Here is a 56344-nt window from a genome sequence, read left to right on the forward strand (position 1 = left end):
GCACGCTTCCTCGATGCGCCGCGACTGAGCAGCGAGGGCCGCAGCTACCCGGTGGCGATCAGCCATTTCCCGGCGCGCCGCGATGAGACGCTGGAACTGCAGGTGCGCCGCGCGGTGCAGCAGGCCCTGGCCGATCACCCCGGTGACCTGCTGGTGTTCCTGCCCGGCCAGCGCGAGATCGCGCGGGTGCAGGCCGGCCTGCAGGAATCGCTGGATGCCGGCGTCGAAGTACTGGCCCTGCATGGTGAGCTGCCGGTGGAACAGCAGGCGCGCGTGCTGCAGGCCGCCAGCGACGGCCGCCGCCGCGTGGTGCTGGCCACCAACGTGGCCGAGTCGTCGGTGACCCTGCCCGGCGTGCGCGTGGTGATCGACAGCGGCCAGGCACGCGAACCGCGCTACGACCCCAACAGCGGCTTCACCCGGCTGGACGTGGTCTCCATCGCCCAGGCGTCGGCCGACCAGCGCGCCGGTCGCGCCGGTCGCGTGGCCGAAGGCGTGGCCTGGCGGCTGTGGCCGCAGTCGCAGCGATTGGAGCCGCAGCGCCGGGCCGAGATCGACCAGGTGGAACTGGCCGGACTGGCACTGGAACTGGCCGCTTGGGGCAGCAGCGACCTGCGCTTCCTCGATCCACCACCTGCCGGCCCGATGGGCGCCGCCCGCGAACTGCTGCAGCGGTTGGGCGCATTGTCCAGCAGTGGTGCGATCACCGCACTCGGCCGCCGCGTACTGGCGCTGGGTACGCACCCACGGATGGCGGCGATGCTGCTGGCCGCGCCCGATGCACGTTCGCAGGCGCTGGCCGCCGATCTGGCCGCGCTGCTGGAAGCGCGCGATCCGCTGCGCCAAGGCGGTGACGCGCTGGCGAGCCGCTGGCGCGCACTGGCCGCGTTCCGCAATGGCCGCACACCCGGCGATGCCAACCGTAGCGGGCTGGCCGCCATCGATGCCGCCGCCAAGCAGTGGCGTCGCCGCCTGCGCTGCGAAGCCACGCCGCCGGCCAGCATCGAGGCCCATCAGCTGGGTGACCTGCTCGCTCACGCCTTCCCTGATCGGATCGGCTTCCAGCATCCCGGCGATCCACTGCGTTACCTGCTGGCCAATGGGCGCAGCGCGCGCCTGCACGAGCTGAGCGACCTGCGTGGCGAACCGTGGCTGGTGGCCAGCGAGCTTCGCTTCGAGGCACGCGATGCGCTGCTGCTGCGTGCCGCACCGGTGGACGAAGGCCAGCTGCGCAAGGCGTGGCCGGAGCGCTTCGTCACCGAAGATGTGGTCCGCTGGGACAGCGAGCGCCGCGCCCTGGTGGCCCTGCGCGAGACCCGTTTCGACCGCATCGTGTTGGACAGCCGCTCGGCCGGCCGGGTCGATCCGCAGCACGCCGCGCAGGCGCTGACCGACGCGGTGGCCGAGCTCGGCCTGCAGGCGCTGCCATGGACCGAAGGCCTGCGCCAGTGGCAGGCACGGGTGGAATCACTGCGGCGCTGGATGCCGGAGTTGGATCTGCCCGACTGCAGCGACGCGGCCCTGCTGGCCAACCGTGCGCAGTGGCTGCAGCCCGCGTTCGCCGGCAAGAGCCGTCTGGATGCGCTGGACGAGTCCAGCTTCGGCGAGGCGCTGAAGTCGCCGCTGGAGTGGTCGCAGCGGCAGCTGGTCGAGCGCCATGCGCCGACCCGCATTACCGTGCCGTCCGGACTGGAGCGGCCGATCACCTACGAGTTGGACAGCGAAAGTGGCGAGCCCTTGCCACCGGTGCTGGCGGTGAAGCTGCAGGAACTGTTCGGCCTGGCTGATACGCCGCGCATCGCCGATGGGCGCGTGCCGCTGACCCTGCACCTGCTCTCCCCCGGCGGCCGCCCGTTGCAGGTCACCCAGGACCTGCGCAACTTCTGGGAAAGCACCTACGCCGAAGTGAAAAAGGAAATGAAGGGGCGCTACCCGCGGCATCCGTGGCCGGATGATCCGTGGACCGCGACGGCCACGCACCGGGCCAAGCCGCGCGGAACCTGAAGGGCGGGGTCAGAGCCGTTTCCCAACGGAAAGGGATCCGACCCACCCTGCCTGATCCTGAATGGCTACGCTAAAGTCACACCGCCTGCGGCCCCGACTGACATACCGTTTACGGGCAACACGCGACACTGGACTTCGACCCGAGGCAAAGGACCCCCGCATGAGCAAGCTCACCGTAATCACCGACCGCGCTCTGGAGCGCGCCCTGGAACTGGCCCACACCGCCGGCGATGGCCTGAAGAGCGCCGGTGGCAGCCTGCGCAATGCGGACTGGATCAAGACCGGCGCCGCCATCGGCGCAGTGAAGACCGGCGGCAAGGTCGCCACCAAGTTCGCACGCCGCAACCCGGCCGTGACCATCGCCGCTGCTGCCGTCGGTGTCGGCCTGCTGGGCTATGCGCTGTACCGCAAGCAGCAGAAGAAGAAGGCTGCCAATGGCCACGTGGTGAATGGGCAGGCGCAGCGCATCAACGCACGTGACCGCCGCAACGACACCGTGGTGGACGAGCACAGCGATATCGGCAGCGACGCCTGAGTGTGACCGACCGGGTCAGAGCCCTTCCTGCGGAAGGGATCTGACCCCGAGCCAGGGCCGGATGCCGCGAGGTATCCGGCCCTTTCTGTTTCAGCCGATCTGCCGCCACTGCCCCGGCTGCAGGTCGTCCAGCCGGTAGGGTCCCATCGAAACGCGGACCAGGCGCAGCGTCGGCAGGTTCACCGCCGCGGTCATCCGCCGCACCTGGCGATTGCGGCCCTCGCGGATAGTGATCGCCAGCCAGGCATCGGGGACGGTCTTGCGGAAGCGCACCGGCGGATCGCGTGTCCACAGCGACGGCGCCGGATCGAGGCGCTCGATCTTCGCCGGCAAGGTCGGCCCGTCATTCAGCTCCACCCCATCGCGCAGCCGTTGCAGCTGCTCATCGCTGGGCGTGCCTTCCACCTGCACCCAGTAGGTCTTGTCGGCCTTGTGCCTGGGGTCGGTCAGCTTGTGCGCCAGCGTGCCGTTATCCGTCAGCAGCAGCAGGCCTTCGCTGTCATGGTCCAGACGACCGGCGGCATACACGCGCGGCGGCAGGCCGAACCCGGCCAGGGTCGGCCGCGGCGGCACGCTGCGGTCGGTGAACTGGCAGAGCACGTTGAAGGGCTTGTTGAAGGCGATCAGCATTGCGGGCACGGCGGGCGGCGGATGAGGCATTGTCCCACGCCGCGCTGCCCGCTCACCGGGCATCGCTTTGGCCGAGGCTGCGGCGGGATCAGCCGAAGACCTTCCACTCCAGCAGGAACGAGCCCAGCACCAGCGCGATGCCGCAAGCCGCGATGATATTGGCCCGGCGCCGCAGGCGAACCGGCGGCGGATTCGTGGCACGCGCGCGTTCCTCCAGCAGCGCACCGGCGAACAGCACGGCAAACCCCACCGTCGCCACCAGGTCGTAGGCATGGCCACCGTAGAACACGAAATCAATCAGCCGCGCCAGCACCAGCACGGCCACGGCGATGTAGAACACTTTCTTCAACAGTCCACTCCATGGGTAGCGCCGGGCCATGCCCGGCGGATGCACATTGCGTCGATTGCCACGCCGCTGCGCTCGCCGGGCGTGGCCCGGCCCTGCCGATTTACGGCTTGATGAAGCGCAGGGTCATGCGGTCGCTTTCGCCGATCGCCTGGTACTTCGCATCATCGGCCTTGTCGTGCTGGTTGGTCGGCGGCAGCGTCCAAACACCGTTCGGGTGGTCCTTGGTGTCGCGCGGGTTGGCGTTGACCTCGCTGCGCGCATCCAGCTTGAAGCCGGCGGCCTCGGCCATCGCGATCACCTGCTGCTGGCCGACATAGCCGGTGTCATCGTCGTCGGCCACATCGGCCTTGGCGCGATGCTCGACCACGCCCAGGACGCCACCCGGCTTGAGTACATTGAAGAAGCCCTGGAACATGCCCTGCGCCTGGCCGGCCTTGCGCCAGTTGTGCACGTTGCGGAAGGTCAGCACCACGTCGGCTGAATTGGCCGGGCCGAACACCGGCTTCGCCGGATCGTAGGCCACCACGGCAGTCTTGCCGAACTGCGCCGGGGCGCCGGCGTACTTCTTCTCCAGGCTGTCGCGGCTGCGCTGCTGGTAGTCACGGCCGCGGCCTTCGGGCACGGCCATCGGGTCGACCACGGCGGCGACGTAATGACCCTTGTCATGCAGCAGCGGCGCCAGGATCTCCGAGTACCAGCCGTTGCCGGGGGTGATCTCGATGACGGTCTTTTCCGGAGCCACCTTGAAGAACGACAGCGTCTGCGCCGGATGACGGAAGCCATCGCGCTTGATGTTGTTGGCATCGCGGGTGGGCGCCTTCACCGCCGCCTCGATGGCCGGCGAGACCTGAATCTTCGCCGGCGCCACCGTGGCCGGTGCGGCGAACGCGGGAACAGCAGCAAGCAGGGCCGAAGCAAGCAGCAGGCGGCAGCCACGCAGGGACGAAGCAGGCATCATCGGGACGACTCCAACGGAAGATGCGGCGAGACTAGCAGTCGCAGCGTCCAAGGTGTTCACAAAACGTTAGCGGCGTGCGCATCGCGGAACACTGTTTTGTGGTCGCCGCCGCAGCACGGTCACACATCGCGTTCTATTCTGGAGCACTTCCCCCAAGGAGTCCGTGCCCATGACGGCAACCCGCGAACTGGGCCGTTCCGGCCTGCATGTACGTCCGCTCGCCTTCGGTGGCAACGTGTTCGGCTGGAGCGCCGATGAGAAGGCCAGCTTCGCCCTGCTCGATGCCTTCGTCGATGCCGGCTTCAACCTGGTCGATACCGCCGATGTGTATTCGGCCTGGGTATCCGGCAATGCCGGCGGCGAATCGGAAGCGCTGATCGGCAAGTGGTTCGCCCGCAGCGGCAAGCGCGACAAGGTGGTGCTGGCGACCAAGGTGGCCAAGTGGGCCGAGCGTCCCGGCCTGACCCCGGACAACATCACTGCGGCGGTCGAGGATTCGCTGCGCCGCCTGCAGACCGACGTCATCGATCTTTACCAGGCCCACGAGGATGACGAGTCGACGCCGCTGGAAGCCACGCTGGCTGCGTTCGGACGCCTGATCGAAGCCGGCAAGGTACGCGCCATCGGCGCCTCCAACTACAGCGCCACGCGCCTGGCCGACGCGCTGAAGGTGTCCACCGACTACAAGCTGCCGCGTTACGAAACCCTGCAGCCGGAGTACAACCTGTACGACCGCGCCGGCTACGAGAAGGAACTGGAACCGCTGGTGCAGCGCGAACAGATCGGCGTGATCGGTTACTACGCGCTGGCCAGTGGCTTCCTCAGCGGCAAGTACCGCACGCCGGCTGATGCGGCCAAGAGCCCGGCGCGTGGCGAGACAGTAGTGAAGCGCTATCTGAACCCGCGCGGCCTGCGCATCCTGCAGGCGCTGGATGACGTGGCCAGCAAGCACGGCGCCAGCGCTGCGCAGATCGCACTGGCCTGGCAGATCGCACGGCCGTCGATCACCGCGCCGATCGTCAGCGCTACCAGCGTCGAACAGCTGCACGATCTGCTGGCGGCGGCGAACGTGTCGTTGAGCGTGCAGGATGTCGCGCAGCTGGATGCCGCCAGCACGGAAGCCTGAGTTGCAGTGCCGGCCGCTGGCCGGCATTGCACAACAGCGAAGAAAATAATTGAACAAAATAGTTGCGCACGACTAAATCGTGGTTTATCGTGCGCACCTCGTTTCAACAACCACTGGAAACTTCCCTTGAACGCGCATTCCGTCGCCATCGCCAAACTGCTGCCATGCCTGCGCATGGACGTGCTGGCGCGCGCGTTCTGCAAGGAAGTCCAGCTGACAACGGCCTGATACCCGCCCTGCGGAGATCGGCCACCCCGATCTCCGAGGCCTGACGACGCCCTCGGAACGCAAGTCCCGGGGGCGTTTTCATTTGCGTCGGCGCAAGGACCCGCGATGCCAGAACTGCACCCCACGCGGCAACCCGCCGCTCACTGACCCAGGTTTTTCCGCCCCACCGGAGGATTTTCTCCGCGTGCACGGCAACGCCTGGACATTATCTGCATCGCACCCAAACATTATCGCTCGCGATAATGTCGGTGGCCTGCATCTTCGACTACCAACGGTCCCGTTTCAACCACGGGCTGGTGCGCGCGGCATTGCCGTGGCGTATGCCGGAGGTCGCGGACATGCCATCGCCTGGATCGCCTGCTGGAGGCAGGCGCCGGTTCGCCGGCACGCGGTTCGATTCCGCGCGGTTCACCACTGGATAGCTCAGTCGGGTAGAGCAACGGACCCTGATTCCGTCTGTCGTGGGTTCGACTCCCACTCCAACCACATGACCTTCCACGTCATGACGTAAAGCAACACCCGGGGCGCACGCCCCAGCGGCCATCGTCGCCGGTCCTGCGAACGCCTTCGGGCGTTACAGGAAGGGCAACGGACCGCACGCCGGGCCTCGGCCCGCCGTCAATGCCAGCCACGTTCCGCCCCGGTGCTGCCTGCCGGGAACGACGACGGCAGCACTGCCGGTGCACCGAAGGCTCCGCGCGTGGACCGTCCGCCGATGGCCGCCCTCTTCCGCTGCCTGCACGTGGTGTGCACGCGGCCTCGCCACGACCTGATCGACCCGGGTCCTGGCGATTCATCCGCAACGGGTCGAACCACCAGAGCCATACAAGGAGAGACTCCCATGTTCTGGACCATCAAGGTCGTGATCGGCGACGGCGAGCGCGGCCTGGTGTATCGCAACCGTCGTTTCCAGCAGATCCTGCTGCCGGGTGTGCACCGCCTGTCGCTGTTCGGCGGCCGCCCACAGGTGGACATCCACAACGCATCGAAGGGCGCGGCCTACTCCGGCAGCGACCAGGACAGCCTGATCGAAGCGCTGGGCGCGACGCTGGACACGCACTTCGTGCTGGCCAACGTCGGTGCCGGCGAGGTCGGCCTGCTGCTGCGCAACGGCCGCATCGACGAGGTGCTGCCGCCGGGCAGCCGCCGCCTGTACTGGCGCGGTTCTGTCGACACTCAGGTGCGCGTGATGGCACTCGGTGACGAGCCGCGCGTCCCGGCGGACGTGCAGCAGCGGCTGGGCCAGCTGGGCGTGCTGCCGCGTGTGGCGGTGATCAGCACCGTGCCGAGCGAGTCGGTGGGCCTGCTGTTCATCGATGGCACGCTGCGGCAGACGCTGGACGCCGGCCTGCACGCGTTCTGGAACTTCAACGGCAACGTGTCGGTGGAGCGTGTGGAGCTGCGTGCGCGTTCGCTGGACGTATCCGGCCAGGAGCTGCTCAGCCGCGACAAGGTGACCCTGCGGGTGAACCTGGCCGCGACCGTGCAGGTGGTCGACCCGGTGCGGGCACACCGCTCGCTCAGCAATGCTGATGAGTTCATCTATCGGCAGCTGCAGTTCGGCCTGCGCCAGGCGATTGCCGTGCGCAGCCTGGACGAGCTGCTGGGTGACAAGGCGGCACTGGACGGTGAGATCGCCGCCCATGTGCAGGCCGCGATCGAGGGCCACGGTGTACGTCTGCTTGGCGTGGGCATCAAGGACGTGATCCTGCCGGGCGAGATGAAGGAGATCCTCAACGGCGTGGTGCTGGCCGAGAAGCAGGCCCAGGCCAGCGTGATCCGCCGCCGCGAGGAGGCCAATGCCACGCGTTCGCAGCTCAACACCGCAAAGCTGATCGAGGACAACCCGGTGCTGATGCGCTTGAAGGAGCTGGAGGCGCTGGAGAAGGTCACCGAGAAGATCGACAAGCTCACCGTGTTCGGCGGCCTGGATGGCGTGCTGAAGCAGCTGGTGACGATCAGGTAGGGGGTAGCGGCGGCGCAGGGACGCGCCGCCGGCCCATCAAGGACATACACGAAGACATGGACACTCAACACAACTATCAATGGCTGCACGCCCAGGGCACCACGCCGATCAAGGGCTGGGTCAACGGCGTTCCGCTGGAAGCGCAGGCGCATGAGCAGCTGCGCAACATCGCTGCGATCCCGTTCGTCGGGCCGTGGGTGGCAGTGATGCCGGACGTGCACCTGGGCAAGGGCGCGACCGTGGGCTCGGTGATCCCGACCCGTGGCGCGATCATTCCGGCCGCGGTCGGCGTCGACATCGGCTGTGGCATGGCCGCCGTGCGCACCACACTGCGCGCCAACGACCTGCCCGATGACCTGCGGCAGCTGCGCAACAGCATCGAGCGCAGCATCCCGGTCGGCAACGGGCGCGGCGGCGAGCACCAGCGCATGCCCGACAGCATCCACACCCGGTTGGTGCAGTCCGGGCTGGCCGCCGGGCTGGAGAAGATCAAGGACAGGCACCGCAGGATCCGCACCGACAAGCTCGACCGTCAGCTGGGAACGCTGGGCGGTGGCAACCACTTCATCGAACTGTGCCTGGACGAGACGGATACGGTGTGGGTGATGCTGCACAGCGGCTCGCGCGGCACCGGCAACCTGATCGGCACCTACTTCATCGAAAAGGCGCGCGAGGAGCTGGCACGGCGCGTGCTCGGCTTCCACCTGCCGGACAAGGACCTGGCGTTCTTCATGGAAGGCGAGCCGCTGTTCGATGATTACGTCGAAGCCGTGTCGTGGGCGCAGGACTACGCCCGGCAGAACCGCGAGGCGATGATGTCGCGCGTGCTGGCCGAGATGCGCCACCGCTTGCCGAAGTTCCAGCTGGCGGCGATGGCGGTGAACTGCCACCACAACTACGTGCAGAAGGAGACGCACCACGGCCAGGAACTGCTGGTGACGCGCAAGGGCGCGGTCAGTGCGCGCGAGGGCGAGCTGGGCATCATTCCCGGCAGCATGGGCACGCGCAGCTACATCGTGCGCGGCAAGGGCAACGCGGACAGCTTCCACAGCTGCAGCCACGGTGCCGGCCGGGTGATGAGCCGTGGCGCTGCACGCCAGCAGATCACGCTGGCCCAGCACCGCGAGGCCACCGCGCATGTGGAATGCCGCAAGGACAGCGGCGTGCTGGACGAGTCACCGGCGGCGTACAAGTCGATCGATGATGTAATGGCCGCCCAGCTGGACCTGGTGGACGTGGTGCACACGCTGCGGCAGGTGCTGTGCGTGAAGGGATGATGGAACGGTGCCGGCCAGGGCCGGCACCCACCGCGCTCGATTGCGGTAGATCCACGCCATGCGTGGATCGAACGGCGCCGGGCAAGGTCGGCAGCTACCGGCGCAGCGATCAACGCGGCACGCTGTCCTCGCCCACCAGCGCATGGTGCACACCAATGCCCGCACGCACGCCTTCGGCAGCGGCCAACGTGATGTTGCCGACCGTCGTCGCATCGCCTGCGGCATACACGTTCGGCACCGAGGTCTGCTTCATCATGTCGACCTCGATCAGCACCCCCAGCGGGCTCTCGACCAAGGTGCAACCGAGCTGCTGCACCAGCGGCGTGGCCATCGCCTGGGTGGCCGGTACGAACAGCGCACGCTGGGCGATGCGGCGGCCATCGGCCAACTCCACTTCCAGCCAGGTCGGCTGGTCACCCTGCACGCCCACCACCGGCGCGGTCTCGATCTGCACGCCGCGCTGCTGCATGGCGGCCTGCTCCTCATCGGTGATCGGCAGGCCTTGGCTGAAGAAGGTGACATTTCCCCAATCGGCGAACAGCGGCGCCTTGCTGGCGGACATCGGGTGACCACCAAGCAGGCCGATGGCGCCACCACCCACTTCGTAGCCATGGCAGTAGGGACAATGCAGCACGGTACTGCCCCAGCGCTCGGCCAGCCCCGGCAGGTCCGGCAGCTGGTCGGCGATGCCACTGGCCAGCAGCAGCTTGCGTGCGGCCAGGACCTGGCCATCGGCGGTACGCAGTTCCACGCCTTCAGCGCTGGCGGTGGCCTGCACGGCTTCGGCATGCACCCAACGCACCGTGGGGTAGTCCAGCAGCTGCTGGCGCGCGGTCTTCAGCAGCTCGGCGCCACTGATGCCATCCAGCCCGAGCACCCCGTGCGAATGACTGGCGAAACGGTTGCGCGGCGAACCGGCATCGATGACCGTAACCGGGCGACGGGCACGGGCCAGGATCAGGCCGGCGGCAATGCCGGCATAGCTGCCGCCGACGATGAGCACATCAGGATTCATGCGGACCTTCCAGGGAACGGTGATGGGCGAGATGGCGGGCGAAGTCGGCGCCGAGCTGGTCCAGCGTGGTCGCTTGCAATCGCTGTTCAAGCATCCGTTGTGCCTCGCGCGCGCCCTCCAGCAGGGCGCTGTTGACCAGCTGCTGGATCGGGCAGCCGCCGCTGGCGTCGCGGGTACCGACCTGCACCAGCGGCGGCGCTCCCACCGCCAGATAGATGTCGTGCAGGGTGATCGCTGCGGCATCGCGGGCCAGCTGGCTGCCGCCGCCATGACCACGGGTGCTGCGCACCAGGCCGGCCTTGTGCAGCTGTGCCAGCAGGCGGCGGATCACCACCGGATGGGTCGGCAGGCACGACGCCAGCTGCTCGGAGGTGCGCGGGGCGGCATGGCCGACCAGATGCGCCATCACGTGCAGGGCGTCGGAAAGGGGATTCGCGGATTTCATGTAACAACGATAGTTACATTTAAATCCTCTGTCGAGGGTCTTCTTTCGTTCCATATGGACACATTTGTCCTATGAAATATCTCCTTCACATCACTAAACGAAACGGGAATGTGATCCAAGTCGCACTTCAGAGAGAAGTGGCACCGGTCGATACCGAATCGCCCCTTCCCGAGAGTCCCTCCCCATGAATGCGTCTGTCCGTGCTCCGCGCCTGCAGTCCAAGCTGCTCGGCGCGGTTTCCGTTGGTCTTGCCGTGGTCCTGCTGTGCGCTCTGGCGGGCCTGGCCTCCGCCTGGTTGAAGCTTTCCACCGAGGTTCCGCCCGAAGTCGCGCACAGCCGCGACGCCGAACGCCTGCAGCGCGAGTTCCGCGGCCAGGTGCAGGAATGGAAGAACGTGCTGCTGCGCGGCCACGACGACGCGCTGCGCCAGCGCCATCTGGACGCCTTCGACAGCGAGGGCCGCCTGGTCGAGCAGCTGGCCAAGAGCCTCACAGCCAGTCCGGACGCGCGTACGCGTGAACTGGCACAGGCCTTCATCGGCCTGCACACACAGCTGCAGAAGGACTACCACGCCGCCCTGCAGGCGTTTGCGGAGGCCGGCTACGATCCCGCCGCCGGCGACAACCTCGTGCGCGGCAAGGATCGCCCGGTGGCTACGGCACTGGATGCACTGAGCACGCATGCCACGCAGGTGGCGGAGACGGCCGTGGCGGCACGGTCGCAGCAGGCGCGGCAGACCCTGCTGCTGTGTGCCTCGTTGACCGTGCTGGCCGCCGTGCTGCTGCTGATGGGCCTGGCCTGGTGGCTGCGACGCGCGGTGGTGCAGCCGGTGCTGGCGGTGGAAGCCGCCGCCCGCGCGGTGGCCGCCGGCGACCTGCAGCACGTGGTGCAGGTGCGCAGCCGCGACGAGATTGGACGCCTCGCGCAAGCCATGCAGGCGGTGCAGTCCACGCTGCGCGGCGTGCTGGATGCGCAGACTGCGATGGCACAGGCACACGAGGCCGGCACCATCAGCCATCGCATGGACGCCAGCGCGTTCCCCGGCGCCTTCGGCACCATGGTGGCCGACTGCAACACGCTGGTCGACGCACATATCCAGGTGAAGATGCGCGCGATCTCGATCATGGGCCGCTATGCCGTCGGCGACCTCAGCCAGGACATGGAACGCCTGCCCGGCGAGAAGGCCGTGATCACCAACGCACTGGATACGGCCAAGGCTAATCTCGGCGTGATCAACGGCGAGATCCGCCGCCTGGCCGAAGCCGCTGCCGCCGGTGACTTCAGCCAGCGCGGCGACAGCGCACGCTTCGAGCATGATTTCCGCGCGATGGTCGATGGCCTCAACCGTCTGATGCAGACCACCGAGCTGAACCTGGGCGAGGTTTCCAGCATGCTGCGCGCGATAGCCGACGGCCGCCTCGGCGCACGCATGCACGGTGATTTCCAGGGCGTGTTCGCGCGCATCGCCGGTGACGCCAACACCACCGCCGCGCAGCTGGCGACCATCGTCACCGACATCAAGCACGCCTCCGGCAACATCCACACCGCCGCCGCAGAGATCGCCGCCGGCAACAATGACCTGTCGCGCCGTACCGAGCAGCAGGCGGCCAATCTGGAAGAGACCGCTGCCTCGATGGAGGAACTGACCTCCACCGTGCGCCAGAACGCCGAGCATGCGCGCCAGGCCAACCAGCTGGCCATCGGCGCGCACACGGTCGCCTCGCAGGGCGGCAGCGTGGTCGGCCAGGTGGTGGCGACGATGGGCGCGATCGAGACCTCGTCGAGGCGGATCGCCGAGATCATCAGCGTGATCGATGGCATCGCGTTCCAGACCAACATCCTGGCGCTGAACGCGGCGGTTGAAGCGGCACGCGCCGGTGAGCAGGGTCGCGGCTTCGCCGTGGTGGCCAGCGAAGTGCGCACGCTGGCACAGCGCTCGGCCGGTGCCGCCAAGGAGATCAAGGCGCTGATCGAGGCCTCGGTGGAACAGGTCGGCCTCGGCGCACAGCGCGTGCGCGAGGCCGGCGACACCATGGCCGAGATCGTGGCGTCGGTGCAGCGCGTGACCGACATCATGGCCGAGATTTCCGCGGCCTCGCAGGAACAGAGCGCAGGCATCGAACAGGTCAGCCAGACGGTGATCCAGATGGATGGCACCACCCAGCAGAATGCGGCGCTGGTGGAAGAAGCCAGTGCCGCCGCACGCAGCCTGGAACAGCAGGCGAACCGATTGATCGATGCGGTGGATGTGTTTGATCTGTCGACCACCGCCGCAGCGAAGGATGCGCTGGCGCGCGCAGCCTGATCCTTTGCAGGCAGCCGAGCGTGGGCTCGGCTCTACACCGGGCCGTCAATCGTTCCGGGCTCTGTAGAGCCGAGCCTGCGCTCGGCGCACCTCAACGCAGGTAATCGCTCCGCGCCATCGCTTCACCCAGGTAATCCAGGAACGAGCTGATCCGCGCCGATACTGCGGTGTTGCGGTAATACACCGCATGGATCGGCTGGTACACGTCCAGCGTCTGTGCCGCCAGCACCGGCACCAAGGTGCCGGCGGCGCGGTCGCGGTCGGTCACGAAGTCGGACAGGCAGGTGATGCCCACCCCTTCCACCGCCAGCCGGCGCAACGTCTCGCCGCTGGACACCGCGATGTCCGGGCGCACCCGCAGCAGGCCATCGGCATCGCCCGGCAGCGGCCAGTGATTCAGCGATTCCGGCTCGTTGAAGCTGAGCAGGGTGTGCTGGCCCAGCGCCGCCACGCTGGCCGGTTCGCCATGTGCGGCCAGGTAGGCCGGGCTCGCCACCAGGCGCAGCTGGCAGCGGCCCAGCGGTCGGGCATGCAGGGTGGAATCGGCCAGCGGACCAATCCGGATCGCCAGGTCGGTGCGCCGTTCCAGCAGGTCGATGTAGCGCTCGGAGCTGTTCAGCTCCAGCTGTACTTCCGGATAGCGCGCACGATAGCCGGCGACCAGCGGCGCGATCACATGCAGCACGAACGGCATCGCCGCATCCACGCGCAGGCGTCCGGCCGGGCGTTCGCGGCGCGCCGCCATCTGCTCCTCGGCTGATTCCACCGCGTCGATGATCGCCCGCGCATGGCGCAGGTAGGCCTCGCCTTCGGCAGTCAGGTGCAGGCGGCGCGTGGTGCGGGTCAGCAAGGTGGTACCCAGCTTGTCCTCCAGCCGCCCCAGCGCACGGCTGACGCCGGAGGGCGTCTGCCCCAGCTGCTCGGCCGCGGCACTGATCGAACCGCTGTCGATCACCGCCAGGAACGCCTGCATTTCATCGAGGGTGGTTTTCATGGCGCCATTATTGACCACGCGGCAAGAGTGATTGGCGTGAAGATGGGTGTTTAGGCAAAGGTTCGACGCGCACACTGCGCGCCTTCCTTCCCTCTGGAGCCTGCCATGATCCGTGGCATTCCCCTCGCCCTGCTGGCCCTGACCCTCGGTGCCTTCGCCATCGGCACCACCGAGTTCGTCATCGTCGGCCTGATTCCAACCATCGCCGCCGACCTGCAGGTCAGCCTGCCCTCGGCCGGCCTGCTGGTCTCGCTGTACGCGCTGGGCGTGGCGATCGGTGCGCCGGTGCTGACCGCGCTGACCGGCCGCGTGCCGCGCAAGACCCTGCTGGTGGCGCTGATGGTGCTGTTCACGCTCGGCAACGTCATCGCCTTCCTGGCGCCGGGCTACACCTCGCTGATCGCCGCGCGCATCCTCACCGGCCTGGCACATGGCGTGTTCTTCTCGATCGGCTCGATCATCGCCACTGCGGTGGTACCGAAGGAGAAGGCGGCCAGTGCCATCGCCATCATGTTCACCGGCCTGACCGTGGCACTGGTGACCGGCGTACCGCTGGGCACCTTCATCGGCCAGCACCTGGGCTGGCGCGCCACCTTCCTGGCCGTGGCCGGGCTCGGCGTGATCGCACTGCTGGGCGCGCTGCTGTTCGTGCCGCGCAGCGTGCCGCAGAGCGCGCCGTCCAGCTTCCGCCAGCAGATGGCCGTGCTGGCCCAGCCACGCCTGCTGCTGGTCTATGCGATGACCACGCTGGGTTATGGCGGCACCTTCCTGGCCTTCACCTACCTGGCGCCGATCCTGCAGGACGTCACCGGTTTCTCGGCCAACGCGGTCAGCCTGGTGTTGCTGGTGTACGGCGTGTCGGTGGCGATCGGCAACCTGTGGGGCGGCCGCATGGCCGACCGCATGGGCCCGGTGCCCGCGCTGAAGCGCATCTTCGCCCTGCTGGCGGTCGTACTGTTCGTGCTCACCTTCACCGCCTACAACATCTGGCTGATGCTGCTGACGGTGCTGGCGCTGGGCGCGGCGGCATTCGGCAACGTGCCCGGCCTGCAGGTCTATGTGGTCAAGCAGGCGCAGCGCTATGCACCGCAGGCCACCGACGTGGCCTCGGGCTTGAACATTGCCGCCTTCAACATCGGCATCGCGCTGGGCGCCTCGCTGGGTGGCCTGGTGGTGGAGCACGTCGGCCTGATGCACACGCCGTGGCTCGGCGCGCTGGTGGTACTGGCCGCCTATGCGCTGACCGTGCTCAGCGGGCGCCTGGACCGTCGTGATGGCATCGATGATCGTGCCGACGGCATCGCCGTGGCCGCGCACTGATCCATGCAATGCAGCGTTGCCGGCATGCATACGGCACCTGTCCTACCCTCTTTCCCTAGCAACTCCCTCCCCCCTTGGAGCTTTCAATGACTGTTCCCGCCTTTGGCCTTGGTACCTTCCGCCTGAAGGACCAGACCGTGATCGACTCGGTGCGCAATGCACTGGATGTCGGCTACCGCGCCGTCGATACCGCGCAGATCTATGGCAACGAAGCCGAAGTCGGCCAGGCCATCGCCGAGTCCGGCGTGCCGCGTGATGATCTGTACCTCACCACCAAGGTGTGGATCTCCGAGTTCAAGCACGATGCGCTGCTGGCCAGCCTGCGTACCAGCCTCGAAAAGCTGCGCACCGACCGCGTCGACCTGGCGCTGATCCATTGGCCCTCGCCGAACGACAAGGTCGACGTGCCGATGGAGGAGTACCTGCCGGCGCTGGCCGAAGCCAAGGCGCAGGGGCTGACCAGGGCGATCGGTATCTCCAACTTCACCATCGCCCAGACCCGCAAGGCGATCGAGATCCTCGGCGCCGATGCGATCGCCACCAACCAGATCGAGATCCATCCGTACCTGCAGAACCGCCTGCTGGTGAAGTTCCTGCAGGACAACGGCATCCACATCACCGCCTACATGAGCCTGGCCTATGGCGAGGTGATCAAGGACCCGGTGATCCAGGCCATTGCCGGCCGGCACCAGGCGACGCCCGCGCAGATCGCGCTGGCCTGGGCACTGCAGCAGGGCTTCTCGGTCATTCCGTCCTCGACCAAGCGCGAGAACCTGGCCAGCAACCTGGAAGCGGCCGCGATCCGCCTGACCGACGAAGACATGGCACAGATCGCCAAGCTGGATCGTGGGCACCGCCTGGCCAATCCGGAAGGCATTGCGCCAGCCTGGGATTGAGGCCCTGTTGTTGTAGAGCCGAGCCCACGCTCGGCTGCCGTATCCCTGGAGCCGAGCATGGCTCGGCTCTACTGAATGGATCCCCGGGACCCCACCTCATGCAGCATCCGCAGCACCTCGTGCACGTCCAACGGTTTGCACAGGAAGCCGGCAGCGCCCATTGAACGCGCCCTCTCGATGACCTGCAGACGCGTGTCCGCACTCATCACCAGGATGGGCGGATCTTCCGTTCTGGAGCCGATCGCTTCAAGTACGTCCCAACCGCTGCAACCCGGCATATGAAGGTCCAGCAGCACCACGTCCGGCGCAAGCGAGGCCATCGCAGCCTGCGCATCGCGCCCGTCGTTCCGGCAACTCAGCCGATGGCCCGCGCATTCCATCAACCGCTCGACCACCTGCCGGTTGGTCTCCACATCTTCGAACAGCAGGCAATGCAGGGATCGCACCGATCTCGAATGCGCCTTGAAAACCTCCTCAAGCGACGGTGACGATGCCTCGCCGATGATGGCGGGAGCAGTGAAGCGCCACGTGAACGAGGCACCGCCCCACGCACTGCGACCCACCTCGATCGTCGCGCCCATGGCATCGGAAATCAGCCGCACGATGTAGAGCCCAAGCCCAACCCCCTGCTCGCAACGTGCATCCCCCTCGCTCACCTGCACAAACGGCGAGATGATCGATTCCTGATCGCTCTCGTCAATGCCGCGGCCGGAATCGGAGACGATGACACGCACCTGCCATTGCTCATCGACTCGGGTGCAATCAACACGCACTCGGGTTTCCCCACCCATCGCGCTGAACTTGATCCCGTTGCAGACGAGATTGCTGATCACCTGTTCGATGCGGCCCGCATCGGCCAGCATCCACACCGCAGGATCGCACTCATCGACCATCAGCAACACGCCCTTCTATGCAGCGGCCGCTGCGCAGCTTTCCTGCATTGCATCGAGCGTGGCCGCCAACGAACAGGGCTGGGGACGAAGCCGCAGCTTTCCACCCTCGATACTCGCCACATCAAGGACATCGTCAATGCGATGCCGCAGCGCTCTCGCCTGACGGGCCACCATCGCAAGTGCGCCGCGCCGGGCCGCCGTGGCGGTCTCCATGTCCAGCAACTGGATGCCGTTGATGATGGCGTTCAGGGGAGTTCTCAGTTCGTGGCTCATCGTTCCCACGAACCGCCCCTGGGCCTCACGCGAGGCGACGGCACGCAGTGCGATATCGCGCATGGCAGCGACCATGGTGGCGACGACGGCAGGCAGCAGGACAGTCAGCGCCAAGGCGTACGCCAGGTACGCCGGCCGCGAGGTCCAGTAACCCTCGGGCGCAGCCCACAGCAGGCCCAGCGTCGCCGCAGCGATGGCCGGAGCCATTGCCTTCCGCCCGTAGACCGTTGTCGCTGCGATCACGAGGAAAGGCAAGGTTGCATTGAGCGTCATCAGAAGAATGAAGGCCGCATCGACCTGCACGGTGACCATCATCAGGCTCAGAAGCAGGCCCGCCGCGTCGCGCCATGCCACACCGCGGTCCTTGTACAGATTCACCCACGCCGCCCATGCCACGGAAGCGAAAAGCAGCGCAATGGACGCGGGCAACACCCTCGCCGCATCGTTGGCCAGCACGGGTTGCGGTCCATCCATCCAGAGCCAGCACCACAACACCGTCAGCGCCTGCAATACCACCCTGAACAGACTGGCCCTCGGCTCCTGCAGGCAGGACAGCAACAATGCGAGTCGATTCATCTCCAGTGAGCGGGCCGCCTGGAGCAGGGCGTCGGGGCCAGGCTCGAGCAGGCCAGAGCGGGCATTGGACATGGCTGGATTCCTTCAGCTGCGAGGAACGATGGAACGTTGCAGAAGACGCTGCGCGGCGGCCGCCACCCTTTGGGAGCGCCGACGTATGTGCTCCACCGTCGCCCCCGATCGAACGCACTCACCCAGGTCATCGCAGGCTTTGGCGATCATCGGGCTGCCCAGCGCCGAGGTGATGCTCTTGAGCGCATGCAGGCGCGTCAGTTCCGCATCCGGATCGCCGCAAGGCGCACTCACATCCTCGCTCGTCCACCGCGAAATCGCTTCGTCCAATGCAGAGACAAAGCGCGGAAGCTCGCGTGGCGACATCGCTGCAATCATCCGCAGCATTGAATGCGGTCCGAGCTCTGGACCAACGCTCCCGGCCGCTGGGATTTCCGGTTCATCCATCCGTTCGGTTGTGTGCATCTGCCTCCGCCCCGTGTCGCATTCGACCTGTTGCCGCCGATCGCTCGCGGCCAGAAACGACTTAGTGCAAGGCCATTTGCGACAACCGATCCTCCGCAAGAACTACTGCATCCGCTCGTGAATGAGCGCGGCCAACCCGGGGAAATGCCTGGAAAGCACGTATCCCAGCGCTATTCCAAGCAATATTCCGGCAAGGATGACGCTCACTCTCAAGAAGGGTGACAGTCGTTTCAGATCCATGGCATCCAGCATCCATGCAACGACGGCCATGCGCCATCGGAATCCATTCAGTCTTTCCTGAGGTGCACTGTGCTGGTGTTCATCCTTCTTCTTCTGCTGGCATGTGCTGCACTGATCGCCACACGCCGATTCCGCACCGCGGCACTCCTGTCGGTGCTGCCCTTCATGGCCTTGTCCAGTGCATCGGGCCCGATCACGCAATGGATGCTCGACCGGGCCCAGGCCAGCCCTGCGTTCACGACACCTGCAGATCGGCCGAAGACAACGATCGTGCTGCTGGGCGGTGGCATCGAGCACCATCCCGAGGGCTCCAGCCCGGGACTGGCGGGGTACAGCCGATTGCTGGTTACGGCGCAGCGCTATCTGCTCTGCCAGCGGAAGTACGAGATCTGCAGGGTGATCGTGAGCGGAGGTGCCTCAAGAAACCGTAAGACCAGCGAGGCCTACGTCTACGCGCGCGAGCTGGCCCGTCTGGGTGTGCCGAGGGATCGCATCGAGCAGGAGGACGCCAGCGCCAACACCTGGGAGAACGCCCGGAACAGCAGCGCGATGCTCCGCCACGATCCATCGCGCGTGGTGATCGTGACCTCGGGTCTTCGCGAAGCCTGCTTTATTTCCAGAATTTCGGCGTGATTGCCGAAGGCCTGCCCAGCGACCGACTACGCGCCACGCCCGGCTGGCTCCCCTCGACCTTCAACCTGCTGCTGGCCGAGGTGATGTTGCACGAACGTATCGGCGTGATTCGTTACCACGCCTACAACAGACTGGGGTGGAACGAACCGCCGATGCCACCGATCCCCTTCAATCCACAGACAGCCACCCACGCATCGCCGCACTGACCTCGTCCGGCTTTTCCATCGGGGCCAGGTGACCGCAATCGGCCACCACCACCAGCTGCGAATGCGGCACCAACGCATGCATTTCCTCGCTCACTGCCAGCGGCGTGATGCGATCATTGGCACCACAGATGATCAACAGCGGATCACGGTAGCCGGCCAGCACGTCATGGCCGTCGCGGCGTTCCAGCGCGCTCTGGCGCAGGAACACCTCCGAACCCAGGCGGGCGGTCATGTCGCGCGCGCGCTGCACCAGCACGTAATCGTCCAGCCGCGAGGCATCGATGTAGCTGCGCATCAGCGTATCGCCGAAGCCATGGAACCTGCCCGGCAGGCGTACGCTGGCGCGCTGGCTGCGGCGCTGCTCGGCGCGCTCCGGTGAGTCGGCGTGGATCGAGGTATCAACCAGCGCCAGCTGCAGTACGCGTTCCGGGGCGATGCGCAGGATCTGCTGGGCGACGAAGCCACCCAGCGAGAAACCGGCCAGGGCGAAGCGCTCCGGTGCCTGTGCCAGCACATCCTCGGCCACTGCCTGCAGGGTCTCGCCACGGGTCTGGTCACCTACGGTGCAATCGGCGATGTCGGCCAGGTCGGCCAGCTGTGCGCGCCACAGCTCGGCGTCGTTGAGCAGGCCGGGCAGCAGCAACAGGGGAATACGTTCGGTCATGCGGGTATTGTCGCGCTGGTGCGGTGACAGAACCATGCCGCAACGGGCGATTGCGCTGTAGAGTCGAGCCATGCTCGACTGCTGCACGGCCAGTCGAGCATGGCTCGACTCTACATAAGGCAGCGACAAGGATGCGACCATGGCAGACCCCTACAACAGCGGCAACCCGACGACCTCACTGGCACGTTTCGACGATTCACTGGTCACCACCGCCTTCGAGCTTCCCGGCCACCGGGTCGTGCGCAACCTCGGCGTGGTACGCGGCATCACCGTGCGCTCGCGCTCGATCGTCGGCAATTTCCTCGGTGGCATCCAGACCCTGTTCGGCGGCAACATCACCATCTACACCGAACTGTGCGAACAGGCGCGCGAGGAAACCTACCGCGACATGGTCAAGCACGCGCGACAGTTGGGCGCCAACGCGATCATCGGCATGCGCTACGACGCCACCGATGTGATGACCGGGCTGACCGAGGTGCTGTGCTACGGCACGGCCGTGGTGGTGGAGCCGGTGCGTTGATGCTGTAGAGCCGAGCCCATGCTCGGCTCAGGCGCAAGACAGCCGAGCGTGGGCTCGGCTCTACAGAGGGGTCTCAGGCACTTCGACCTGCTGCACCGGCAGGGTCACCATCATCACCGTCGGGTCGTCCGGGTCGAGCCTGGTCTTGAAGCCCAGGCTCTGGCACATCGCCAGCATGGTGCTGTTCTCGCGCAGCACCTGGCCCTCGACCACATCCAGGCCCAGCCACTTGGCGTACTCGATCATGATCGCCATCAGCCGCCAGCCGATGCCGTGGCCCTTCAGGTCCGAGCGGATCAGGATGCCGTACTCGCCGCGGTGGTAATCGGCATCGGCGTGCAGGCGTACCGCGCCGAGCATTTCGCCACTGCGCGGTTCGATCGCCACCAGTGCGATCGAGCGCGCATAGTCCAGCTGGGTCAGGCGCGCGATGAATTCGTGGCTGAAGTGCTTCACCGACTGGAAGAAGCGCAGGCGCAGGTCTTCGTCGCTGACCCGGGCGAAGAACGCACGGAACAGTGCATCGTCTTCCGGTCGCACCGGCCGCACGAACGCACGGCCGCCATCGGACAGTTCGATGGTGCGCTCCCACTCCTTCGGATACGGGAATACCGAGAAGCGCGGATGGCCACGTCCCTTGTGCAGGATGCGCGACGGTGCCACCGCCACGCGTGCGTCGAGGGCAAGAATGCCCTTGCTGTCGACCAGCAGCGGATTGATGTCCAGCGTGCGCACTTCGGGAATGTCGGCGGCCAGCTGTGCCAGCTTAACCAGTGCAAGGGCCAGCGCGCGCTCGTCGGCAGCCGGTACATCGCCGTAGGCCTTGAGGATGCGCGAGGCCCGGGTCTGTCCGATCAGTTCATGGGCCAGGCGCAGATCGAGTGGCGGCAACGCCAGCGCCTTGTCGTTGATTACTTCTACTGCAGTACCGCCACGACCGACCACGATCACCGGGCCGAACGTTGCGTCATCGGCAATGCCGACAATCAGTTCACGCGCCTTCGGGCGAACAATGGTCGGCTGCACCAGCAGGCCATCGATGCGCGCGTCTGGTCGCAGCTGCCGCGCACGCGAGAGGATCGCGTTGGCCGCGCTCTGCACTGCCGGAAGCGTCGCAAGGTTCAGGCGCACGCCATCGACTTCCGACTTGTGCGGAATGTCCGGCGACAGAATCTTCAGCGCCACGCTGGCACCACGCTCCAGCAGCGGCTGTGCCAGGTCCATCGCCTCGTGCGCATCGCGCGCGTGCATCACCGGCGCGGAGGGAATGCCGTAGGCCTTGAGCAATTCGTGGGTAGCCAACGGATCCAGCCACTGCTGGCCGTTGGCCAATGCCGCATCGACCAGCGCGCGTGCGGCCACCGCGTCGACACTGAAGTCCTGCGGCAGGCTGGGAGGTGTTTCCATCAGCGCGTTCTGCGCCTCGCGGTAGCGCACCAGATGCTGGAAGCCACGCACGGCTTCGGCCTCGGTCGGATAGGTCGGCACCCGTGCCGCGTTGAGCGTGGCGGTGGCCTGGTCGTCGTTGCCCAGCCACACCGCGAATACCGGCTTGTCGCGGTGATGGCGTGGGCGCAGGCCGAGCGTGCGGGTAAGTGCCTGTGCGGCGTCTGCGGATGAAGTGAATGCGGTCGGCACGTTGACCACCATCACCGCATCATTCTCGTTGTCGGCCAGCAGCGCATCGATGGCGGCGGCATAGCGCTCACCATCGGCGTCGACCACGATGTCGACCGGATTGCTGCGCGACCAGCCCTGCGGCAGCACGGCGTCGAGCTTTTCGACCGTGCTGTCGGACAGGTTGGCCAGCGTCCCACGCAATGCGACCAGCTGGTCCACGGCAAGGCGGCCGACACCGCCACCATTGCTGAGAATCGCCAGGCGACGACCGGGGAACGTCCCCAACCGCCCCAGCGATTCGGCGGCGGTGAACAGTTCGTCCAGCGCGCCCACGCGCAGCAGGCCGGCACGGTTGAACGCGGCGCCGTACACGTCGTCGGCGCGGGCCAGTGCCTGTACATGGGTATCACGACTGCCCGGCTGCACGCGTTCGGCGCGACCGGATTTCACCACCACCACCGGCTTGGCACGCGCGGCGGCACGTGCGGCCGACATGAACTTGCGCGCATCCTTGATCTGCTCGACATAGAGCAGGATGGCGCGGGTGCGGTAGTCGGTGGCGAAGTAGTCGAGCAGGTCGCCGAAGTCGACGTCCATCGTGTCGCCCAGCGACACCACGGCGGAGAAACCCACCGAACGGGCCACGCCCCACTCCACCAGCGCCGCGGCAATGGCGGAAGATTCGGAGATCAATGCGAGATCGCCGGCCTGCGGGAAATGCGCGGCGATGCTGGCATTGAGCCGCGCGTGCGGCGCGATCACGCCCAGGCAATGCGGGCCGAGGATGCGCAGGCCATGCTTGCGTGCCACCGCTTCCACCTGCGCCGACAGCGAGCCCGGGCCTTCACCCAGATGCGCGGTGAGGATGATCGCCGCCTGCACGCCGCGTTCGGCGGCGGTGCGCACCACCTGCGGCACGATCGCCGCCGGTGCGGTGATCACCACCAGGTCCGGCACCCAGTCCACGTCCTTCAGCCGCTTGACCGTGCGGATGCCATCGATCTCGGCATGCCGCGGGTTGATCCACGCCACCTTGCCGGGGAAGCCGGTGCCGCGCAGGTTGCGCATCACCGCGCGGCCAGCCGAGCGCTCGCGCGGGCTGCCGCCGATCACCGCGACCGACTGCGGACGGAACACGGACTGCAGGTGGTAGGTACTCATGCGCCTACGGTAACCAAATTCCAGGGCGATGGGGTCAGATCCCTTTCCTCAGGAAAGGGATCTGACCCCCGCGTGACCGTGGCGCGTGCCCACCAAGGTGGGCACCTACCAGAGCAGTTACAGCAGGGTGCCGTGCAGGATCATCGCGGCGATACTGAAATAGATCACCAGGCCGGTCACGTCCACCAGGGTAGCCACGAACGGGGCCGAGGCACTGGCCGGGTCGAAGCCGAGGCGCTTGAGGATGAACGGCAGCATCGAACCGGACAGCGAGCCGAAGGTGACGATGCCGACCAGCGCCGCGCCGATGGTGATCGCCAGCAGGATCCAGTGCTCGCCATAATCATGCAGGCCGCCGAGCTGCCAGATCACGATGCGCACGATCGCCAGGCAGCCGAGGATGGCGCCCAGCACCATGCCGGTGGGGATCTCGCGGATGGCCACCTTCCACCAGTCGCGCAGGCGCAGTTCGCGCAGCGCCAGGCTGCGGATCAGCAGCGAGGTGGCCTGCGAGCCGGAGTTGCCGCCGGAACTCATGATCAGCGGAATGAACAGGGTCAGCACCACCGCGCGCGCCAGTTCGTCCTCGTAGTGCTGCATCGCGCTGGCGGTCAGCATCTCGCCCAGGAACAGCACGCTCAACCAGCCGGCGCGCTTGCGCAGCATCTCGAAGAAGCCGATCTGCATGTACGGCTTGTCCAGCGCTTCCATGCCGCCGAACTTGTGCGCGTCCTCGGTGGATTCCTCGATCAGCGCATCCAGTACGTCATCGACGGTGACGATGCCAAGCATCTGCTGCTGCGCATCGACCACCGGGATCGCCAGCAGGTCGTGGCGACGGATCAGCCGTGCCACTTCTTCCTGGTCCAACAGCGCGTCCACCGTGACCGGCGGATTGACCTGGGCCACGTCCAGGATCGACTCCTCCGGCAGGCCGGTGATCAACCGGCGCATGGTCACCACCTGCTGCAGCTGCTGGGTGGCCGGGTCCAGCACGTAGATCGCGTACACCGTCTCGCGGGTGCGCTCGACCTGGCGGATGTGCTGCAGGGTCTGCGCAACGGTCCAGCTGGCGGGCACGGCCACGTACTCGGTGGTCATCAGCGCACCGGCGGTGTTCGGCGGATAGCTGAGCAGCTTCTGGATGGTCTGGCGGGCATCGGTACCGAGCAGCGGGATCAGCCGTGCGCGTTCTTCTTCGTCCAGCTCGTGGACGATGTCGGTGGCCCGGTCATCAGCCATCAGCCCGAGCAGTGCGGCGGCGCGGGCCGGCGGCAATGCGGCCACCAGCTCGCCGCTGCGGTGCAGCTCCGGCGCTTCCAGCATCTTGACCGCACGCGGCAACGGCAGCGCAGCCAGCGTTTCCGCGGCGCGCACCAGTTCCAGCGTGTTGAGGAATTCCACCGCGTCGGCGGTGTTGTAGTTCGCCAGCGGCGCGGCCAGGGCGGCGGCATCGGCCACCGGGCGCAGCAATTGCTTCTGGTTCATCGGGTTTGCCTTGTGGGGTGCGACCTCGCGCAACGCCAACGCAGGCAAACCGTCCCGATGTCAGGCGGTGGCCATCGCTGGCGTCGAACGAGGTCGACTTCTACTGTCGCTGGACATGGGTTGGGGACTCCGGGATGCGTGTACTGGCGGACGCGCCGCCAGCGGCGGGCAGTCTGGACCCGTGGGCCATGCAGGTCAACCCGGTCCCGCAACGGCAGCACCCTGCCCCGCAGGTTGTTCTCGTGCGTACACAGACCGGCGCGCATAATGGCGCGGTGGTGTTCGCCACGCTTTCTCCACCCGAACGGACGCACAGCGGGCTCCCCCGATGACCAGGTATTCCCATGCATAGCGGTGGTCTGGAACTGGCCCTGGTGCTGCTGCTGGCGGCGGTCATCGCCGTGCCGGTGTTCAAGAAATTCGGCTTCGGCGCGGTGCTGGGCTATCTGGCGGCCGGCGTGGTGCTGGGCCCGGACGGGCTGGGCTTCGTGCAGGACGCCGACCGCATCCTTGGCGCCGCCGAGATCGGCGTGGTGATGCTGCTGTTCGTGATCGGACTGGAGCTGTCGCCGGCACGCCTGAAGGTGATGCGGCGCTCGGTGTTCGGTGCCGGTGCGGCGCAGGTGGCGCTGTCCGGGCTGGTGCTGGGCGGCCTGCTGCTGCTCGACCACTTCCAGTGGAAGAGCGCACTGGTGGTGGGTGTGGCGCTGGCGCTGTCATCCACGGCGGTGGGCCTGCAGCTGCTGTCCGAGCACAAGGCGATCAACAGCGACCACGGCCGGTTGGGCTTTGCCATCCTGCTGTTCCAGGACCTGATCGCGATCCCGCTGCTGGCGGCCATTCCGCTGCTGGGCGGGGTCAAGAATGAAACCCTGCGCTGGGAAGATGCGGCCGTCGCGCTGGGTGCGCTGGCGGTGGTGATCCTGTGCGGGCGGCCGGTGCTGCGCCGGGTGTTCAGCACCATTGCCCGCACCCGCAGCCCGGAAGTGTTCACCGCCACCGCGTTGCTGGTGGTGCTGGGCACCGCCTGGTTCATGCAGGAAGCCGGCCTCAGCCCCAGCCTCGGTGCCTTCCTGGCCGGCGTGCTGCTGTCCGACTCGGAGTTCCGGCACGAACTGGAATCGCAGATCGAACCATTCAAGGGCCTGCTGCTCGGCCTGTTCTTCATCGCGGTGGGCATGGGCATCGACCTGGACCGCATTGCCGCCGAGCCCTGGCTGATTGCCGCGGGTGTCGGCATCCTGCTGGTGGTCAAGTTCAGCCTGCTCTACGCGGTTGGCCGCGTCGCCCGGCTCAGCCCGCGGCAATCGCTGCTGCTGGGCAGCGTGCTGTGGCTGGGCGGCGAGTTCGCCTTCGTGGTGTTCAACGAGGCGCAGCGCGCGCACCTGCTGGGCAACGCCAACCACGACCGGCTGGTGGCGATCGTCGGCCTGTCGATGGCGATCACGCCGCTGTTGATGATTGCGCTGTTGAAACTGCTCGGCCAGGAGAAAGCCGCGCCGCGCGAGCCGGCCGACGCCGACAAGGTGGCACCGGACAACCGGCCGAAGGTACTGATCGCAGGCATGGGCCGCTTCGGCCAGGTGATCGCGCGCCTGCTGACCGCGCAGAAGGTACCGTTCGTGGCGCTGGAGGCGAACCCGGATACCGTGGCCGACCTGCGCCGCTTCGGCAACCAGCTGTATTACGGCGACCCGACCCGGCCGGAGATGCTGCGCGCGGCCGGCGGCGAGCACATCGATGTGTTCGTGATCACCGTGGACGACCCGGAAACCAACCTGCGTGCGGTGCGCATGGTGCGCCGGCTGTATCCGGACGCGACGGTGCTGGCGCGTGCGCGCAACCGCCAGCATGCGTGGCGGTTGATGGACATGTCGGCCGAGCCGTTCCGCGAGGTGTTCGGCACCAGCCTGGAGATGAGCGGCCGCGTGCTGACCGCGCTGGGCATTGCGCCGAACGTGGCCGAGCGCCACGTGCAGCGTTTCCGCGAGCACGACGAACAGCTGCTGCGCGACCAGTACCTGGTCTACGACGACGAGGCGGCGGTGATCCAGACCTCGCGCGATGCGCGCAACGACCTGATGCACCTGTTCGAGGCCGACGCGGAAAGCGACGACAAGTAGGCGTGCCGGCCAGCGGTCGGCACCCACCCGAGACCGGATCCCAAAGTCTTGGGGTCAGAGCCCTTTCCGTTGGAAAGGGATCCGACCCCGGATCCTCAGCCGTTGTCGCGCAGGAACCGCGCCATCGACGAGACACCCGGCACGCGCGGTTCGAACTCGCCGGCCACATCGATGAAGCCCCGCATCACCGCGATCTCGCGCGGGCTGCGGTTGAGGCTGTCGCGCACTTCCGGATCGGCGCCAGCGCGCAGCAGGCGCTGCACCAGCAGCGGCAGGCCATGCAGCGCCGCCAGGTGCAGTGGACCGAAGCCGCGCGGGTCGCGCACGTCCAAGCTCACGTCTTCGTCCAGCAGGCGTTCCGCCGCGGCCATCACCACCTGCTCGTCGCAGGCGGTCCCGGGCTCGGCGCGGGCGCCCAGCAGCAGCAGCAGCGGCGTGACCGAACCGGCCGCGGCCTGGTCCGGTTCTGCACCGGCCAGCAGCAGGGTGTCGAGCAGCGCGAGCAGGCGCGAACGGTCGCGGGCACTGAAGCCGTACAGCGCGGCACAGTGCAGCGGGCCCAGCTGCTGCGCGTCACCTGCGTGCACGTCGGCACCGGCAGTGAGCAGGCGCGCGACGATGTCCGGCAGGCCCAGCGCAGAGGCCAGCATCAACACGGTCACTCCGCCCGGCAGGCGGTGTTCCAGCTTGGCGCCGGCGTCGAGCAGGGCCGAAACGATATCCACCTGGCGCATGCTGACCGCCGCCGACAGCGGCGTGGCACCACTGGCCGCAGCGTGCTGCGGATCGGCACCACGCGCCAGCAGCAGGTCGGTCACCGCCAGATGGCCGCCACCGGCGGCGCGCAGCAGCGCGGTGCAGCCCTGTGCATCGACCGCATCAACGGCAAAGCCCAGATCGATCAGGCGGCGCACCGCATCGACGTCACCGGCCATTGCGGCGGCCGGCAGATCGGCCTCGCGCAGGGTGCGGCGCGGCAACGGCCACACCCGCCAGTCCAGCCAGTCGGCCAGATCGCCGCGGCCAATCGACAGCGCCACGCCCAGCGGCGTCTGGCCATCGGCGGCGCGGGCTTCCGGCGAGGCGCCGTGCTGCACCAGCAGCTTCAGCGCACCTTCGCGGGCCAGCGCAGTGGCCAGATGCAATGCGGTCATGCCGTGGCTGTCGCGCGCTTCGCGATCCACGCCCGCCTTCAGCAGGGCCTGCTGCAGGCGCAGCCAGCCCAGGCGCACCGCCAGCGAAAGCGGCGGATCACCGGCCGGCGAAGCTGCGAACGGATCGGCGCCACGCTCCAGCAGTTCCAGCGCCAGCTGTTCCAGGCCGCGCGCCGCCTGGTCGTGCTGGGCGCAGGCGGCAAGGAAGCGCGCCAGGCCGCCACGGCCGGCCGGCGACAGGCCACGCTGCAACATCACCTGCAGCGCCGGCACCGCATCGATGCCGCGCGACAGCAGGGCGAACATCGGCGTATCGGAACAGGCGTCGCGCACGTAGGGATCGGCGCCGTGGCCCAGCAGCCAATCAACCGCGCGCGGCTCCAGCGCCAGTTCCGGATCGAGCAGCAGGCCACCCAGTTCTTCCGGCTGGCACAGCTTGGCCAGCGCGGCCATGCCTTCGGTGTTGCCGAAGCCCAGCGCTTCGCGCAGCAGGGTCAGCGGCGGGCGGTCCGGCAGCAGGCCACTGGCACCGGCGGCTTCGCCACGCTCGGCCAGGCCGTCACTGACCGCGGCCGGCAACGGATAGGAGGGATCCAGCAGCGCGACGATCGCCCAGCGGCCGGCTTCGGCAGCGTAGTCCACCGCGCGGCGACCGACCGGATCGGTCGCGTCGGCGGCGATGCCCAGCTCCACCAGGCGCTTGATCAGCAACGGCGAGACATCCTCGGCCATCACCGCCAGCTGCACCGCGTTGCGGCCTTCGCCGTCAACGGCAACCAGGTCCGGCTTGTGCGGCAGCAGGTGTTCGACCACCGCGGCACGCCCGGCACGGGCGGCTTCCAGCCAGGGCGTGCGCCCCAGTGCATCGCGCGCTTCCAGGTTGGCACCGGCGGCCAACAGCACGCCGATGATCTCCACATGCCCGGCCAGCGCCGCCTCGTGCAGCGCGCTGCGGCGCTGGCGGTCGCGGGCGTCGGCACGTGCCTTGTGCTTGAGCAGCAGCTGCACGCCAGCCGGATCGTCGTCTTCGGTGGCAGCGGCGGCCAGGAGCACCGGGGTGCCCTCTGCCGGTTCGCTGCGTGCACCGCGTTCGAGCAGGAAGCGGGCCAGGCGCCAGTTGCCAACCTGGCAGGCCACCGCCAGCGGCGACCAGCCATCGCGGTTCAGCGCGTCGACTTCGGCGGCGGCATCGCGCAGCAGCGCGGCCACACCCGGGTCGGAACTGCGCGCGGCATGGTGCAGCGGCGTATTGCCATCGCTGTCGGTAGCACGCGAGTCGGCACCGTTGGCGAGCAGGGTCATCACCGCTTCGGGGCGGCCATGCCAGCTGTCACGCGTGGCGGCCAGCAACGGCGTCATGCCGCGGTGCGGCGCGTTCACGTCAACGCCGCGGGCGATCAGTTCGCGCAGCAGGCGCAGGTCCGGCAACACCGCGGCCAGCACTGCCAGGCTGCGCTGGTCGCGCCAGTTCGGGTCGGGCAGCGCATACGGATCGGCGCCGGCCTGCAGCAGCTGCAGGCCACGGTCGATGCGGCCATGGCGGGCGGCTTCATACAGTGCCGGGGTCAGCTCCTGCGGTGCCATCGCCTCCAGCGGCGCGGTCTCGGCCGCGGCGGCGAACATCGGTTCGTGTTCGTGGCTGGACGTCGCCAATGGGCTGGAGCGCAACGCCACCAGCGGCGCCGGCTTGACCCGCTGCAGCAGCAGATGCAGCAGCGGTGACAGCAGCACCACCGCCAGCGCGGTGGGCCAGCGTGCGCTTTCCGGCAGCAGGCCCGGCCAGGCGGGCAGCACCACCAGCGCGGCCAGCGCGATCACCAGCGCGGCCACGCCAAGACCGCGCCAGGCGGTCAGGTCGCGACCGGCCAGCGCCTGCCAATGGTGGGCCAGGCTGCCATCAAGCCGTTCGACATCGTTCCACAACGGCCAGGTGCGCCAGGCCGCGAGCAGGCCGGCACTGACCAGCACGCTCAGGCCCAGCACCGCCGCAAGGCTGCCGCTGTCACGCAGTGCGGCCAGCGGCCAGGCCAGCAGCAGCGCCAGCAACACCGGCGCCGCCGACCACAACGCCAGCAGCGCCGGCAGGTCCTGGCGTGCAACCACCTTCAACGGCAGCAGCGCGCGGCTGCGCCGCCACCACGACACGCCCAGCGCGAACACCGGTTGTGCCAATGCGGCAAGGACGGCACCGGCAACGCCGCCCACGGCAGCGCCCAGCGCCAGCAGGGCGCCGGCAGCGAAGGCGATCGACAGGGCGCGCGGACGGGAGGCGTCAGTCATAGTGGCGCGGCATCAGGCTGGCCACCGACGGCGGCACCTGCAGGTAGAACCCGCGCTCGCTCATTTCACTGCGAACCTTGTCCGGGTCGGCCTGGGCCAGGCGGCGCTGGGCATCCAGAGCCACGTCCAGGACGAAAGTGAGCGCACCCAGCGAGGTGAGCAGCGGCGCAGGCAGCGCGCTGAAATCATCGCGTCGGGGAACGTAGACGTAGGTGTCAGGCTTGAGTTGGCTTTTATAGACGTAGGCGTGCATGTCCGCGGGACGATAACCCGGGAAGAGCCATGATTGTGTCGGAAAGCCGACACCGGGGAAAGCCGTCAGCCGACGATGGCGGCGGGATCAACGGCGTTTCCCCGACGGGGTTCAGCAATGTGGCGGCGGCGTTCAGGCAACGCCACCGCCCTGCGGTCGCTTACTTGACCTTGGCGTAGGTGCCCTTCAGCGCCACGCCGGCGACGAAGGTACCGGCCCAGCACTCGTAGTTGGTGCTGCTCTTGAACTCGTTCTTCTTGTAGTAGCTGACGATGTCGACCACCGCGTTTGCACCGCGCGACCTGGCGCCATCCTGCAGCGCGCGCAGCGCCGACAGCGCGACCCAGCGGCAGGCTTCGGCGTCGCTCTTGTTGGCGGCATTGGTCTTCTTGTTGGTCACGTCTTCGCCCAGGCGCTGCTGCACGCCGACCGGCTGGCCGGCCAGGTAGAAGCGCACGCTGCCGTCAATGCCGGCGTCCCTGGCGGCCTGCGAGCTGACCAGCTCCTGCAGGGACTGCTCGAGGCGGGTATCGCGGGCGGAAGCGGTGGAGGTCAGGGCCAGCAGTGCGGTGGCCGTGGCGATCATCAGGGTGCGGCGCATCGGAACATCTCCTTGTCGAGGGTGCGGGTGGGTTGCGGAAAAAGGCGGGATGGGACGGCGGATCATTCGCTCCAGCGGCGGAACACCAGCGAGGTATTGATGCCGCCGAAGGCGAAGTTGTTGCTCATCACGTACTCGGCCTGCAGTTCGCGGCCCTGCCCGGTGATGAAGTCGAGCTGGCCGCAGCGCGGATCGACCTCGGCCAGGTTCAGGGTCGGCGCGAACCAGCCGGCGCGCATCATTTCGATGCTCAGCCAGGCCTCGAACGCACCACAGGCACCGAGCATGTGGCCGACGTAGCTCTTCAGCGAGCTGATCGGCACGCGGCTTCCGAACACCTGCGCGGTGGCCTGGGTCTCGGCGATGTCGCCGTGATCGGTGGCGGTGCCGTGGGCATTGACGTAGTCGATCTGCGCCGGCTCCAGGCCTGCATCTTCCAGCGCCAGGCGCATGGCGGTGGCCATGGTGTCGGCGCTGGGCTGGGTGACGTGCTGGCCATCGCTGTTGGTGCCATACCCGACCACCTCGGCAAGGATGGTGGCGCCGCGTGCCTGCGCGTGCTCCAGGTCTTCCAGGATCAGCGTGCAGGCACCCTCGCCCAGCACCAGGCCATCACGGCCGGCATCGAACGGGCGCGGCGTGGTCTGCGCGCGTCGTTGCGCACGCTGGTGGCGAACAGGGTGTCGAACACCGCCGCAGCGGTGGCGTCGAGCTGCTCGGCACCGCCGGCGACCATCACCGTCTGCTTGCCGCTGCGGATCGCTTCATAGGCCGCGCCCACGCCCTGACTGCCCGAGGTGCAGGCGCTGGAGGTGGTGTAGACGCGCCCGGACAGGCCGAAGAACACGCCGATGTTGACCGGCGCGGTGTGGCTCATCATCTTCAGGTAGGTGGTGGCGCTGATGCCATCGGTGGTGAACTCGTTGAGCATGCGCCCGAACTCACCGGTGGCTTCGTGGCTGCCCGACGAGGAACCGTAGGCCACGCCGGTGCGGCCGCTGCGCAGCACCGGGTGCTCGTGCAGGCCGGCCTCGCGCAGCGCCACTTCGGTGGCGCGCACCGACATGATCGCCACCTTGCCCATCGAGCGGGTGGTCTTGCGGTTGTAGTTCGGCGGCAGCTCGAAGTCCTGCGCCGGCGCGGCCAGCTTGGTGTTCAGGCCGGCGTAGACATCCCATTCGGGCATCGTGCGCACCGCGTTGCGGCAGCTGCGCAGGTGCGCTTCGATGGTCGGCCAGTCATGGCCGAGCGGACTGATCGCGGACGCGCCGGTCACCACTACGCGACGATCGGCGGCCATCAGAGCATGCCTCCGTTCACCGAGATCACCTGGCGGGTGATGTAGCCGGCCGGCTCGGACAGCAGGAACGCCACCGTGGCCGCCACTTCGTCGGGACGGCCGACACGGCCGGCCGGAATCAGCTTGAGCGCGTGTTCAACCACTTCGTCGTTGAGCATTTCGGTCTCGATCAGGCCCGGGGCCACGCAGTTGACGGTGATCTGGCGGCTGGCCAGTTCCAGCGCCAGGGCCTTGGTGGCGCCGATGATGCCGGCCTTGGCGGCACTGTAGTTGACCTGCCCGCGGTTGCCGGCCAGGCCGGACACCGACGACAGGGTGACGATGCGGCCCGGTTTGCGCCGCCGCACCATCGGCATGATCAGCGGATGCAGTACGTTGTAGAAGCCATCCAGGTTGGTGTGGATGACCTGGTCCCAATCGTCGGCCGACAGTGCCGGGAAGGCGCCATCGCGGGCGATGCCGGCATTGCAGACCACGCCGTAATACGCGCCGTGCGCTTCGACATCGGCCTCCAGCACGGCGCGTGCGGCCTCTCGATCGGCCACGTCGAACATCAGCACGCGGGCCTGCTGGCCCAATGCGTGGATCTCGGCCATCACGGCCTGTGCCTCATCCAGGCGGCTGCGGCAATGCACCACCACGTCGAAGCCATCGCGCGCGATGCGCAGCGCAATGGCCCGGCCGATGCCCCGGCTGGCGCCGGTCACCAGCACACTTCGATTCCCTGTCATGCCTGTCCACTCTCCAGATAGGCCATCGCATCGGACGGTTCGAACACCGACACGTTGGCTGTCGCCCATTCGTCCTCGCCCGCCAGGATGCGGCAGGCGAACATCCCCAATCCATTGTCACCCAACAGCTCGCAGCGCGCCTGTACACGCAGTCGCGAGCCGCTGGGGAAGCTGCTGCGCGCGCTGTTGTAGCGGCGGCTGCCGAGCAGGAAACCGAGCTGCGGCGGCTTGCCGGCCGCACGCGCACGGCAGCCGGCCCAGGCCGCGATGGCCTGCGCCATGTACTCGATGCCCACCCAAGCCGGCACTTCGTGGTTTTCCACGAACAGGCCGGCCTCGGGCACCACCAGTTCGGCCTCGATGGCGTCCTGGTCCCAGTGCGTGATGCGCTCCAGCAGGCACATGTCCTGGCGGTGCGGCACCACCTCTTCAATCGCATACAGCATGTTCATCGGCGCTCCAGCGCCAGTACGGCATTGCTGCCGCCGAAGGCGAACGAATTGCTCAGCACCCGCCGCGGCGGCTGTGCCAGGCACGTGGCGGGTGCGACCAGCGTCAGCGTCGGCAGCGCGGGATCGGCCACGCCGTCCCACCAGTGCGGCGGCAGCTGCTGCTGCGGATTCTCGGCCAGCAGGATCCAGCACAGTGCGGCTTCGATCGCGCCTGACGCGCCCAGCGTATGGCCGGTCAGCGGCTTGGTCGAACTGGCCGGAACGCCGTTGCCCAGCACCTGCGAAACCGCAAGGCTTTCCATCGCATCGTTGTGCCCGGTGGCGGTGCCATGCAGGTTCACGTAGTCCACTTCATCGGTGGCCCAGCCGGCGCGCTGCAGCGCCTGCTGCAGGGCATCGATGGCGCCCAGGCCCTGCGGATCGGGCGCCGACATGTGGTGGGCGTCGGCCGATTCGCCCCACCCGGCCAGGCACACCGGACCCGGCTCGCGGGTGAGCAGGAACAGTGCCGCGCCTTCGCCGATGTTGATGCCGGCGCGGTGCTGCGAGAACGGGTTGCAACGCGACGCCGACACCGATTCCAGCGCGCTGAAGCCAGCCACGGTGAAGCGGCACAGCGAGTCGGCACCGCCGGCGATGACCGCATCGACGATGCCGGCGCGCAGCATGCGCGCGGCCGACATCAGCGCCTTGGCGCTGGACGAGCAGGCAGTGGACAGGGTCCAGGCCGGCCCCTGCGCGCCACTGCGCTGGCGCACGAACTGCGCGGCGGTGCCCATTTCCTGCTGGGCGTAGTCGAACCCCGGCGGCCACTGGCCCTGTTCGGCGTGGGTGCGCAGCGCCTGCTCGGATTCACCGATGCCCGAAGTGCTGGTGCCCAGCACCACCGCCACGCGCTCGGCACCGTGGCGGGCGATGGCGGCGCTTACCGCCGGCGCGATCTGCACCAGGGCCACCTCCAGCAGCGCGTTGTTGCGCCCGCGCAGGGCGGCCGGCAGGTCCTCCAGCGCCGGCAGCGGCGTGCGCACTTCGCCCAGCGCCAGGGTGCGCCCCGGCAGCAGGTGGTCGTTGTCGCTGAGCCCGCCCGGCACGTCGGCGAACATCGCCGACGCCACCGCGGCGCGGCCCTCGCCGAGCGCGCAGACCACGCCCAGGTCGTTCAGGTAGATCGGTGCACTCATCGGTCCTGCCCGGCCATGTCGATCGATTCGATGCGCAGTGCATAGCCTTCGGCGCGGTTCTCCAGCTGCACGCTGCCATCGTCCAGCCGTTGCAGCTGCAGCCACACCACGCCATCGCGCGACAGGCTGCGCTGCTGGCCGTCGTCGCTGACCTGCCAGCCGGCCGGTAGCGCGGCAGCGATGGCGGCGGTCGGCCACAGCGCGAACTGCAGGTCATCCAGCACACGCTCGGCACGCACCTGCGGCGGCAACCACGGCGCACGCTGCTGGGTCAGCTGTCGGCCGTCCCATTGCAGGCGCACGCCGGTCTGGCCCATCGCCTGCACCGCCAGCTGTACCTGCTGGGTGTCGGCTTCCAGCAGCGCATCGAGGTCGCGCTCGTGGCTGCCGAAGCGGAAGTGCAGCTGCTGCTGCAGCGCCAGCGGCGCCGGCAGGCTGGTCGGCGACAGGCGCAGCGGCGGCAGCTCCACCTGTGGCTTGGGCATGCGCCCGGCACAGGCGGCCAGCAGCAGGCACAGCAGCAGGGCCGCAGTACGGAAGATCAGGCGCTGCACAGTTCCTCCAGCACGCGCATGCGGCGGCCACTCTCGTCGGCCACATACGGGTTGTTGGTGTCCCAGGCGTATCCGGCCAGGATGGAACTGATCATGTTGCGTACTTCCGGCTGCTGCTGCGGGTGGTAGATGATCTTCTGGAAGCCGCCCTGGTACCAGCTTTCCACGAAGCGACGGAAGGTCTTCACGCCCGCGCGCAGCGGCCTGGAGAACTCCGCCTCCCAGTCCACGGTTTCACCGGCATAGCGGCGCTTGAGGCACTCGCTGGCCAGCTGCGCGGACTTGAAGGCAATGGTCACGCCGGACGAGAACACCGGGTCGAGGAACTCGCCGGCGTTGCCCAGCAGCGCATAGCCCGGGCCCCACAGCGAGCTGACATTGGCCGAGTAGCCGGTGATGCGGCGCACCGGCAGCACCGCCCATTCGGCATTGGCCAGCAGCCCGGTCAGGTTGGGGTCCTCGCCGACGATGGCCTGCAGCTTCTGCAGGTCGTCGCCTTGGTAGCGCTCGAAGAACGACGGCTCGGCGACCACGCCCAGCGAGCAGCAGCCGTTGGAGAACGGAATCGTCCAGTACCAGACGTCGATGTGCTCGGGGTGGGTGGTGATCAGGATCTTGTTGCGGTCGAAGTCCGCTTCGGCCGGGATGTTGTCGCGCACGTGGCAGAAGATCGCGCCGCGCACCGGGAAGTTGGACGGCGACTCCAGCTGCAGCAGGCGCGGCAGCAGGCGCGCAAAGCCGGAGGCATCGAGGATGAAGTCGGCTTCGATGCGGTATTCGCTGCCATCCGGGCGGCGCACGTTCACCGCCGGCTGTTCACCGGGTTCGACCGACAGCACTTCATCACCGAAGCGCAGCGTGGTTCCCATGCGCTCGGCGCCGCGTGCCAGCACGTTGTCGAAGTCGGCGCGCTGCACCTGGTAGGTGGTGCCCCAGCCCGGCGAGAACTTCTTCCGGAAATCGAAGGCGGTACGTGCTTCACCGTGCACGAAAGCCGCGCCGTTCTTGTACTGGAAACCGGCCTCGACCACGTCCTGCAGCAGCCCGGCCGCTTCGATGTACTCCATGCTCTGCGGCAGCAGGCTTTCGCCGATGGAGAAGCGCGGGAACTGCTGGCGCTCCAGCATCAGCACCTGGCGGCCCTGCTGGCGCAGCATCGCCGCGGCGACGGAGCCGGCCGGGCCCGCGCCGATGATCAGGATTTCAGTGCGTTCGACAGCATCCACAGCAGTACTCATCGGGGCGTCCTTGTTGCTCGATCAGAGGGAAAGAAGAAAAGCGGAAGGCGGGCTCAGGCTGGCGGCAGATCGTGCGGCGGCGGCCGGAACAGCGGCGAGATCAGCCAGACCAGACCGATGCCGAACAGCAGGGTCAGGCCGAACGCGCGCAGCGCCGGGGTCTGCGACAGGCCCAGCAGGCCGAACGACAGCCAGGTGCTGGCCGCGCCCACGCACACCGCCAGCCATGCACTGGCATCGCCACGGTGCTCGATCAGGAAGATGCCGTAGTCGATGCCCATGCCCAGCAGCAGCATCAGCGCCAGTACGTTGAACAGCTGCAGCGGCTGGCCGAACAGGCCCAGCAGCCCAAGGGTCAGCGCGCCGGCAATCAGGGTCGGGGCAAACACGCGCCAGGCCTGGCGGCGGTAGCGCAGCCACAGCGCACCGAACACCAGTGCAATGCCGACCAGCAGCAGCCCGCCCATCAGCTTGCGGTAGTGGCCCAGCAGCTTGGAGAAATCAGAGGTGCGGTCTACCCAGCGCACGCCGGGCAGGCCTTCGGCGGCACCTTCCAGCGTGGCCAGGGCATCGGCGCGCGACAGGTCATCAACCATCACCACGCTGATCATCTGCCCACCGACCTCACCCACCCACAGGTGGCGGAACGGCTGCGACGCCGGCGAGGCAAGGAAGGCCTCGGCAGTAAGCGGCGCAGCCGCGAACTGCGGTCGCTGCAGCGGCTCGCCCACCGCCTCGGACACGGCATCCAGCACGCCCGGTTCCACCTTCGCGGTCAGCGCCGCATCGGCCTGCTGGCGCGCGGGCGACGGCAACCAGTCGCTGATCGCGCGGTAGCCGCCGATGCGTTTGTCGTCAGCCAGTGCACGCAGGCGTTCGGTCAATGCCTCTTCGCGCTGCAGCAGCTGCGCCGCATCGGCGCCCTGCACCAGGTAGAACTGCGCCGGGCTGGGCATGCCCAGCAGCTGGCTCAGGCGGATCTGCTGGGCCATCAGCGCCGGCGGCGACGACTGCAGGCTGCGCAGGTCGTCGTTGCTCTGCAGGCGCGCGATGCCCACTGCGGACAGCGCCAGCGCAGCCACCACGAAGATCGCCACCGGACGGCGGCCGTGCAGGCGCGGGAATCGCTCCAGCGTATTGCCCAGCCACTGCGAGAAACGGGTCTGGCGGATCTCGCCGCCATCCAGCCACGGGAACCAGAAGATCACCGTGAGAAAGGCGGCGGCCAGGCCGACCACCGAGAACAGCGCCATCTGGCGCAGGCCCGGGAACGGCGCCAGGCCCAGCGCCAGATAGGCCAGCGCGCTGGTCAGCAGGGCCAGCCACAGGCCCGGCAACAGGTGCCGCAGCAGTTTCCAGCGGCGATCGGCCGGCTCGGCCTGGCGCGAGGCGAACCAGTGGATGCCGTAGTCCTCGGCCACGCCCACCAGCGACGCGCCGAACACCAGGGTCAGCACGTGCACCTTGCCGAACACCAGCACGGTGACCGCCAGCGCCACGCCGCAGCCGATCAGCAGCGAGGCGGCCACCAGCAGGATCGGGCGCAGCGAACGGAACGCCAGCCACACCAGCAGCAGCACCGCGGCCAGCGAGCCCCAGCCGATGGTGTTGATCTCCCGGTTGGCCTGTACGGCAGCGGCTTCGGCGTGCAACGGCACGCCGGCATGCAGGATTTCCAGCTCCGGCGCGACCGCCTTGGCCGCCTTCCCGGCACGTTCCAGCAGGCCATCAAGATGGCGCTCGCCATCAAGCTGGAACGCCGAACCCGGCGTATCGAACTGCAGCGCCGCCCAATGCTTGCCCTCGGCCTCGAGCAGGCCGTCATCGCCCAGGCGCAGGCCCGACCCCTGCGCCTGCTGCTGCCACCACTGCGGCCACAGCGACAGCGGGTCCTGCCGCCAGTCGGTCAGGCGCGGCGCGCCCATCGGGCCGTACAGCGCAGCCAGTGCCTGCTCGGCCAGTGCCCCGGTTTCGCTGTTCTGCAGCTGGTTGCGCTGGCTGGGAGTCAGCAGGCGATCGCGGTACGGCGCGTAGAACGCGCGCGCCTCATCGAACCAGCCCTCGATGGACCCGCTGGGCACCAGCAACGCGCTGTCGGCATCGGCAGCCATCGCCGCGGCGAACGCCGCCTGCGCGCGCTTGGCGGCGGTGCCATCCTGGCTGCCGAGCAGCACCACCACCTGCCGCGAACTGCCATCGGCGATGCGCCGGGTGACATCGCTCAACAGGCGGTCATGCGCATCCTGCGGCAGCAGCGCGAGGATGTCGGTGTCGATCCGCGACTGCTGGCTCCACAGGTGCCACTGCTGCGCGCCCAGCGCCAGCAGCAGCACCAGCCAGGCGATGCCCAGCCAGTGCCACCAGCGCCGCAACCGGTCCGGCGCGTTCAACGCCACGGCGTCACTCAAAGCGGCGTGCCTCATCGGGGTTCAACGTGGCCGGGGCCTCGCTCAACGCGCTGAACTGGATCTGCGTGCGGTCCTTGTTGGCCTCGACGATCTCCACCTGGCGCACATAGCGGTCACCCTGCAAGGTCAGCGATTCGAAGGCCTTGGCCAGCATTGCCGACTTCGGTGTCAGGCGCAGGCGCCAGCCCTGCCCTTCGCGGCTGGCAGCAACATTGAACTGGCTGGACAGCGCCTGCACGTCGCCGCTCATCAGCGCGAACATGATCGCGTTGACCGAGCGCATCGCCGGCTGCTGCCGCGCGTCGAGCTCGACGCGGGTGCTGCCATCGCGCTGGCGGCTGAGGATGCGGTCGGCAGTGACCACCACTTCAGAAGGGAAGGGCTTGAGCGTGGTCCAGATCACGCCGTGCTGGCGCGCGACCACGAACCGGCCCTGCGAGCGCAGTGGGTTCTTGAAGCCGCTGACCTGTTTTCCCTGGCTGAACTGGCCACGCAGCACGTCGGGCCGCGCCACCGCCTGGGTGATCGCATCGACGGCGGGGTCGGCCGCCTGTACACGCGGTACGGCCACCAGCAGCAGCGCGCACAGCAGCACGCTCGAAACACGGGCAAGCATCGTCACGGCGCAGGCACTCCCAGGCGTTCCCACAGTACCGGCGGGCACTGGTACAGCATTTCCTTGCTGGCCGCGTCCACCGCGACCTGGATGGTCATCGCGCGGGTCAGCACCTGGCCGCTTTCCGCATCGAGAATCTCGTACTCGATCTTCAGCCGGTTCTCCCATTCCACGATGCGCGCGACCACGCGCAGCGCCTGGTTGAACAGCAGCGGGCGCACGTACTTCACCCGCGCATCGACCACCGGCCACAGGTAGCCCGATTCGAGCATCTGCGGGTAGTCGTAGTCGTAGCGGCCGAGCAGCGCGCAGCGCGCGATCTCGAAGTACTTGAAGTAGTTGCCATGCCAGACCACGTTCATCGGATCGCAGTCATGGAAGGCGGGGGTCAGGGTGATTTCCCCGACCAGTTCCGTGTGTTCATTCACCGGCATACAGTTCCCAGCGTTGCGCGCGGATCTCCACCAGCAGTTCCCGCAGTTCGCGATCCAGCGCGCGGTCTTCTTCGACCAGGGCGATGCGCTGCCCCAGGTCGGCGTACATGTCGGCCAGACTGCCATGCAGCTGCGCATTCAGGCCAACCCGCTCGCGCAGGGCCAAGCCCTGGCGCGCGGCAATCAGCATCGCGGCCACCACCTGCTCGGTCAGTTCGATCACACGCAGGCAGTCGCGCGCGGCGATGGTGCCCATGCTGACCTTGTCCTGGTTGTGGCATTCGGTGGAACGCGAGAATACCGAGGCCGGCATGGTCTGCTTCAGCGCTTCGGCGGTCCAGGCCGACACGCTGATCTGCAGTGCCTTCAGGCCATGGTTGATCGCCGCGCGCGGGCCGGTGGCCGCCGACAGATTGGCCGGCAGGCCATGGTTGTAGCGGGCATCGACCACCAGTGCCAGCTGCCGGTCGAGCAGATCGGCAACATTGGCCACGGTGTTCTTCAGGGTGTCCATCGCCAGCGCGATGTGGCCGCCGTAGAAGTGGCCACCGTGCAGGATGCGCTCGCCGTCGGCGTCGATCAGCGGATTGTCGTTTGCGCTGTTCAGCTCGGTCTCGATCAGCTGGCGCAGGAACGGCAGGCTGTCCTCCAGCACGCCGATCACGTGCGGTGCGCAGCGCAGCGAGTAACGGTCCTGCAGGCGCTGTTCATTGCGCGGCGGACGCTCGCTGTGCAGGTCGCTGCGCAGGCGCGCGGCGATGCGGCCCTGGCCCGGGTGCGGCTTGGCCGCGAACAGGGTCTGGTCGAAGTGGTGCGCGTTGCCGTCGCTGGCCAGTACGTTGAACGCGGTCAGGCGCGTAGCCATGCGGGCCAGGTAATCGGCACGCTGCCAGGCCAGGCAGGCCAGGCCGGTCATCACCGCGGTGCCGTTCATGATCGCCAGGCCTTCCTTCGGCCGCAGCTTCAGCGGGGTCATGCCGATCTTCGCCAGCACCGGGCCGGCCGGCTGCACCTGGCCTTCGAACAGTACCTCGCGCTCACCGCACAGCACCGCCGCCACGTACGACAGCGGGGTCAGGTCACCACTGGCACCCACCGAGCCTTCGGCCGGAATCATCGGCAGCACGTCGTGCTGCAGCAGCGTGGCCAGGCCTTCCAGCAGCGGCACGCTGACGCCGGACATGCCGCGCACCAGCGAGGCCAGGCGCGCCGCCAGCACCGCGCGGGTTTCAACCGGGTCCAGGTAACGGCCCAGGCCGCAGCCGTGATAGGTGTACAGATGGTGCGGCAGCTCAGCCACCAGTGCCGGCGGGATGTTCACCGTGCACGAGTCGCCATAGCCGGTGGTCACGCCGTAGATCACGCCATCCTCGCGCAGCAGGCGGTCGAGGAAATCGGCGCCGCGCTGGATGTGCGCGCGGAACGCCGGCGCGTCGCTCAGTGCGGCCTCGCACTGGCGCTGGGCCAGGGCCGCCACGTCTTCGATGGTCAACGGTGCATCGCCAAAGCGGCACACGGGTACGGCGTCAGTCGTCATGCGGAGCCTGATCCCAGAAGGGGAAGAAATTGAACCAGTCCAACGGGGACTGGATGACCTGGAGTTCCAGCCAACGCGCGAAGCGCTGTGCCTGTTCGGCCAGTGCCGCGTCGCGCGAGCCACGGGGCAGCACGATGCGTTCGGCGAACTGTTCGAATGCCACGCTATAGCCTTCGCCCTGGTGCAGGCAGGCCATGGTGTAGACCGGGCAGCCCAGCGCTGCGGCCAGCACATAGGCACCGATCGGGAACGGGGCGCGATGGCCGAGAAAATCGGCGGTGACGCTGCGGCCGCCCTGCACAGGCGTGCGGTCGCCAACAATGGCGACGAAGCCACCGGCCGCCACGCGCTCGGCCAGCATCATCGCGGTGGCCGCTCCCATTTCGGTCACCTGCACCAGTTCTACCGCCGCCAGCGGGTCGAGCCGCTGCAGCAGGCGGTTGAAGCGCTGCGCATGTGCGGTATGCACCAGCACGGTGATGCGGAAACCCGGCACCTGCTCGGCCAGCACCTGGCACAGTTCCAGGCAGCCGATGTGTGCGGTCAGGATCAGCCCGCCTTCACGGCGCGCGATCTTCTGCAGCACCAGGTCGCGATGCAGGTGGATGCGTTCGGCCGGATAGCGCCCGCCCAGTCCGAGGATCTTGTCCAGCATCGTGTCGGCGAAGGCGAAGAAGTGGCGCAGGCTGTCGCGCCGGGTCGGCGCGCGGCCCAGCACACCGCTGTGTGCCTGCAGGCGCTGCAGGTACTGCATCGAGGCCTGGCGGCCAACACGGTTGCCCAGCCAATGGCAGGCCACCACCGGCCACACGCACAGGCGGAACGGCCAGCGCCCGAACCAGCGGTGCACCCAGCACAGGAACAGCACGCCGGCCACCGACGTCGATTCGCCGATGTCGGCCCAGTGCGGGGCGCCCTGCGCGGCCGCCATCTCAGCACTGCCCCCGCAGGCGGCGCCACAGCAGGCGCGGTGCGCGCCAGAGCATGCCGAAGAACAGGCGGGTGTGCATGCGGCTGATACGCACGTTGTCGCGCCACACATCGAAGTGCGATACGCCATCGGCGGGATAGGTCACACGCGTGGCCAGGTGTTCGACCGGCACCTGCCGCCAGTACAGGCGAACCATCACTTCAGTATCGAAATCCATGCGTCGGCCGATGGTCTCTTCATCGACCAGGCGCAGCACCGGCGGCAGTGGATACACGCGGAAGCCGCACATGGTGTCGCGCAGGTGCAGCGACAGCGTGTTGATCCAGACCCAGACGTGGGTCGCATAGCGGCCATACAGGCGCGCCTTGGGAACACTGGCGTCGTAGGCCGGAATGCCGCAGATCACCGCACCCGGGTGCGCACGCGCCGCCTTGATGAAGCGCGGCAGGTCGGCGGTATCGTGCTGGCCGTCGGCGTCGATCTGCAGCACGTGGCTGTGGCCACGCGCGGCGGCTTCGGCAAAACCGGCCAGCATCGCACCACCCTTGCCCTGGTTGATGTCCAGGCGCAGCAGGTCGACGCCATGGCGCTGCGCCAGCGAGCGCAGCACCGCCGCGCACGCCTCATGCGAGCCATCGTCGACCAGCAGGCACGGAAGGCCGGCGGCCTGCACACCGTCGACCACCGCCGCGATGGCGTGCTCGTGGTCGTAGACGGGGATCACCACCAGTGGCGCGAACGCGGCACCGGCAACGGCCGGATCAGTCCGCATCGGCGAAGACCACCTTGCCGCTGGCGTGCACACCGTGGCTGGAGGTGTAGCGGAAGGCCAGCACATTGCGTGTGGCATCCCAGTCCAGCTGCAGGGTCAGCTCATCACCCGGGCGTGCCACGTGCTGGAACTTCACCGCATCCATGCGCAGGAATCCGGCCGGCATGCTGAACACCTGGCGGCCAAAACGCACGGCCCAGTCCAGCTGCGCCACGCCGGGCAGGATCGCCGCCTGCGGGAAGTGGCCCTGGAACGGCCGCAGCGCCGGGTCGAGGGTCATGCGCAGGGTGGCGCTGGCGGCATCGCGGCGGTCCCAGACCGGCACCGGCATCAGCGGCTGGAACAGCGCCGCCAGTGCCGCCTGGGTGACCTTGCCCTGTGCGTTGATTGGCAGCGCCTGCACCAAGCGCCAGCGGCGCGGCCGGGTGACCGCGTCATGTGCCTGTGCCAGGCGCGCGCCAAGGCGCTGGCCCAGCGCACGGCGCGCGACGTCACCGCCTTCCAGCAGCGCCGGATCGGCCGGTACCACCACGGCTGCCAGCTGCTCACGCTGTCCTGGCAGGACCAGCACGCGCACGTCGTCCACTTCGGCGTCTTCGCGCAGCGCGCGTTCGAGCGCATCCAGCGAAACGCGGCGCTCTTCGATCTTGACGATACGGTCGGCACGGCCCAGCAGGCGGAAGCGGCCATCGGTCAAGGCTTCCACGCGGTCCTGGGTGCGCCACCAGTCGAGGGTTTCCAGATGCGCCGAGGCGACGGCCAGGCAGCCATCCTCGATGCGCCACCGCACACCCGGCAGCGGCTGCCACGGCGGCAGGTCGGTGTCCCAGCGGCGCCAGGCGATACCACCGGTCTCGCTGCTGCCGTAAACCTCGGTCGGTGCCACGCCCAGCCACTGCCGTACTTGGCGTGCAGCTTCTTCCGGCAGTGGGCCACCGGAGGAGAACACCGCGCGCAGGCGGCCGTGCAGGCTGGCCCAGTCGAGCTGCTCAGGCAGGCGCTTGAGGTGGGCTGGCGTCGCCACCAGCACCGTGTCGGTACCAGCCAGCGCGCCTACTAGGTCTTCGTGGAAGAACCGGCGCGGATGGATCAGGCGGCCGGCGGCCAGCGGCCACAGCACGCGGAACAGCAGGCCGTAGATGTGCTGGTGGGACACCGTGCCATGCACCTGCACGCCTTCCAGCTGCGCGCCGAACGCAGCCTGCAGCGCATCCACTTCGCGCGCCAGCTGGTCCATGCGCTTGTTGATCGCACTGGGCTGGCCGGTGCTGCCGGAGGTGAACACGCACAGCTCGCAGGCGCGCTCGTCCAGCACCTGCAGTTCGCCGTCCACGCCAACGGCGGGGGCAACCAGCGGTCGGTAGTCGGCGGAAACATCACCGGCGAAACCGCTCACCTGTGGCTGCAGCGCCTGCAGCGTGGCCGGCAGGTTGTCGGCGGCCAGGAACACCCGCTTGCCGGCATGCCAGGCACCGAACAGCGCCGCCGCGAAGGCCACCGCGTCATCGAAGTACAGCGCCCAGTCGCGACCATCGGCGGCGGCAAAGGCCGCGCGCCAGGCCAGCACCCGCTGGCGGAAGTGGGGGTGATCGATCACCTCGCCTTCGCAGAGGCCGATGCGGCGCTGCGGCTGCGGGTCCACCAGCAGCCGGTCCAGGGCGATCCACTCAGCCATGCGCGTGCGCCGCCTTGACCCGCCGCCGCACCAGCCACTCACCTGCAAACAACACGCCCATCATCACGTACGCCAACAATCCGTTGTAGAGCATCCAGACCCGGTCCGACGCGTAAAGCGCGGTCAGCAGGGCCAGGCTGCCGTTGAGAACGAAGAAGCCACACCACACCTGGGTAACGCGGCGGGTATAGGCCACCGCGAACGCCGGCAGGTCCGGCTCCTGCAACCGCGCCAGGCGTTCCACCAGCGGCGGGCCGAAGCGCAGGCTGGTGCCGAACACCGCCAGCATCACCACGTTCACCAACGCCGGGTACAGCTTCAGCGGCAGGGCCTGGTTGAGCACGGTGGCCAGCACGGCCAGCAGGCCGGTACCCGCGGCAGCGGCCCACCACAGCGGCTGGCGCGTACTCAGCGCACGCAGCAGGGCCAGGGTGAACAGCAGCAGCGACAGCCAGCGTGGCTCGAAACGGCCCATCGCCAGGTACACCAGCACCGGGTAGGCCAGCGAAATCGCAGCCACCACGAACGTGCGTGCGCGTGCCATGGCGGAGCCGCCGGCGCTGCGGTCAGGCGGCTGCCTGGTCCGGCAGCAGCCCGTGCACGACATCGACGATGTCCTGTACGGTGCGCACGGCCTTGAACGCTTCCGGCTGCAGGTTGCGGCCAAGCAGCGGCTTGAGCTGCACGATCAGGTCGACCGCATCGATGCTGTCGATATCCAGGTCGTCGTACAGGCGGGCCTCGGGGGTGATCCGGGCGGTTTCGATCTCGAAGCTGTCGGTCAGGATGCTGACGATGCGTTCGAACAGTTCATTCTTGGTCATGGCAATTCCTGGCGCCGTTACGACTGGCGGGCGGCGACGAACTCGCCGAGCGCGCGCACGCTGGAGAAATGGCGACGGGTTTCTTCCGAGTCGGCCGAGAGGCTGACACCGTACTTCTTCTGCAGCGCCAGGCCCAGCTCCAGCGCGTCGATCGAATCCAGGCCAAGGCCTTCGACGAACAACGGCGCGGTCGGATCGATGTCCTCCGGCGTGATGTCCTCCAGCGAAAGGGAGGAAATGATCAATTCCTTGATCTCGTGCTCAAGTGCTTGCACGGGGCGGCTCTCCAGACAGGTCGAAATAACGAGAAAGGTGCTCGGTAACGCGGCGTGCCGCCAAGGCATCCCCCCTTGGCGAGTCGTCTTCGGCCAGGAAAGGCGCGATCGGGATATCTTCGCCGATCTGCAGCCGAACGTGAAAGCGACGTGAGGGGACACGATACCACTTCTGCCCCTTGGTCAGGGTCGGGGGGGTACAGGTGATCCGCACCGGGGTGATGTCCAGCCGGCCACGCACGGCGATGTTGGCCGCGCCGCGCTGCAGCCGCGGCGGCTGCCCGGGCACGCTGCGGGTGCCTTCCGGGAAGATGACCAGGGTGCCGCCGGCCTGCACCGCCGCTACGCAATCGTCCACCAGGCCAGCGCCGTCATCGTTGGAGATGTAGCCGGCCGCGCGCACCGGACCACGCATGAACGGGTTGCAGGCCACGGCCCGCTTGACCACGCAATCGGCGTTGGGCAGCAACGAAATCAGGCAGACCACGTCGATCAGGGTCGGGTGATTGGCCAGGACCAGCAAACCGTCGCGCTGCAGGCGTTCCCGGCCTTCGATCTGCAGGGTCATCACCCCCAGCCGGCACATCAGCCGGACATGGCTGGCAAAGGCGGCCTGGACCACGCGCCGGGCGCGCCGGCGACGGGCCACCGGGTCCCGCATCAGCAGCAGCACCGGCATCACCAGGACGCCGAGCAGCAGCCCGCCGAGGCCAAACGCAGCAAAGCTCAGGCCGGTGCCGAACACCCGCCAGGCGTGATCGAGGCGGCGCAGCAGCTCACTCACGGCGGCCCCAGCGCCAGCGCTGGCCGTGGGCCACGTGCTCCAGCGCCGACGCGCCGGACAACAGGAAGCGGTGCAGGTCCAGCGCATGCGGCAGCAAGCCCGGCGCAGAAGTGGCCTGTTCTTCGGCCGGCTGCCACTGCAGAGAAAGCGTCGGGTGGCCCGCGGCGGGCGCGGTCAACCGCCAGCACCACGCAAAGAACGGGTCGGGTTCGTCGGCGAACGTCGCGTAAATTTCAGGAAGCGGAGATTCGTAGACCACCACCCGCACCTCGCGGGCGCCATCAGCCAGCAGGCCAACGGCCTCCAGGCACGCGGCCTCGACCGTGGCCTGGCCGGCAGCCAATGCCAGGTAGTTGCCGCGATGGCCGCGGGCGATGGAATACAGCGCGGCGATCGCGTTGTGCACCGACAGGCCGAATCCAGTGGGCGACAACGGCTGGTCGCCGACCAGCGCACCCAACAGGTCCATCGAACGTGCGACGTCGCCATGGCGGCTGGCGAACACCAGCGGCACGTCGCTGTCGGCCCCCTGCCCATCCTCGCACCAGCACGCGGCCTGGATCGCCATGCGGCCCAACCGCTCGATACGACGGCGTTGCATTGCCGGAACCTCCGCCAATGCCGGCGTATCCCCGCCATGCGGCAGGTACGGCGCATCGGCCCAGCCCAGCCACTGGCTACGCTCGCTCAGGCCGGGCGCCCACGCGGCCCAGTCGACGATGGAGAATTCAATCATTTAGCGTTGGTGCTTCAACGGGAGAACGATAGGCACGAGCCATTACGGCGACGCGCGGCGGCCCCCATTCCTGCAGCCGCGCGTCCGTCCAGGACGTCGCCGGCTGCCCCCCTGGCCGCCGGAAAGGAGCGCACGCTAGCACGTCCCGCGCAGGGTGTGCAGGTTTCACATTCCCCAACGCGGGGCCCGGCAACGGCCGGCCCCGCCTTCAATCGATCAGTGGTAACCGGTGTCGGCGTGCACCTTGCCGCGGAATACCCGATAGGACCAGGCCGTATAGCCCAGGATGACCGGCAACAGAATGACCAGCCCCACCAGCGTGAAGCCCAGCGAGGAGGCCGGCGCGGCGGCCTGCCACAGCGTCATCGACGGCGGCAGCAGGTACGGCCACATGCCCAGCACCAAGCCGAGGAAGCCGAGCACGAACAGCGCCAGGCTGAGCAGGAACGGCGGCAGGTCACGGCGTGGATGGGTGGCGCTGCGCCACAGCGCGGCCGCCACTGCCAGGGTCAGCAGCGGTACCGGCGACAGCCACCAGAAGTTGCCGTCGCTGAACCAACGCGCCATCAACCGCGAGTCGAGGAACGGCAGCCAGCTGCTGACCAGGCCCATCGCCGCGATCACCGCCACCACCAGCGGCCGGGTCATCTGTCGCGCCAGCGCCTGCACGCGCCCTCCGGTCTTCAGGATCAGCCAGGTGCTGCCCAGCAACGCGTAGCCGGCCACCAGCGCGGCGCCGGTAAGCATCGCGAACGGACTGAACCAGGCGAACGGTCCGCCCTGATAGACACCGTCCACCAGCGGGATGCCCTGCACCAGGGTGCCGAGGATCACGCCCTGGGCGAAGGTCGCCAGCAGTGAGCCAAGGCCGAACGCCACGCTCCACAGCCGGCGTGATCGATGCGCCTTGAAGCGGAACTCGAAGGCGACGCCGCGGAACACCAGCGCCACCACCAGCAGCAGCACCGGCAGGTACAACGCCGACAGCAGCACCGCATACGCCTTCGGGAAGGCCGCCAGCAGCCCGGCACCGCCCAGCACCAGCCAGGTCTCGTTGCCGTCCCAGATCGGCGCGGCGGTGTTCATCATCAGGTCCAGCTGTTCCTCGTCCTCGGCGAACGGAGCGAGGATGCCGATGCCGAGCACGAAGCCGTCCAGCACCACGTACATCAGTACGCCGAAACCGATCACCGCGAACCATGCCACCGGCAGCCAGGTCATCAGGTCCATGTCAGCGCTCCTCCAGCGGTTCGTCGGCCGCCGACAACGGGCGCGCCGGGGTATGGCTGCCGTGGTCCAGCGATGGTCCTTCGGCATGCGGCTGCGGTCCATGACGCAGGATCTTCACCAGGTACCAGATGCCCCAGCCGAACACGAACGCGTAGCCGACCACGTAAACGCCCAGCGACAGCGCGGTCATCCATGCACTCTGCGGGCCGACCGCATCAGCGGTGCGCAGCACGCCATACACCACCCACGGCTGGCGGCCCATCTCGGTGACGAACCAACCCGACAGCAGCGCGATGAAGCCGCTGGGCAGCATCCAGTTCCAGCCGCGCAGCAGCCATGGCGAATCCAGCAGCTTCCTCCGCCACAACTGGAAGGCCGACACCCAGGCCAGCAGCAGCATCAGCGTGCCCAGCCCAACCATGATGCGGAAGGCGAAGAACACCGGCGTCACCGGCGGCCGTTCACTGGCCGGTACCGAGGTCAGCGGATCGAAGGTGCCGTCCAGGCTGTGGGTGAGGATCACGCTGCCCAGCTTCGGGATGGCCACCTCGAAATCGTTGCGCTCTTCCTTTTCGTTGGGCAGCGCGAACACCACCAGGGGTACGCCCTCGCCCTCCTTCGTTTCATGCCAGTGCGCTTCCATCGCCGCGATCTTCATCGGCTGGTGCTTGAGCGTGTTCAGGCCATGCATGTCGCCGACGAAGATCTGCACCGGCACGGTCAGCGCCGCGAACGCCACCGCCGCGATCAGCATGCGTCGGCCCGCTTCCACATGCGTTCCCCTGCGCAGGTACCACGCACCCACGCCACCGATCACGAAACAGGTGGTGATGAACGAGCCCAGCGCCATGTGCGCCAGCCGGTACGGGAACGAGGGGTTGAACACCACCTGCCACCAGTCCACAGGATGCACGATGCCGTTGACCATCTCGTAGCCGGCCGGCGTATGCAGCCAGCTGTTGGACGACAGGATCCAGAACGTGGAGAACAGCGTGCCCAGCGCTACCATGCAGGTGGACAGGAAATGCAGGCGCGGCGAGACCCGGCCCCAACCGAACATCATCACGCCAAGGAAGCTGGCTTCCAGGAAGAACGCGGTCAGCACTTCGTAGGTCAGCAGCGGGCCGATGACCGTGCCGGCCACCTCGCTCAGCCGCGGCCAGTTGGTGCCGAACTGGAAGGCCATGACGATGCCGCTGACCACGCCCATGCCGAACGACACTGCGAAGATCTTCTGCCAGAAGAAATACAGCTCGCGCCACACCGGCAACTTCGTGCGCAGCCAGCGCCACTCGATGAAGGCCAACCAGCTGGCCGTACCGATGGTGAAGGCGGGGAACAGCACGTGGAAACTGATGACGAATCCGAACTGGATCCGGGACAACAACAACGCGTCCAAGGGACGCCTCCTGCCTGCGACCGGTGGGATACCGGACCACTTTAGGAGGATTTCGTCAAGGTGGGATGCGACCGGGTGACGCGCTGCTTCACTTTGTCGCAGGGCGGCGTGAAGGCCGCCGGACACGGCCCAGCGCTACCGATTGTCCGCTCCGGTAGCTGCCAACCTTGGTTGGCACACGCACCCAGGCACCGACTACGGTCGGCATCCAACCACCGCGATTGGAGCGACCCATCGCCCGGCAGGCGCCTCAGTGCCAGAAATACCAGGCCGCTGCAGCCAGCAGTGCGCCAAACAACAGCACCTGCACCACCACATAGCCCACACCGCTGTCGCGCGACTCGGCGGCAATGCGCTTCTGCAGCGCCTCGCTCACATCCGGCACGTCTTCCTGCTGCGCTGGCTCACGCAACGCCTGTGCCAGCGCGCGCGCTTCCGCATCGCGGGGATCGGTCGGTGGGTTCACAGCAGTTCTCCGGCGGTGGCGTGCCGCGTCAGTTCCTGTTTCAGGACCTGGCGTGCGCGGAACAGGTGGCTCTTGATGGTACCGCGTGCCAGCCCGGTCACCTGTTCGATCTCGGCCAGATCGAAATCTTCCAGATAATGAAGCCCGACGATCAGCCGCTGCGGCGCACTCAGCCGTTCCAGTGCTGCGCCCAGCTGGCGCCCGGCCTGCAATACCTCACTCAGTTCCGCCGGGCCCGGGCCTTCATCACCGATGCCAAGTTCTTCCGGCACCTCCACCGCTACCATCCATTGCGCTTCCAGGCGTCGCCGTCGCAGGTGCTGCAACGCGGTGGTGTAGGCCACCCGCGAAACCCAGGTACGCAACGAAGATTCAAATCGGAACCGGTGCAACTGACGGAACACCGCCAGGAAGGTTTCCTGCAGCAGGTCGGCCACCTGGTCGCGGTCGCCGACCATGCGACCGATCACGTGCGCGCAGGTACGCTGATACGCCTGCACCAGCTGCGCGAACGCCGGTTGCGAACCATCGATGATGGCGCGGACCAGGGCGCGGTCGTCATCCGCGTCGGGTATGGGCCCGGGGGCGACGTCGCGGCGACGCCCCCGCAATGCAGCCAGTGCTCCACCCAGCAGACTCATGCGCGGGGCGTCCCCTGTGCCCGTGGCATGCCTGCCTCAGCCCTTGCGCGTGGCGGGGCGGGTGAAGTGCCAGGCCAGCAGCTGGCCGAGGCCGGCACTGCCGACCATCGCGGCGGCGGCGCCGAAGGTCAGTTCGCGTGCACCGATCGCCTCCAGCAGGCCCATTGCCACGGCCAGGCTGACCAGGCTGATGCCCCAGCGCAGCGCGCCCTGGCGGCGGCGTTCTTCTTCCAGCACGGCCAATGAGCGGATCACTTCCTCCGGCACGTGCGGGGCCACCAGCTTGCTGCGCGCGCGGGCATCGGCAATGGCGTGGATCGCGTAGGCGATGCAGATGAAGAGGGTGATCGGAATCAGTTCCTGCATGGTCGGGCTCCTGTTCGGTGGATGATGCGGGTTCAGGAGAATGGATGCGCGACCACGGCCACCGGTTGCAGGATTTTGCCGATTCCGCTGCCATGACCTGTGGCCCCTGCCCCGGGCCCTTGCGGCTGCTACGCTTGCCCGGTTTCCTCTTCTGGTGCCGTCCGCCCATGTCCCGAGTGCTGCCCCTGTCCCTCCTGCTGTCGGCCGTGCTGGCCGCACCGGCTGCGCATGCCGCGCCGACGCCGATCACCATCGAACAGGCCATGGCCGACCCGGACTGGATCGGTCCGCCGGTCGAGAAGGCCTGGTGGTCGTGGAACAGCCAGCAGGTGGAATACCAGCTCAAGCGCAACGGCAGCCCGGTGCGCGATACCTTCCGCCAGCCGCTGGCCGGTGGCGTGGCCGCGCAGGTGGCCGATGACCAGCGCGGCACCTTGGACGTGGCCGAGCCGGTCTACGACCGCAGCCGCAGCCGCAGCGCCTTCGTGCGCAATGGCGACGTGTTCGTGCGCGACCTGCGCAGCGGCGCGCTGACCCAGCTGACCCGCAGCAACGAGCGCGCGGGCAACGTGAACTTCGCCGCCGACAACGGCGTGATCTGGCGGGTCGGCCAGAACTGGTTCCACTGGACCGCCGCCAGCGGCGTGCAGCAGGTGGCCAGCCTGAAGGCCGAGAAGGATCCCCGCACGCCGCCGAAGGCCGACGTGCTGCGCGACCAGCAGCTGCGCACGCTGGAGACCCTGCGCCGCGACCGTGACCAGCGCGAAGCCCTGAAGGACCAGGACCAGCGCTGGCGCCAGGCCGACCCGACCCGCGCACCGGGCCCGGTGTACCTGGGCGCCGACGTGGAGATCGGTGACAGCGTGCTGTCGCCCGACCTGACCCACCTGATCGTGGTGACCAAGCCTAAGGACTTCGATGACGGCCGCGGCGGCAAGATGCCGCTGTATGTGACCGAGTCGGGCTACGAGGAAACCGAGGACACGCGCACCCGCGTCGGCCGCAACGGCTTCGAACCGCACACCCTGTGGTACGTGGACGTGCGCACCGGCAAGGCCGAGAAGGTCTCGCTGGCCGGCCTGCCGGGCATCAGCACCGACCCGCTGGCCGAACTGCGCCGCAAGGCCGGCAAGGACGCGCTGAAGGGCGAGCGCAGCGTGCAGGTGATGAGTGACTTCATGGGCAGCGGCATCCGCTGGAGCGCCGACGGCCAGCAGGCCGCGGTGATGCTGCGTGCCAACGACAACAAGGACCGCTGGATCATCAGCGTCAACGCCTCCGACGGCCGCGTGCAGAACCGCCACCGCCTGACCGACAACGCCTGGATCAACTGGGGCTTCAACGATTTCGGCTGGATGGCCGATGGCCGCACGCTGTGGCTGCTGTCCGAGGAATCCGGCTTCTCGCACCTGTACACCCAGGCCGGTACCGCCAAGCCGCAGGCGCTGACCAGCGGCAAGTGGGAAACCTCGGCGCCGGTGCCGTCGGCCGATGGCAAGGGCTTCTACTTCCTGTGCAACCAGCAGGCCCCGCATGACTACGAAGTCTGCGCGGTCGATACCGGCACCCGCCAGGTGCGCGAGCTGACCAGCCTCAATGGCGTGGAAGACTTCTCGCTGTCGCCGGACGGCCAGCAGCTGCTGGTGCGCTACTCCGGTGCCTACCTGCCGCCGCAGCTGGCCGTGCTGCCCAGCGCCGGTGGCCAGGCCCGTGTTCTGACCGACACCCGCACCGCCGACTACAAGGCACGCCAGTGGATCCAGCCGAAGCTGGTGGCGGTGCCGTCCAAGCACGGTGCCGGCGTGGTCTGGGCCAAGTACTACGAACCGGAAAACAAGGAACCGGGGAAGAAGTACCCGATCGTGATGTTCGTGCACGGCGCCGGCTACCTGCAGAACGTGCACCAGCGCTACCCGGCCTACTTCCGCGAGCAGATGTTCCACAACCTGCTGGTGCAGAAGGGCTACATCGTGCTGGACATGGATTACCGCGGCAGCGAGGGCTACGGCCGCGACTGGCGCACGGCGATCTACCGCAACATGGGCCACCCGGAACTGGAAGACTACAAGGACGGCCTGGACTGGCTGGTCGACACCCAGCAGGGTGACCGCGACCACGCCGGCATCTACGGCGGTTCCTACGGCGGCTTCATGACCTTCATGGCGCTGTTCCGCTCGCCGGGCACCTTCAAGGCCGGCGCCGCGCTGCGCCCGGTGGTCGACTGGCACCAATACAACCACGGCTACACCAGCAACATCCTCAACACCCCGGACATCGATCCGGAGGCGTACCGCGTGTCCTCGCCGATCGAGTACGCGCAGAACCTGCAGGACAACCTGCTGATCGCCCACGGCATGATGGATGACAACGTGTTCTTCCAGGACTCTGTGAACCTGACCCAGCGCCTGATCGAACTGCACAAGGACAACTGGTCGATCGCACCGTACCCGCTGGAGCGCCACGGCTACGTCCGCGCCGATTCCTGGCTGGACCAGTACAAGCGCATCCTCAAGCTGTTCGAGCAGAACCTGAAGTGAGCAACGCCGCAGCCACGATCCGCATCGTGGCTGCGGTCATCCTGGATGACCGCGGCCAGGCGCTGGTGGTGCGCAAGCACGGCGCCAATCGCTTCATCCAGCCCGGTGGCAAGCCCGACCCCGGCGAGACGCCACTGCAGGCACTGGCCCGCGAACTGGACGAGGAACTCGGTGTGCAGCTGCGCGCCGGGGCTGCCATCGCGCTGGGCACGTTCGAGGACTGGGCGGTGAATGAGCCCGGCCACCGCGTGCAGGCACAGGCGTGGTGGGTACAGGTGGACGGCACGCCACGGGCGCGCGCCGAGATCGCCGAACTGGCCTGGGTGCCGCTGCAGCCGCCGCATGGCCTGCCCTTGGCACCGCTGAGCGAACACCATATCCTGCCGGCCGTCGCCACCCGGGTGACGGCCCGCTGACCGCGTGGGCACCGATTGCAGGGACACCGGATGTCAGTGCCGCTTCCACCCCCCTCGTTGCAGCCTTCGCCCTACCACGCGTGGATTCGGCCGCTGGTCCAGGCCTCCTTCTGGCTGTCCGCACTGCTGACCGGCTACTTCGTACTGCAGGGGCTGCTGGTATGGCCACTGCACGACGTTCCACTCTGGCAACTGCTGGCCGGTGAAGTACAGCATCGGCAGATGCACAGCCTGACCTGGCTGCTGGCACACCCTGTGGGTGCCTCGATGATCGCCGCACTGCTCTGCCTGCTCTCGGCCGTGGCCAGCCGGGGCCTGCTGCGGGAGCGCCGCTGGGGCCTGTGGAGCTTCGTGGTGATGCTGCTGTTGAGCGCGCTGGCCAATTTCGCGATCACCTGGTGGCTGGACGTGTTCATGCGCGACATGATCGTGCTGCTTGCCGACGATCCGGACATGCAGCAATCGCTGCAGCCGCGGCGCTGGATGATGACCTTGACCCTGCTCGGCACGTCGGTCCTGTTCCTCGGCCTGCAGGGCTGGCTGGCCTGGCGCCTGCTGCGGCAGGATATCCGCTCGCGTTTCCACTGAGCCCCATCCCTTTCCCGCACGACAAGGACCGTCGCATGCGCTTGCTGGCTCTTCTCCCTGCACTACTGATGTTCGCCGCACTGCCTGTAGCCGCCGACGCGTTGCACTGCGGCGAGTACCGCAGTGCCGATGGCGGCATGGCGCTGGTGTTCACCACCCCCAGCACCGGCTACCGCCACAACGACGTCAGCGAGCCGCAGCCGCTGTGGGTTGATCGCAGTGCGGCGCAGACGCGCCTGGTCATGCTCGACGATGGCGTGGCAGAGCCGATCCGGATCAGTGCAGACGGGCAACGCATCAAAGACGATGTGCCGTTGGTCTACACCCTGCGCCAGCCCCGCACCTGCGCCGCCGAGCCCAGGGCGATTGCCGGCAGCTGCCGTGCCGCTGGCAGCCACTGCATCGCGCAGCTGCCCACCGCTTCACCGGGCCAGGCCCAGCGCGCCTGCAGCGAAGGCGTTGGCGCGGGCTGCTCGGCGCTGTTGCGACAACTGCGCGATGGCGTAACTGCGGCCGGAAACGATGACACCGGCCCCGCGCGCTTTGAACGCCCGCCCGTCTGCCGCGAACACACACCCGGACATGACCCGCAGGCCTGCGAGGCGCTGACCCACGATGCGCTGGCTGCCGCCATGCAGCGGGTAAGCGAACGCCTGCAAAGGGAAGACGAAGACACGCTGGATCCGCCGCTGCCGGCCACTGCACGCGAACGTCTGCAGCAGCTGTGCCTGCAGCACCGTGGTGGCCGCTTCTGCGTGGAAGCGGCCGAACAGCAGTTGAACGCACTGGAGCCTGCGTTGGCGGTGCAGGCCCTGCAGGTGGTCTGCGATGCTGGGCGCGTCAGCGCCTGCGAACGTGTCGCACCGCTGCGCGATCTCCGCGCCGAGCTGCGCCTGGTGCCGGCCCAGCAGGTGCCCTGCGGTCGCTATCAGGCCGATGGAGGCGTGATCGACATGCTCGACTTCGGCGATGGCACGCGTGGCCGCTTGCATGATGGCGCCATCCACCTGCAGCAGAACGGTGAACCCCTTGTCCTGCGCCAG

General features: G+C 67.9%; 54 protein-coding genes, 1 tRNA gene and 1 pseudogene (2 of these 56 only partly in view). 17 read left to right on the plus strand and 39 right to left on the minus strand.

Annotation, left to right across the window (positions count from 1 at the left end; all coding sequences use genetic code 11):
• Both hrpB and AASM09_RS21280 read left to right on the plus strand, forming a co-directional pair.
• On the plus strand, positions 1–2004 hold the 3' portion of the coding sequence (gene hrpB / locus AASM09_RS21275; RefSeq protein ID WP_049427213.1) for an ATP-dependent helicase HrpB. Its footprint begins 501 nt before the window's first position; only the last 2004 of its 2505 coding nucleotides appear in the window; its start codon lies beyond the left edge, outside the window; it ends in the stop codon at positions 2002–2004.
• A gap of 160 nt (positions 2005–2164) precedes the next feature.
• Positions 2165–2539 carry a hypothetical protein gene (locus tag AASM09_RS21280; RefSeq protein WP_049427214.1) on the plus strand — a complete coding sequence of 125 codons (375 nt, stop codon included), beginning with the start codon at positions 2165–2167 and terminating at the stop codon, positions 2537–2539.
• A gap of 90 nt (positions 2540–2629) precedes the next feature.
• Here the strand turns inward: AASM09_RS21280 and AASM09_RS21285 are convergent, their stop codons facing one another.
• From AASM09_RS21285 to AASM09_RS21295, 3 genes are all read right to left on the minus strand, one after another.
• The gene (locus AASM09_RS21285; protein WP_019336761.1) at positions 2630–3169 is read right to left on the minus strand and encodes a pseudouridine synthase; all 540 of its coding nucleotides are present in this window, start codon (positions 3167–3169) and stop codon (positions 2630–2632) included.
• An 88-nt stretch (positions 3170–3257) separates the two neighbouring features.
• Positions 3258–3509 (minus strand): hypothetical protein, encoded by a 252-nt coding sequence (locus AASM09_RS21290; RefSeq protein WP_238378667.1) that lies wholly within the window; start codon positions 3507–3509, stop codon positions 3258–3260.
• A gap of 109 nt (positions 3510–3618) precedes the next feature.
• Complete coding sequence (locus AASM09_RS21295) at positions 3619–4476, minus strand: class I SAM-dependent methyltransferase (RefSeq protein ID WP_049427218.1); 858 nt, start codon at positions 4474–4476, stop codon at positions 3619–3621.
• 169 nt (positions 4477–4645) lie between these two features.
• On the opposite strand from AASM09_RS21295, the gene AASM09_RS21300 reads away from it, so the two are divergent.
• The 4 genes from AASM09_RS21300 to AASM09_RS21315 all read left to right on the plus strand — a co-directional run bounded on the left by AASM09_RS21300 (position 4646) and on the right by AASM09_RS21315 (position 9073).
• Positions 4646–5602: an aldo/keto reductase gene (locus tag AASM09_RS21300; protein WP_049427219.1), complete on the plus strand. Its 957-nt coding sequence runs from the start codon at positions 4646–4648 to the stop codon at positions 5600–5602.
• Between the two features lie 643 nt (positions 5603–6245).
• Positions 6246–6316: transfer RNA gene (locus tag AASM09_RS21305), tRNA-Gln, on the plus strand.
• Between the two features lie 355 nt (positions 6317–6671).
• The gene (locus AASM09_RS21310) at positions 6672–7796 is read left to right on the plus strand and encodes a slipin family protein (protein WP_049427220.1); all 1125 of its coding nucleotides are present in this window, start codon (positions 6672–6674) and stop codon (positions 7794–7796) included.
• Positions 7797–7852: 56 nt separating this feature from the next.
• Positions 7853–9073, plus strand: a complete 1221-nt coding sequence (locus AASM09_RS21315; RefSeq protein ID WP_049427222.1) for an RtcB family protein — start codon at positions 7853–7855, stop codon at positions 9071–9073.
• 109 nt (positions 9074–9182) lie between these two features.
• Here AASM09_RS21315 and AASM09_RS21320 read toward each other — a convergent pair whose 3' ends face one another.
• Together AASM09_RS21320 and AASM09_RS21325 are read right to left on the minus strand one after the other, a co-directional pair.
• Positions 9183–10088: an NAD(P)/FAD-dependent oxidoreductase gene (locus AASM09_RS21320; RefSeq protein WP_049427223.1), complete on the minus strand. Its 906-nt coding sequence runs from the start codon at positions 10086–10088 to the stop codon at positions 9183–9185.
• Positions 10078–10533, minus strand: a complete 456-nt coding sequence (locus AASM09_RS21325) for an Rrf2 family transcriptional regulator (RefSeq protein WP_049427226.1) — start codon at positions 10531–10533, stop codon at positions 10078–10080. The genes AASM09_RS21320 and AASM09_RS21325 overlap by 11 nt, the downstream gene beginning before the upstream one ends.
• Positions 10534–10717: 184 nt before the next feature.
• On the opposite strand from AASM09_RS21325, the gene AASM09_RS21330 reads away from it, so the two are divergent.
• Positions 10718–12838 (plus strand): methyl-accepting chemotaxis protein, encoded by a 2121-nt coding sequence (locus AASM09_RS21330; protein ID WP_100443717.1) that lies wholly within the window; start codon positions 10718–10720, stop codon positions 12836–12838.
• Positions 12839–12929: 91 nt separating this feature from the next.
• On the opposite strand, the gene AASM09_RS21335 is transcribed toward AASM09_RS21330, so the two are convergent.
• Entirely contained in the window at positions 12930–13832 is a 903-nt protein-coding gene (locus AASM09_RS21335; RefSeq protein ID WP_049426727.1) for a LysR family transcriptional regulator, read from the minus strand.
• Between the two features lie 105 nt (positions 13833–13937).
• Between AASM09_RS21335 and AASM09_RS21340 the strand changes: the two genes are divergently transcribed.
• Entirely contained in the window at positions 13938–15152 is a 1215-nt protein-coding gene (locus AASM09_RS21340; protein WP_049426728.1) for an MFS transporter, read from the plus strand.
• Between the two features lie 86 nt (positions 15153–15238).
• On the plus strand, positions 15239–16048 hold the full coding sequence (dkgB, locus tag AASM09_RS21345; RefSeq protein ID WP_010482282.1) for a 2,5-didehydrogluconate reductase DkgB: 810 nt from the start codon (positions 15239–15241) through the stop codon (positions 16046–16048).
• 68 nt (positions 16049–16116) lie between these two features.
• Here the strand turns inward: dkgB and AASM09_RS21350 are convergent, their stop codons facing one another.
• The 4 genes from AASM09_RS21350 to AASM09_RS21365 form a co-directional block, all read right to left on the minus strand.
• A complete protein-coding gene (locus AASM09_RS21350; protein ID WP_238378668.1) occupies positions 16117–16941 on the minus strand; it encodes an ATP-binding protein in 825 nt (274 codons plus the stop codon).
• A 15-nt stretch (positions 16942–16956) separates the two neighbouring features.
• Positions 16957–17862, minus strand: coding sequence for a sensor histidine kinase (locus tag AASM09_RS21355; RefSeq protein WP_238378655.1), 906 nt, complete (start codon positions 17860–17862; stop codon positions 16957–16959).
• 12 nt (positions 17863–17874) lie between these two features.
• Entirely contained in the window at positions 17875–18189 is a 315-nt protein-coding gene (locus tag AASM09_RS21360) for a tripartite tricarboxylate transporter substrate binding protein (protein ID WP_238380327.1), read from the minus strand.
• A 180-nt stretch (positions 18190–18369) separates the two neighbouring features.
• Positions 18370–18537 carry a hypothetical protein gene (locus AASM09_RS21365; RefSeq protein WP_157804702.1) on the minus strand — a complete coding sequence of 56 codons (168 nt, stop codon included), beginning with the start codon at positions 18535–18537 and terminating at the stop codon, positions 18370–18372.
• Between the two features lie 39 nt (positions 18538–18576).
• Between AASM09_RS21365 and AASM09_RS21370 the strand changes: the two genes are divergently transcribed.
• Both AASM09_RS21370 and AASM09_RS21375 read left to right on the plus strand, forming a co-directional pair.
• Complete coding sequence (locus AASM09_RS21370) at positions 18577–19140, plus strand: YdcF family protein (RefSeq protein WP_238378657.1); 564 nt, start codon at positions 18577–18579, stop codon at positions 19138–19140.
• Complete coding sequence (locus AASM09_RS21375) at positions 19137–19346, plus strand: hypothetical protein (protein WP_238378658.1); 210 nt, start codon at positions 19137–19139, stop codon at positions 19344–19346. Before AASM09_RS21370 ends, AASM09_RS21375 begins: the two co-directional genes overlap by 4 nt.
• Here the strand turns inward: AASM09_RS21375 and AASM09_RS21380 are convergent.
• On the minus strand, positions 19309–20010 hold the full coding sequence (locus AASM09_RS21380; RefSeq protein ID WP_049426732.1) for an alpha/beta fold hydrolase: 702 nt from the start codon (positions 20008–20010) through the stop codon (positions 19309–19311). The two genes, AASM09_RS21375 and AASM09_RS21380, sit on opposite strands and share 38 nt — an antisense overlap.
• A 139-nt stretch (positions 20011–20149) precedes the next feature.
• Between AASM09_RS21380 and AASM09_RS21385 the strand changes: the two genes are divergently transcribed.
• Positions 20150–20530: a YbjQ family protein gene (locus AASM09_RS21385; protein ID WP_049426729.1), complete on the plus strand. Its 381-nt coding sequence runs from the start codon at positions 20150–20152 to the stop codon at positions 20528–20530.
• 60 nt (positions 20531–20590) lie between these two features.
• Here AASM09_RS21385 and AASM09_RS21390 read toward each other — a convergent pair whose 3' ends face one another.
• Positions 20591–23311 carry a bifunctional acetate--CoA ligase family protein/GNAT family N-acetyltransferase gene (locus tag AASM09_RS21390; protein WP_049426730.1) on the minus strand — a complete coding sequence of 907 codons (2721 nt, stop codon included), beginning with the start codon at positions 23309–23311 and terminating at the stop codon, positions 20591–20593.
• 117 nt (positions 23312–23428) lie between these two features.
• Positions 23429–24799, minus strand: coding sequence for a magnesium transporter (gene mgtE, locus AASM09_RS21395; RefSeq protein ID WP_100443719.1), 1371 nt, complete (start codon positions 24797–24799; stop codon positions 23429–23431).
• A gap of 344 nt (positions 24800–25143) precedes the next feature.
• Here mgtE and AASM09_RS21400 point away from each other — a divergent pair, with 344 nt between their 5' ends.
• Positions 25144–26922: a monovalent cation:proton antiporter-2 (CPA2) family protein gene (locus tag AASM09_RS21400; RefSeq protein ID WP_049431716.1), complete on the plus strand. Its 1779-nt coding sequence runs from the start codon at positions 25144–25146 to the stop codon at positions 26920–26922.
• A gap of 95 nt (positions 26923–27017) precedes the next feature.
• Here the strand turns inward: AASM09_RS21400 and AASM09_RS21405 are convergent, their stop codons facing one another.
• The 26 genes and pseudogenes from AASM09_RS21405 to AASM09_RS21530 form a co-directional block, all read right to left on the minus strand.
• Complete coding sequence (locus AASM09_RS21405) at positions 27018–30356, minus strand: ankyrin repeat domain-containing protein (RefSeq protein WP_049431713.1); 3339 nt, start codon at positions 30354–30356, stop codon at positions 27018–27020.
• The gene (locus tag AASM09_RS21410) at positions 30349–30609 is read right to left on the minus strand and encodes a YcgL domain-containing protein (protein WP_049431711.1); all 261 of its coding nucleotides are present in this window, start codon (positions 30607–30609) and stop codon (positions 30349–30351) included. Before AASM09_RS21410 ends, AASM09_RS21405 begins: the two co-directional genes overlap by 8 nt.
• 160 nt (positions 30610–30769) lie before the next feature.
• The gene (locus AASM09_RS21415; protein ID WP_049431708.1) at positions 30770–31210 is read right to left on the minus strand and encodes a hypothetical protein; all 441 of its coding nucleotides are present in this window, start codon (positions 31208–31210) and stop codon (positions 30770–30772) included.
• A gap of 62 nt (positions 31211–31272) precedes the next feature.
• A pseudogene (locus AASM09_RS21420) lies at positions 31273–32510 on the minus strand (beta-ketoacyl-ACP synthase).
• Complete coding sequence (locus tag AASM09_RS21425; RefSeq protein WP_049431705.1) at positions 32510–33241, minus strand: 3-ketoacyl-ACP reductase FabG2; 732 nt, start codon at positions 33239–33241, stop codon at positions 32510–32512. Before AASM09_RS21425 ends, AASM09_RS21420 begins: the two are co-directional and overlap by 1 nt.
• Positions 33238–33693, minus strand: coding sequence for a hotdog family protein (locus tag AASM09_RS21430; RefSeq protein ID WP_049431704.1), 456 nt, complete (start codon positions 33691–33693; stop codon positions 33238–33240). Before AASM09_RS21430 ends, AASM09_RS21425 begins: the two co-directional genes overlap by 4 nt.
• Positions 33690–34874, minus strand: coding sequence for a beta-ketoacyl-[acyl-carrier-protein] synthase family protein (locus tag AASM09_RS21435; protein ID WP_049431701.1), 1185 nt, complete (start codon positions 34872–34874; stop codon positions 33690–33692). The genes AASM09_RS21430 and AASM09_RS21435 overlap by 4 nt, the downstream gene beginning before the upstream one ends.
• Complete coding sequence (locus tag AASM09_RS21440; protein ID WP_049431699.1) at positions 34871–35428, minus strand: DUF3261 domain-containing protein; 558 nt, start codon at positions 35426–35428, stop codon at positions 34871–34873. The genes AASM09_RS21435 and AASM09_RS21440 overlap by 4 nt, the downstream gene beginning before the upstream one ends.
• Positions 35416–36666, minus strand: coding sequence for an NAD(P)/FAD-dependent oxidoreductase (locus tag AASM09_RS21445; protein WP_049431695.1), 1251 nt, complete (start codon positions 36664–36666; stop codon positions 35416–35418). Before AASM09_RS21445 ends, AASM09_RS21440 begins: the two co-directional genes overlap by 13 nt.
• 53 nt (positions 36667–36719) lie before the next feature.
• Positions 36720–39089, minus strand: a complete 2370-nt coding sequence (locus tag AASM09_RS21450; protein WP_238378659.1) for an MMPL family transporter — start codon at positions 39087–39089, stop codon at positions 36720–36722.
• A complete protein-coding gene (locus tag AASM09_RS21455; protein WP_180849137.1) occupies positions 39067–39690 on the minus strand; it encodes an outer membrane lipoprotein carrier protein LolA in 624 nt (207 codons plus the stop codon). The genes AASM09_RS21450 and AASM09_RS21455 overlap by 23 nt, the downstream gene beginning before the upstream one ends.
• 2 nt (positions 39691–39692) lie before the next feature.
• Positions 39693–40124 carry an acyl-CoA thioesterase gene (locus tag AASM09_RS21460; protein WP_049431721.1) on the minus strand — a complete coding sequence of 144 codons (432 nt, stop codon included), beginning with the start codon at positions 40122–40124 and terminating at the stop codon, positions 39693–39695.
• Positions 40111–41661, minus strand: coding sequence for an HAL/PAL/TAL family ammonia-lyase (locus tag AASM09_RS21465; protein ID WP_049431688.1), 1551 nt, complete (start codon positions 41659–41661; stop codon positions 40111–40113). The genes AASM09_RS21460 and AASM09_RS21465 overlap by 14 nt, the downstream gene beginning before the upstream one ends.
• Positions 41651–42592, minus strand: coding sequence for an acyltransferase (locus AASM09_RS21470; protein ID WP_049431683.1), 942 nt, complete (start codon positions 42590–42592; stop codon positions 41651–41653). The genes AASM09_RS21465 and AASM09_RS21470 overlap by 11 nt, the downstream gene beginning before the upstream one ends.
• A 1-nt stretch (position 42593) precedes the next feature.
• A complete protein-coding gene (locus AASM09_RS21475) occupies positions 42594–43364 on the minus strand; it encodes a glycosyltransferase family 2 protein (RefSeq protein WP_049431681.1) in 771 nt (256 codons plus the stop codon).
• Positions 43354–45039: an AMP-binding protein gene (locus tag AASM09_RS21480; RefSeq protein ID WP_049431678.1), complete on the minus strand. Its 1686-nt coding sequence runs from the start codon at positions 45037–45039 to the stop codon at positions 43354–43356. Before AASM09_RS21480 ends, AASM09_RS21475 begins: the two co-directional genes overlap by 11 nt.
• Positions 45032–45583, minus strand: coding sequence for a membrane protein (locus AASM09_RS21485; protein ID WP_049431675.1), 552 nt, complete (start codon positions 45581–45583; stop codon positions 45032–45034). Before AASM09_RS21485 ends, AASM09_RS21480 begins: the two co-directional genes overlap by 8 nt.
• A 22-nt stretch (positions 45584–45605) precedes the next feature.
• The gene (locus tag AASM09_RS21490; RefSeq protein WP_005411609.1) at positions 45606–45863 is read right to left on the minus strand and encodes an acyl carrier protein; all 258 of its coding nucleotides are present in this window, start codon (positions 45861–45863) and stop codon (positions 45606–45608) included.
• 17 nt (positions 45864–45880) lie between these two features.
• A complete protein-coding gene (locus tag AASM09_RS21495) occupies positions 45881–46138 on the minus strand; it encodes a phosphopantetheine-binding protein (protein ID WP_005411610.1) in 258 nt (85 codons plus the stop codon).
• Positions 46125–46922, minus strand: a complete 798-nt coding sequence (locus AASM09_RS21500) for a lysophospholipid acyltransferase family protein (protein ID WP_049431672.1) — start codon at positions 46920–46922, stop codon at positions 46125–46127. The genes AASM09_RS21495 and AASM09_RS21500 overlap by 14 nt, the downstream gene beginning before the upstream one ends.
• On the minus strand, positions 46915–47658 hold the full coding sequence (locus AASM09_RS21505) for a beta-ketoacyl synthase chain length factor (RefSeq protein WP_049431668.1): 744 nt from the start codon (positions 47656–47658) through the stop codon (positions 46915–46917). The genes AASM09_RS21500 and AASM09_RS21505 overlap by 8 nt, the downstream gene beginning before the upstream one ends.
• Positions 47659–47874: 216 nt before the next feature.
• Complete coding sequence (gene cydB, locus AASM09_RS21510; protein WP_049431664.1) at positions 47875–48888, minus strand: cytochrome d ubiquinol oxidase subunit II; 1014 nt, start codon at positions 48886–48888, stop codon at positions 47875–47877.
• 1 nt (position 48889) lies between these two features.
• Complete coding sequence (locus tag AASM09_RS21515) at positions 48890–50287, minus strand: cytochrome ubiquinol oxidase subunit I (protein WP_049431660.1); 1398 nt, start codon at positions 50285–50287, stop codon at positions 48890–48892.
• Between the two features lie 250 nt (positions 50288–50537).
• Positions 50538–50753: a hypothetical protein gene (locus AASM09_RS21520; protein WP_049431658.1), complete on the minus strand. Its 216-nt coding sequence runs from the start codon at positions 50751–50753 to the stop codon at positions 50538–50540.
• Entirely contained in the window at positions 50750–51394 is a 645-nt protein-coding gene (locus tag AASM09_RS21525; protein ID WP_049431655.1) for an RNA polymerase sigma factor, read from the minus strand. The genes AASM09_RS21520 and AASM09_RS21525 overlap by 4 nt, the downstream gene beginning before the upstream one ends.
• A 36-nt stretch (positions 51395–51430) precedes the next feature.
• Positions 51431–51760 (minus strand): hypothetical protein, encoded by a 330-nt coding sequence (locus tag AASM09_RS21530; protein WP_049431652.1) that lies wholly within the window; start codon positions 51758–51760, stop codon positions 51431–51433.
• Between the two features lie 167 nt (positions 51761–51927).
• On the opposite strand from AASM09_RS21530, the gene AASM09_RS21535 reads away from it, so the two are divergent.
• The 4 genes in view from AASM09_RS21535 to AASM09_RS21550 are tightly spaced (at most 35 nt apart) and all read left to right on the plus strand, a layout consistent with a single transcriptional unit that may run on beyond the window.
• Positions 51928–54297 carry a S9 family peptidase gene (locus tag AASM09_RS21535; protein WP_343368649.1) on the plus strand — a complete coding sequence of 790 codons (2370 nt, stop codon included), beginning with the start codon at positions 51928–51930 and terminating at the stop codon, positions 54295–54297.
• The gene (locus tag AASM09_RS21540; RefSeq protein WP_049431645.1) at positions 54294–54713 is read left to right on the plus strand and encodes an NUDIX hydrolase; all 420 of its coding nucleotides are present in this window, start codon (positions 54294–54296) and stop codon (positions 54711–54713) included. The genes AASM09_RS21535 and AASM09_RS21540 overlap by 4 nt, the downstream gene beginning before the upstream one ends.
• A gap of 30 nt (positions 54714–54743) precedes the next feature.
• Complete coding sequence (locus AASM09_RS21545; RefSeq protein ID WP_049431640.1) at positions 54744–55301, plus strand: hypothetical protein; 558 nt, start codon at positions 54744–54746, stop codon at positions 55299–55301.
• A 35-nt stretch (positions 55302–55336) separates the two neighbouring features.
• Positions 55337–56344 carry the 5' portion of a hypothetical protein gene (locus AASM09_RS21550; protein WP_100443722.1) on the plus strand. Its footprint extends 114 nt past the window's final position, so the window shows 1008 of its 1122 coding nt (coding positions 1–1008); its start codon is at positions 55337–55339; its stop codon lies off the right edge, out of view.

The sequence above is a fragment of the Stenotrophomonas maltophilia genome, assembly GCF_039555535.1.
Taxonomy (GTDB): domain Bacteria; phylum Pseudomonadota; class Gammaproteobacteria; order Xanthomonadales; family Xanthomonadaceae; genus Stenotrophomonas; species Stenotrophomonas maltophilia_Q.

Coding starts and splice junctions, on each gene's coding strand:
- AASM09_RS21385 (WP_049426729.1), top strand. CDS start 20,150: ATGGCAGACCCCTACAACAGCGGCAACCCGACGACCTCACTGGCACGT.
- AASM09_RS21300 (WP_049427219.1), top strand. CDS start 4,646: ATGACGGCAACCCGCGAACTGGGCCGTTCCGGCCTGCATGTACGTCCG.
- AASM09_RS21535 (WP_343368649.1), top strand. CDS start 51,928: ATGTCCCGAGTGCTGCCCCTGTCCCTCCTGCTGTCGGCCGTGCTGGCC.
- mgtE (WP_100443719.1), bottom strand. CDS start 24,799: ATGAACCAGAAGCAATTGCTGCGCCCGGTGGCCGATGCCGCCGCCCTG.
- AASM09_RS21360 (WP_238380327.1), bottom strand. CDS start 18,189: ATGCTGCGGATGATTGCAGCGATGTCGCCACGCGAGCTTCCGCGCTTT.
- AASM09_RS21425 (WP_049431705.1), bottom strand. CDS start 33,241: ATGACAGGGAATCGAAGTGTGCTGGTGACCGGCGCCAGCCGGGGCATC.
- AASM09_RS21465 (WP_049431688.1), bottom strand. CDS start 41,661: ATGACGACTGACGCCGTACCCGTGTGCCGCTTTGGCGATGCACCGTTG.
- AASM09_RS21365 (WP_157804702.1), bottom strand. CDS start 18,537: ATGGCCGTCGTTGCATGGATGCTGGATGCCATGGATCTGAAACGACTG.
- AASM09_RS21295 (WP_049427218.1), bottom strand. CDS start 4,476: ATGATGCCTGCTTCGTCCCTGCGTGGCTGCCGCCTGCTGCTTGCTTCG.
- AASM09_RS21505 (WP_049431668.1), bottom strand. CDS start 47,658: ATGATTGAATTCTCCATCGTCGACTGGGCCGCGTGGGCGCCCGGCCTG.
- AASM09_RS21320 (WP_049427223.1), bottom strand. CDS start 10,088: ATGAATCCTGATGTGCTCATCGTCGGCGGCAGCTATGCCGGCATTGCC.
- AASM09_RS21315 (WP_049427222.1), top strand. CDS start 7,853: ATGGACACTCAACACAACTATCAATGGCTGCACGCCCAGGGCACCACG.
- AASM09_RS21340 (WP_049426728.1), top strand. CDS start 13,938: ATGATCCGTGGCATTCCCCTCGCCCTGCTGGCCCTGACCCTCGGTGCC.
- AASM09_RS21475 (WP_049431681.1), bottom strand. CDS start 43,364: ATGCGGACTGATCCGGCCGTTGCCGGTGCCGCGTTCGCGCCACTGGTG.
- AASM09_RS21330 (WP_100443717.1), top strand. CDS start 10,718: ATGAATGCGTCTGTCCGTGCTCCGCGCCTGCAGTCCAAGCTGCTCGGC.
- AASM09_RS21280 (WP_049427214.1), top strand. CDS start 2,165: ATGAGCAAGCTCACCGTAATCACCGACCGCGCTCTGGAGCGCGCCCTG.
- cydB (WP_049431664.1), bottom strand. CDS start 48,888: ATGGACCTGATGACCTGGCTGCCGGTGGCATGGTTCGCGGTGATCGGT.
- AASM09_RS21335 (WP_049426727.1), bottom strand. CDS start 13,832: ATGAAAACCACCCTCGATGAAATGCAGGCGTTCCTGGCGGTGATCGAC.
- AASM09_RS21525 (WP_049431655.1), bottom strand. CDS start 51,394: ATGAGTCTGCTGGGTGGAGCACTGGCTGCATTGCGGGGGCGTCGCCGC.
- AASM09_RS21530 (WP_049431652.1), bottom strand. CDS start 51,760: ATGCAGGAACTGATTCCGATCACCCTCTTCATCTGCATCGCCTACGCG.
- AASM09_RS21545 (WP_049431640.1), top strand. CDS start 54,744: ATGTCAGTGCCGCTTCCACCCCCCTCGTTGCAGCCTTCGCCCTACCAC.
- AASM09_RS21470 (WP_049431683.1), bottom strand. CDS start 42,592: ATGGCGGCCGCGCAGGGCGCCCCGCACTGGGCCGACATCGGCGAATCG.
- AASM09_RS21380 (WP_049426732.1), bottom strand. CDS start 20,010: ATGACCGAACGTATTCCCCTGTTGCTGCTGCCCGGCCTGCTCAACGAC.
- dkgB (WP_010482282.1), top strand. CDS start 15,239: ATGACTGTTCCCGCCTTTGGCCTTGGTACCTTCCGCCTGAAGGACCAG.
- AASM09_RS21455 (WP_180849137.1), bottom strand. CDS start 39,690: ATGCTTGCCCGTGTTTCGAGCGTGCTGCTGTGCGCGCTGCTGCTGGTG.
- AASM09_RS21460 (WP_049431721.1), bottom strand. CDS start 40,124: ATGCCGGTGAATGAACACACGGAACTGGTCGGGGAAATCACCCTGACC.
- AASM09_RS21480 (WP_049431678.1), bottom strand. CDS start 45,039: ATGGCTGAGTGGATCGCCCTGGACCGGCTGCTGGTGGACCCGCAGCCG.
- AASM09_RS21415 (WP_049431708.1), bottom strand. CDS start 31,210: ATGCGCCGCACCCTGATGATCGCCACGGCCACCGCACTGCTGGCCCTG.
- AASM09_RS21405 (WP_049431713.1), bottom strand. CDS start 30,356: ATGACTGACGCCTCCCGTCCGCGCGCCCTGTCGATCGCCTTCGCTGCC.
- AASM09_RS21310 (WP_049427220.1), top strand. CDS start 6,672: ATGTTCTGGACCATCAAGGTCGTGATCGGCGACGGCGAGCGCGGCCTG.
- AASM09_RS21390 (WP_049426730.1), bottom strand. CDS start 23,311: ATGAGTACCTACCACCTGCAGTCCGTGTTCCGTCCGCAGTCGGTCGCG.
- AASM09_RS21485 (WP_049431675.1), bottom strand. CDS start 45,583: ATGGCACGCGCACGCACGTTCGTGGTGGCTGCGATTTCGCTGGCCTAC.
- AASM09_RS21450 (WP_238378659.1), bottom strand. CDS start 39,089: ATGAGGCACGCCGCTTTGAGTGACGCCGTGGCGTTGAACGCGCCGGAC.
- AASM09_RS21435 (WP_049431701.1), bottom strand. CDS start 34,874: ATGAGTGCACCGATCTACCTGAACGACCTGGGCGTGGTCTGCGCGCTC.
- AASM09_RS21355 (WP_238378655.1), bottom strand. CDS start 17,862: ATGTCCAATGCCCGCTCTGGCCTGCTCGAGCCTGGCCCCGACGCCCTG.
- AASM09_RS21325 (WP_049427226.1), bottom strand. CDS start 10,533: ATGAAATCCGCGAATCCCCTTTCCGACGCCCTGCACGTGATGGCGCAT.
- AASM09_RS21400 (WP_049431716.1), top strand. CDS start 25,144: ATGCATAGCGGTGGTCTGGAACTGGCCCTGGTGCTGCTGCTGGCGGCG.
- AASM09_RS21430 (WP_049431704.1), bottom strand. CDS start 33,693: ATGAACATGCTGTATGCGATTGAAGAGGTGGTGCCGCACCGCCAGGAC.
- AASM09_RS21410 (WP_049431711.1), bottom strand. CDS start 30,609: ATGCACGCCTACGTCTATAAAAGCCAACTCAAGCCTGACACCTACGTC.
- AASM09_RS21445 (WP_049431695.1), bottom strand. CDS start 36,666: ATGAGTACTGCTGTGGATGCTGTCGAACGCACTGAAATCCTGATCATC.
- AASM09_RS21285 (WP_019336761.1), bottom strand. CDS start 3,169: ATGCTGATCGCCTTCAACAAGCCCTTCAACGTGCTCTGCCAGTTCACC.
- AASM09_RS21350 (WP_238378668.1), bottom strand. CDS start 16,941: ATGGTCGATGAGTGCGATCCTGCGGTGTGGATGCTGGCCGATGCGGGC.
- AASM09_RS21490 (WP_005411609.1), bottom strand. CDS start 45,863: ATGACCAAGAATGAACTGTTCGAACGCATCGTCAGCATCCTGACCGAC.